Origin of the sequence: Intestinimonas sp. RTP31139st1_F5_RTP31139_211217, assembly GCF_040226735.1 — a bacterium.
Taxonomy (GTDB): Bacteria; Bacillota; Clostridia; order Oscillospirales; family Oscillospiraceae; genus Intestinimonas; species Intestinimonas butyriciproducens.
In genome coordinates this window covers 1-54,759 of sequence record NZ_JBCOAQ010000004.1, presented here as the reverse complement: position 1 = coordinate 54,759, position 54,759 = coordinate 1, and the positions used below count along the sequence as shown (strand labels likewise).

Annotated in this window: 66 protein-coding genes, 5 tRNA genes and 1 other RNA gene (1 of these 72 only partly in view); 62 read left to right on the top strand and 10 right to left on the bottom strand. The window is 58.2% G+C overall.

Going from position 1 to position 54,759, the window contains the following annotated elements:
• A protein-coding gene (trmB, locus tag ABUA09_RS04855) for a tRNA (guanosine(46)-N7)-methyltransferase TrmB (RefSeq protein WP_033118035.1) crosses the window boundary here: on the bottom strand, window positions 1–465 show its 5' portion. It extends 228 nt beyond the left edge of the window; only the first 465 of its 693 coding nucleotides appear in the window; the start codon lies at window positions 463–465; its stop codon lies beyond the left edge, outside the window.
• A 143-nt stretch (window positions 466–608) separates the two neighbouring features.
• Between trmB and ABUA09_RS04850 the strand changes: the two genes are divergently transcribed.
• Entirely contained in the window at window positions 609–1,289 is a 681-nt protein-coding gene (locus ABUA09_RS04850) for a TIGR00266 family protein (protein ID WP_033118036.1), read from the top strand.
• A 53-nt stretch (window positions 1,290–1,342) separates the two neighbouring features.
• On the opposite strand, the gene trhA is transcribed toward ABUA09_RS04850, so the two are convergent.
• Window positions 1,343–2,071 carry a PAQR family membrane homeostasis protein TrhA gene (gene trhA, locus ABUA09_RS04845; protein ID WP_052082716.1) on the bottom strand — a complete coding sequence of 243 codons (729 nt, stop codon included), beginning with the start codon at window positions 2,069–2,071 and terminating at the stop codon, window positions 1,343–1,345.
• A gap of 173 nt (window positions 2,072–2,244) precedes the next feature.
• On the opposite strand from trhA, the gene ABUA09_RS04840 reads away from it, so the two are divergent.
• On the top strand, window positions 2,245–2,811 hold the full coding sequence (locus ABUA09_RS04840; RefSeq protein WP_227152107.1) for a ferritin-like domain-containing protein: 567 nt from the start codon (window positions 2,245–2,247) through the stop codon (window positions 2,809–2,811).
• Here ABUA09_RS04840 and ABUA09_RS04835 read toward each other — a convergent pair.
• Window positions 2,780–3,334 (bottom strand): putative ABC transporter permease, encoded by a 555-nt coding sequence (locus ABUA09_RS04835; RefSeq protein ID WP_349949182.1) that lies wholly within the window; start codon window positions 3,332–3,334, stop codon window positions 2,780–2,782. The two genes, ABUA09_RS04840 and ABUA09_RS04835, sit on opposite strands and share 32 nt — an antisense overlap.
• Window positions 3,335–3,500: 166 nt before the next feature.
• On the opposite strand from ABUA09_RS04835, the gene pyrB reads away from it, so the two are divergent.
• The 10 genes from pyrB to ABUA09_RS04785 all read left to right on the top strand — a co-directional run bounded on the left by pyrB (window position 3,501) and on the right by ABUA09_RS04785 (window position 12,168).
• Window positions 3,501–4,559, top strand: coding sequence for an aspartate carbamoyltransferase (gene pyrB, locus ABUA09_RS04830; protein WP_058118243.1), 1,059 nt, complete (start codon window positions 3,501–3,503; stop codon window positions 4,557–4,559).
• Between the two features lie 83 nt (window positions 4,560–4,642).
• Window positions 4,643–4,716 (top strand) — tRNA-Gly (locus ABUA09_RS04825).
• A gap of 3 nt (window positions 4,717–4,719) precedes the next feature.
• Window positions 4,720–4,796 (top strand) — tRNA-Arg (locus ABUA09_RS04820).
• Between the two features lie 60 nt (window positions 4,797–4,856).
• Window positions 4,857–4,932 (top strand) — tRNA-His (locus ABUA09_RS04815).
• A 64-nt stretch (window positions 4,933–4,996) separates the two neighbouring features.
• Window positions 4,997–5,071, top strand: a tRNA-Gln gene (locus ABUA09_RS04810).
• A gap of 53 nt (window positions 5,072–5,124) precedes the next feature.
• Window positions 5,125–5,200, top strand: a tRNA-Lys gene (locus ABUA09_RS04805).
• 105 nt (window positions 5,201–5,305) lie between these two features.
• Window positions 5,306–5,734, top strand: coding sequence for a recombinase family protein (locus ABUA09_RS04800; RefSeq protein ID WP_049893371.1), 429 nt, complete (start codon window positions 5,306–5,308; stop codon window positions 5,732–5,734).
• Window positions 5,735–5,789: 55 nt separating this feature from the next.
• The gene (locus ABUA09_RS04795; RefSeq protein WP_009261211.1) at window positions 5,790–6,362 is read left to right on the top strand and encodes a KilA-N domain-containing protein; all 573 of its coding nucleotides are present in this window, start codon (window positions 5,790–5,792) and stop codon (window positions 6,360–6,362) included.
• Window positions 6,363–7,202: 840 nt separating this feature from the next.
• On the top strand, window positions 7,203–9,821 hold the full coding sequence (locus tag ABUA09_RS04790; RefSeq protein WP_349949181.1) for a KGGVGR-motif variant AAA ATPase: 2,619 nt from the start codon (window positions 7,203–7,205) through the stop codon (window positions 9,819–9,821).
• Between the two features lie 643 nt (window positions 9,822–10,464).
• Window positions 10,465–12,168 carry an ABC-ATPase domain-containing protein gene (locus ABUA09_RS04785; RefSeq protein ID WP_058118242.1) on the top strand — a complete coding sequence of 568 codons (1,704 nt, stop codon included), beginning with the start codon at window positions 10,465–10,467 and terminating at the stop codon, window positions 12,166–12,168.
• Window positions 12,169–12,282: 114 nt separating this feature from the next.
• Here ABUA09_RS04785 and ABUA09_RS04780 read toward each other — a convergent pair whose 3' ends face one another.
• The gene (locus ABUA09_RS04780; RefSeq protein ID WP_349949179.1) at window positions 12,283–13,353 is read right to left on the bottom strand and encodes a GntR family transcriptional regulator; all 1,071 of its coding nucleotides are present in this window, start codon (window positions 13,351–13,353) and stop codon (window positions 12,283–12,285) included.
• Window positions 13,338–13,730: a GntR family transcriptional regulator gene (locus tag ABUA09_RS04775; protein ID WP_242857346.1), complete on the bottom strand. Its 393-nt coding sequence runs from the start codon at window positions 13,728–13,730 to the stop codon at window positions 13,338–13,340. The genes ABUA09_RS04780 and ABUA09_RS04775 overlap by 16 nt, the downstream gene beginning before the upstream one ends.
• A gap of 257 nt (window positions 13,731–13,987) precedes the next feature.
• Between ABUA09_RS04775 and ABUA09_RS04770 the strand changes: the two genes are divergently transcribed.
• From ABUA09_RS04770 to ABUA09_RS04760, 3 genes are all read left to right on the top strand, one after another.
• Window positions 13,988–14,626, top strand: coding sequence for a PleD family two-component system response regulator (locus tag ABUA09_RS04770; protein ID WP_227152111.1), 639 nt, complete (start codon window positions 13,988–13,990; stop codon window positions 14,624–14,626).
• 227 nt (window positions 14,627–14,853) lie between these two features.
• Window positions 14,854–17,439, top strand: a complete 2,586-nt coding sequence (locus tag ABUA09_RS04765; RefSeq protein WP_227152112.1) for a response regulator — start codon at window positions 14,854–14,856, stop codon at window positions 17,437–17,439.
• A gap of 99 nt (window positions 17,440–17,538) precedes the next feature.
• Window positions 17,539–17,844, top strand: a complete 306-nt coding sequence (locus ABUA09_RS04760) for a response regulator (protein ID WP_227152113.1) — start codon at window positions 17,539–17,541, stop codon at window positions 17,842–17,844.
• Window positions 17,845–18,002: 158 nt separating this feature from the next.
• Here the strand turns inward: ABUA09_RS04760 and ABUA09_RS04755 are convergent, their stop codons facing one another.
• From ABUA09_RS04755 to ABUA09_RS04735, 5 genes are all read right to left on the bottom strand, one after another.
• Window positions 18,003–18,413: a MaoC family dehydratase gene (locus ABUA09_RS04755; protein WP_033118541.1), complete on the bottom strand. Its 411-nt coding sequence runs from the start codon at window positions 18,411–18,413 to the stop codon at window positions 18,003–18,005.
• A 68-nt stretch (window positions 18,414–18,481) separates the two neighbouring features.
• The gene (locus ABUA09_RS04750; protein WP_033118542.1) at window positions 18,482–20,032 is read right to left on the bottom strand and encodes an acyl CoA:acetate/3-ketoacid CoA transferase; all 1,551 of its coding nucleotides are present in this window, start codon (window positions 20,030–20,032) and stop codon (window positions 18,482–18,484) included.
• Window positions 20,033–20,200: 168 nt separating this feature from the next.
• Window positions 20,201–20,968 carry a hypothetical protein gene (locus tag ABUA09_RS04745; protein WP_349949176.1) on the bottom strand — a complete coding sequence of 256 codons (768 nt, stop codon included), beginning with the start codon at window positions 20,966–20,968 and terminating at the stop codon, window positions 20,201–20,203.
• A 602-nt stretch (window positions 20,969–21,570) separates the two neighbouring features.
• A complete protein-coding gene (locus ABUA09_RS04740) occupies window positions 21,571–21,924 on the bottom strand; it encodes a hypothetical protein (RefSeq protein ID WP_349949175.1) in 354 nt (117 codons plus the stop codon).
• Window position 21,925: 1 nt separating this feature from the next.
• Window positions 21,926–22,450, bottom strand: coding sequence for a helix-turn-helix domain-containing protein (locus tag ABUA09_RS04735; RefSeq protein ID WP_349949173.1), 525 nt, complete (start codon window positions 22,448–22,450; stop codon window positions 21,926–21,928).
• Window positions 22,451–22,598: 148 nt separating this feature from the next.
• On the opposite strand from ABUA09_RS04735, the gene ABUA09_RS04730 reads away from it, so the two are divergent.
• The 47 genes from ABUA09_RS04730 to ABUA09_RS04500 form a co-directional block, all read left to right on the top strand.
• On the top strand, window positions 22,599–22,823 hold the full coding sequence (locus tag ABUA09_RS04730) for a helix-turn-helix domain-containing protein (protein WP_349949172.1): 225 nt from the start codon (window positions 22,599–22,601) through the stop codon (window positions 22,821–22,823).
• On the top strand, window positions 22,820–23,083 hold the full coding sequence (locus ABUA09_RS04725) for a DUF7678 domain-containing protein (RefSeq protein WP_349949171.1): 264 nt from the start codon (window positions 22,820–22,822) through the stop codon (window positions 23,081–23,083). Before ABUA09_RS04730 ends, ABUA09_RS04725 begins: the two co-directional genes overlap by 4 nt.
• 7 nt (window positions 23,084–23,090) lie before the next feature.
• Window positions 23,091–23,158: hammerhead ribozyme type II (locus ABUA09_RS04720), an RNA gene on the top strand.
• 17 nt (window positions 23,159–23,175) lie between these two features.
• A complete protein-coding gene (locus ABUA09_RS04715) occupies window positions 23,176–25,155 on the top strand; it encodes a Mu transposase C-terminal domain-containing protein (protein WP_349949170.1) in 1,980 nt (659 codons plus the stop codon).
• Complete coding sequence (locus ABUA09_RS04710; protein WP_349949169.1) at window positions 25,148–26,107, top strand: AAA family ATPase; 960 nt, start codon at window positions 25,148–25,150, stop codon at window positions 26,105–26,107. Before ABUA09_RS04715 ends, ABUA09_RS04710 begins: the two co-directional genes overlap by 8 nt.
• A 13-nt stretch (window positions 26,108–26,120) precedes the next feature.
• On the top strand, window positions 26,121–26,450 hold the full coding sequence (locus ABUA09_RS04705; RefSeq protein WP_349949167.1) for a hypothetical protein: 330 nt from the start codon (window positions 26,121–26,123) through the stop codon (window positions 26,448–26,450).
• Window positions 26,451–26,564: 114 nt separating this feature from the next.
• Window positions 26,565–27,116, top strand: a complete 552-nt coding sequence (locus tag ABUA09_RS04700) for a helix-turn-helix domain-containing protein (RefSeq protein WP_349949165.1) — start codon at window positions 26,565–26,567, stop codon at window positions 27,114–27,116.
• On the top strand, window positions 27,116–28,078 hold the full coding sequence (locus ABUA09_RS04695; protein WP_349949163.1) for an ATP-binding protein: 963 nt from the start codon (window positions 27,116–27,118) through the stop codon (window positions 28,076–28,078). The genes ABUA09_RS04700 and ABUA09_RS04695 overlap by 1 nt, the downstream gene beginning before the upstream one ends.
• Entirely contained in the window at window positions 28,075–28,542 is a 468-nt protein-coding gene (locus tag ABUA09_RS04690; protein WP_349949162.1) for a helix-turn-helix domain-containing protein, read from the top strand. Before ABUA09_RS04695 ends, ABUA09_RS04690 begins: the two co-directional genes overlap by 4 nt.
• The gene (locus ABUA09_RS04685) at window positions 28,535–28,723 is read left to right on the top strand and encodes a hypothetical protein (protein ID WP_349949160.1); all 189 of its coding nucleotides are present in this window, start codon (window positions 28,535–28,537) and stop codon (window positions 28,721–28,723) included. Before ABUA09_RS04690 ends, ABUA09_RS04685 begins: the two co-directional genes overlap by 8 nt.
• Window positions 28,717–28,965: a hypothetical protein gene (locus tag ABUA09_RS04680; protein ID WP_349949158.1), complete on the top strand. Its 249-nt coding sequence runs from the start codon at window positions 28,717–28,719 to the stop codon at window positions 28,963–28,965. The genes ABUA09_RS04685 and ABUA09_RS04680 overlap by 7 nt, the downstream gene beginning before the upstream one ends.
• A 17-nt stretch (window positions 28,966–28,982) precedes the next feature.
• Window positions 28,983–29,378, top strand: a complete 396-nt coding sequence (locus ABUA09_RS04675) for a hypothetical protein (RefSeq protein WP_349949157.1) — start codon at window positions 28,983–28,985, stop codon at window positions 29,376–29,378.
• 107 nt (window positions 29,379–29,485) lie between these two features.
• Window positions 29,486–29,740, top strand: coding sequence for an AbrB/MazE/SpoVT family DNA-binding domain-containing protein (locus ABUA09_RS04670; protein WP_349949155.1), 255 nt, complete (start codon window positions 29,486–29,488; stop codon window positions 29,738–29,740).
• Window positions 29,733–30,425, top strand: coding sequence for a hypothetical protein (locus tag ABUA09_RS04665; protein ID WP_349949153.1), 693 nt, complete (start codon window positions 29,733–29,735; stop codon window positions 30,423–30,425). The genes ABUA09_RS04670 and ABUA09_RS04665 overlap by 8 nt, the downstream gene beginning before the upstream one ends.
• 18 nt (window positions 30,426–30,443) lie before the next feature.
• Window positions 30,444–30,929, top strand: a complete 486-nt coding sequence (locus ABUA09_RS04660; protein WP_349949151.1) for a regulatory protein GemA — start codon at window positions 30,444–30,446, stop codon at window positions 30,927–30,929.
• Window positions 30,926–31,237 carry a Mor transcription activator family protein gene (locus ABUA09_RS04655; protein ID WP_337649172.1) on the top strand — a complete coding sequence of 104 codons (312 nt, stop codon included), beginning with the start codon at window positions 30,926–30,928 and terminating at the stop codon, window positions 31,235–31,237. Before ABUA09_RS04660 ends, ABUA09_RS04655 begins: the two co-directional genes overlap by 4 nt.
• A gap of 100 nt (window positions 31,238–31,337) precedes the next feature.
• Window positions 31,338–31,730 (top strand): hypothetical protein, encoded by a 393-nt coding sequence (locus tag ABUA09_RS04650; protein WP_349949150.1) that lies wholly within the window; start codon window positions 31,338–31,340, stop codon window positions 31,728–31,730.
• Window positions 31,723–32,052: a type VI secretion protein gene (locus tag ABUA09_RS04645; protein WP_349949149.1), complete on the top strand. Its 330-nt coding sequence runs from the start codon at window positions 31,723–31,725 to the stop codon at window positions 32,050–32,052. The genes ABUA09_RS04650 and ABUA09_RS04645 overlap by 8 nt, the downstream gene beginning before the upstream one ends.
• Before the next feature lie 3 nt (window positions 32,053–32,055).
• Window positions 32,056–32,619: a phage protein Gp27 family protein gene (locus ABUA09_RS04640; protein WP_349949148.1), complete on the top strand. Its 564-nt coding sequence runs from the start codon at window positions 32,056–32,058 to the stop codon at window positions 32,617–32,619.
• A 4-nt stretch (window positions 32,620–32,623) separates the two neighbouring features.
• Window positions 32,624–33,142 (top strand): transcription termination/antitermination NusG family protein, encoded by a 519-nt coding sequence (locus ABUA09_RS04635; protein WP_349949147.1) that lies wholly within the window; start codon window positions 32,624–32,626, stop codon window positions 33,140–33,142.
• Between the two features lie 298 nt (window positions 33,143–33,440).
• Window positions 33,441–35,195 (top strand): phage terminase large subunit, encoded by a 1,755-nt coding sequence (gene terL / locus ABUA09_RS04630; RefSeq protein WP_349949146.1) that lies wholly within the window; start codon window positions 33,441–33,443, stop codon window positions 35,193–35,195.
• 14 nt (window positions 35,196–35,209) lie between these two features.
• Window positions 35,210–36,595, top strand: coding sequence for a phage portal protein (locus ABUA09_RS04625; RefSeq protein ID WP_349949145.1), 1,386 nt, complete (start codon window positions 35,210–35,212; stop codon window positions 36,593–36,595).
• Window positions 36,592–38,067, top strand: coding sequence for a minor capsid protein (locus ABUA09_RS04620; protein WP_349949143.1), 1,476 nt, complete (start codon window positions 36,592–36,594; stop codon window positions 38,065–38,067). The genes ABUA09_RS04625 and ABUA09_RS04620 overlap by 4 nt, the downstream gene beginning before the upstream one ends.
• Window positions 38,068–38,406: 339 nt before the next feature.
• Window positions 38,407–39,084 carry a DUF4355 domain-containing protein gene (locus ABUA09_RS04615; RefSeq protein ID WP_349949142.1) on the top strand — a complete coding sequence of 226 codons (678 nt, stop codon included), beginning with the start codon at window positions 38,407–38,409 and terminating at the stop codon, window positions 39,082–39,084.
• 2 nt (window positions 39,085–39,086) lie between these two features.
• The gene (locus ABUA09_RS04610; protein ID WP_349949141.1) at window positions 39,087–40,037 is read left to right on the top strand and encodes a hypothetical protein; all 951 of its coding nucleotides are present in this window, start codon (window positions 39,087–39,089) and stop codon (window positions 40,035–40,037) included.
• A gap of 15 nt (window positions 40,038–40,052) precedes the next feature.
• Complete coding sequence (locus tag ABUA09_RS04605; RefSeq protein WP_349949140.1) at window positions 40,053–40,343, top strand: hypothetical protein; 291 nt, start codon at window positions 40,053–40,055, stop codon at window positions 40,341–40,343.
• Window positions 40,279–40,647 carry a head-tail connector protein gene (locus ABUA09_RS04600; RefSeq protein ID WP_349949139.1) on the top strand — a complete coding sequence of 123 codons (369 nt, stop codon included), beginning with the start codon at window positions 40,279–40,281 and terminating at the stop codon, window positions 40,645–40,647. Before ABUA09_RS04605 ends, ABUA09_RS04600 begins: the two co-directional genes overlap by 65 nt.
• Window positions 40,644–41,006, top strand: coding sequence for a hypothetical protein (locus tag ABUA09_RS04595; protein WP_349949138.1), 363 nt, complete (start codon window positions 40,644–40,646; stop codon window positions 41,004–41,006). The genes ABUA09_RS04600 and ABUA09_RS04595 overlap by 4 nt, the downstream gene beginning before the upstream one ends.
• Window positions 41,003–41,404, top strand: a complete 402-nt coding sequence (locus tag ABUA09_RS04590; RefSeq protein ID WP_349949136.1) for an HK97 gp10 family phage protein — start codon at window positions 41,003–41,005, stop codon at window positions 41,402–41,404. Before ABUA09_RS04595 ends, ABUA09_RS04590 begins: the two co-directional genes overlap by 4 nt.
• 11 nt (window positions 41,405–41,415) lie before the next feature.
• Window positions 41,416–41,889, top strand: coding sequence for a phage tail terminator family protein (locus ABUA09_RS04585; protein WP_349949135.1), 474 nt, complete (start codon window positions 41,416–41,418; stop codon window positions 41,887–41,889).
• A gap of 4 nt (window positions 41,890–41,893) precedes the next feature.
• Complete coding sequence (locus ABUA09_RS04580; RefSeq protein ID WP_349949134.1) at window positions 41,894–42,958, top strand: phage tail sheath C-terminal domain-containing protein; 1,065 nt, start codon at window positions 41,894–41,896, stop codon at window positions 42,956–42,958.
• Window positions 42,959–42,970: 12 nt separating this feature from the next.
• Window positions 42,971–43,408, top strand: coding sequence for a phage tail tube protein (locus tag ABUA09_RS04575; RefSeq protein WP_349949132.1), 438 nt, complete (start codon window positions 42,971–42,973; stop codon window positions 43,406–43,408).
• Window positions 43,409–43,423: 15 nt separating this feature from the next.
• Window positions 43,424–43,849, top strand: coding sequence for a hypothetical protein (locus ABUA09_RS04570; RefSeq protein WP_349949131.1), 426 nt, complete (start codon window positions 43,424–43,426; stop codon window positions 43,847–43,849).
• A 173-nt stretch (window positions 43,850–44,022) separates the two neighbouring features.
• Window positions 44,023–46,254: a phage tail protein gene (locus ABUA09_RS04565; protein ID WP_349949130.1), complete on the top strand. Its 2,232-nt coding sequence runs from the start codon at window positions 44,023–44,025 to the stop codon at window positions 46,252–46,254.
• A 12-nt stretch (window positions 46,255–46,266) separates the two neighbouring features.
• Window positions 46,267–46,914, top strand: coding sequence for a LysM peptidoglycan-binding domain-containing protein (locus tag ABUA09_RS04560; protein WP_349949129.1), 648 nt, complete (start codon window positions 46,267–46,269; stop codon window positions 46,912–46,914).
• Window positions 46,911–47,885, top strand: a complete 975-nt coding sequence (locus ABUA09_RS04555) for an XkdQ/YqbQ family protein (protein WP_349949128.1) — start codon at window positions 46,911–46,913, stop codon at window positions 47,883–47,885. Before ABUA09_RS04560 ends, ABUA09_RS04555 begins: the two co-directional genes overlap by 4 nt.
• Before the next feature lie 12 nt (window positions 47,886–47,897).
• A complete protein-coding gene (locus tag ABUA09_RS04550) occupies window positions 47,898–48,140 on the top strand; it encodes a hypothetical protein (RefSeq protein WP_349949127.1) in 243 nt (80 codons plus the stop codon).
• A complete protein-coding gene (locus ABUA09_RS04545; RefSeq protein WP_349949126.1) occupies window positions 48,137–48,580 on the top strand; it encodes a DUF2634 domain-containing protein in 444 nt (147 codons plus the stop codon). Before ABUA09_RS04550 ends, ABUA09_RS04545 begins: the two co-directional genes overlap by 4 nt.
• Entirely contained in the window at window positions 48,577–49,383 is an 807-nt protein-coding gene (locus tag ABUA09_RS04540; RefSeq protein WP_349949125.1) for a baseplate J/gp47 family protein, read from the top strand. The genes ABUA09_RS04545 and ABUA09_RS04540 overlap by 4 nt, the downstream gene beginning before the upstream one ends.
• A complete protein-coding gene (locus tag ABUA09_RS04535; RefSeq protein ID WP_349949123.1) occupies window positions 49,370–49,909 on the top strand; it encodes a putative phage tail protein in 540 nt (179 codons plus the stop codon). Before ABUA09_RS04540 ends, ABUA09_RS04535 begins: the two co-directional genes overlap by 14 nt.
• A 1-nt stretch (window position 49,910) precedes the next feature.
• On the top strand, window positions 49,911–51,116 hold the full coding sequence (locus ABUA09_RS04530; RefSeq protein ID WP_349949122.1) for a pyocin knob domain-containing protein: 1,206 nt from the start codon (window positions 49,911–49,913) through the stop codon (window positions 51,114–51,116).
• A gap of 12 nt (window positions 51,117–51,128) precedes the next feature.
• Complete coding sequence (locus ABUA09_RS04525; RefSeq protein WP_349949120.1) at window positions 51,129–51,488, top strand: hypothetical protein; 360 nt, start codon at window positions 51,129–51,131, stop codon at window positions 51,486–51,488.
• Entirely contained in the window at window positions 51,485–51,868 is a 384-nt protein-coding gene (locus ABUA09_RS04520) for a hypothetical protein (RefSeq protein WP_349949119.1), read from the top strand. Before ABUA09_RS04525 ends, ABUA09_RS04520 begins: the two co-directional genes overlap by 4 nt.
• Window positions 51,861–51,971 carry a CD1375 family protein gene (locus ABUA09_RS04515; protein WP_349949117.1) on the top strand — a complete coding sequence of 37 codons (111 nt, stop codon included), beginning with the start codon at window positions 51,861–51,863 and terminating at the stop codon, window positions 51,969–51,971. Before ABUA09_RS04520 ends, ABUA09_RS04515 begins: the two co-directional genes overlap by 8 nt.
• Window positions 51,968–53,674 (top strand): hypothetical protein, encoded by a 1,707-nt coding sequence (locus ABUA09_RS04510; RefSeq protein ID WP_349949116.1) that lies wholly within the window; start codon window positions 51,968–51,970, stop codon window positions 53,672–53,674. Before ABUA09_RS04515 ends, ABUA09_RS04510 begins: the two co-directional genes overlap by 4 nt.
• 36 nt (window positions 53,675–53,710) lie before the next feature.
• Window positions 53,711–54,049 carry a hypothetical protein gene (locus ABUA09_RS04505; RefSeq protein ID WP_349949115.1) on the top strand — a complete coding sequence of 113 codons (339 nt, stop codon included), beginning with the start codon at window positions 53,711–53,713 and terminating at the stop codon, window positions 54,047–54,049.
• On the top strand, window positions 54,042–54,759 hold a 718-nt coding region (locus tag ABUA09_RS04500; protein WP_349949114.1), incomplete at its 3' end, for a hypothetical protein. The genes ABUA09_RS04505 and ABUA09_RS04500, both read left to right, overlap by 8 nt.

Here is a 54,759-nt window from a genome sequence, read left to right as displayed (position 1 = left end):
GTTGTCGGTTTTGAAGTGGATCTCGCCGCCGTCACGGAGGACATGGCGGTAGAGCTCCAGAAAACCGGGATGGGTGAGGCGACGTTTGGCGTGACGGTTGGTAGGCCAGGGGTCGCAGAAGTTGATGTAGATCCGCTCCACTTCGTCGAGAGAGAAGTAGTCACGCAGACAGGCCACGTCGGCGTCGATAAAAAAGACGTTTGCAAGCCCCACCGCCTTGGCGCGCTCCATGGCGATGACCATTGCGTCGGGGACGCGCTCCACGGCCACAAAGAGGACGTCCGGCTCAGCCGCCGCCGTCTCGCAGGTGAAGCGGCCCTTGCCGCAGCCCAGTTCCAGCCGCAGCGCGCAGTTTGGAGACAGCTTTTCCCGCCAGCGGCCCCGCCAGGCCTCCGGGTCTGTAATCAGGTATTCCGCGCACCGCTCCATCCGGGGGATGAGATTGGGCTTTTTCCGCATACGCATGGGGCGTATTCCTCCCTTGCCGTCAGATATCCAGCGGATAGTTTACCACAACTTTGCACAGAAGTCGAATGTTTTTCTTGCGGGGAGGGCGGACAGGGCTTAGAATAGAATCATACTATATTTCGAGGTCAGGAGGAATCAATGTGAAGTATGAAATCGTGGGTGAGCCTATGCCCGTGGTGATCTGCGACCTGAACGCCGGCGAGTCCATGATCACGGAGAAGGGCTCCATGGTGTGGATGTCCCCCAACATGGAGATGAGCACCAACGCGGGCGGCGGGATTGGAAAGGCCTTCGGACGCATGTTCTCCGGCGAATCCATGTTCCAAAATAGTTATACGGCCCAGAAGGGGCCCGGTATGATCGCCTTTGCCTCCAGTTTCCCCGGCTCCATCAAGGCGGTGGAGATCACCCCGGAGCGTCCGGTCGTGGTTCAGAAGTCCGGGTTCCTGGCCTCTGAGCAAGGGGTGGAGCTGTCCATTTTCTTTCAGAAAAAGGGCGGGGCCGGATTCTTTGGCGGGGAAGGCTTCATTATGCAGAAGCTGTCAGGCCGAGGCATGGCCTTCCTGGAGATCGACGGCTACGCCGTGGAGTATGAGCTCGCAGCCGGTCAGAAGATGGTGGTGGACACCGGCAATTTGGCCGTGGTGGATGCGACCTGCTCCATCGATATCCAGACGGTGAAGGGCGTGAAAAACGTCCTGTTCGGCGGGGAGGGCCTCTTCAACACCGTGGTCACCGGCCCGGGGAAAATCATCCTCCAGACCATGCCGGTAAGCGGCGTGGCCGCAGCCCTGGCGCCCTTCTTCCCCAGCGGCAGCTAAAAAACGGCGCCCCGGAGAGCAAAGCTCTCTGGGGCGCCGTTTTTGTGGGGGTGTCACTGGAATACGACCACGCGATACATCAAAAAGAAATGGGCGATACTGCCCAGAAGGATAAAAACGTGGAAGATTTCGTGGCAGCCAAAACGGGGATTGCTCCGTCCGGGCCACTTGACCGCATAGAGCACGCCGCCCACCGTGTAGAGTACGCCGCCCAGAATGAGCCAGAACATCCCTGCCTGGGGCATGGTGCGCACCAGCGCGGGCAGCATAAAAACCGCCATCCAGCCCATAAAGATGTAGATGCCGGATGTGATCCAACGGGGGGCATTGATCCACAGCAGAGCCATCACCGTGCCGGCCAGGGCCACCCCCCACACAGCGGCCAGCATGACGAGTCCGCCTTCCTGGGGCAGAACGATGAGGCAGATGGGAGTATAGGATCCGGCGATGAGGAAGTAGATGGAGATGTGGTCGTACTTCCGCAGGGCAATGCGCCCTTTGACGCCGGTATTCAGGCAGTGATACAGCGTACTGGCGGCGTACAGGCCCACCATGCTGGCTCCATAGAGGAGAAAGGCGGCCAGATACAGGGGACCTTTTCCCAGCGAAACCGTCCGCAGGAGCAGCAGGACCGTTCCCAGCACACCCAGCACTGCGCCGAGTCCGTGGGTGATGGCAGACCAGGGCCGCAGGCCGTCATAGGGAGTTCTCCCCTTCTCCCCCCGGACCCTGCGGTGAGGGCGGCTGAAAGGATAGTTGTTGTATTCGATGCGCTCATCCATGTAAATCACCTGGGTATAGTATACCACAGCATATGATGAAATATCAATATATAAATCATGAAAAATAGTATTTAAAATTATATTACAAAAATTTCCTCCTGCCGCATACATGATCGGGGTATGGGACGGGCGTGGCAGGACATAAGTATCTGGTGAAGGATAGGGGGGTGCCTATGGAGGGATATACGAGCACGGGGATGGTATTTGCGGCCCAGGAGCCTTATCCGCCGGTTCAGGCGGAGCGGCCCAACCATCGATATGCGGAGGCCATGCTGGACAATGTGGGGGGAAGCAATTCCGAGATGTCCGCGGTGGGGCTGTATTTTTATGGACATCTGGCTGCGCTGGAAGTGCCGGAGGCGGCGGAGATCTTTCACCGGATCAGCCTGGTGGAGATGCACCACCTGGAGATTTTTGCGACCCTGGCACGGCAGATGGGCGAGGACCCCAGGCTGTGGGGCGTCCAGCAGGGGCGAAAGCGGTGGTGGACGCCGGGATACCTCCAATATCAGCGGCGGCTGGGACCGATGATCCGCATCGCCGTCAGGGAGGAAAAGGCCTCCATCCGAAAGTATCGGGCCCAGGCCCGGTGGATTGGAGACCGCAATATTGTGGAAAACCTGCGCCGGATCATTCAGGATGAGGAGCAGCATCTCGTGGTGTTGGGACAGCTCTACGAGACCTGTGTAGGCACGGAGGAGGCCGCAGTCAGGTCCGGTCCTCGCCATGGCGGTACGTGAGTCCGCGATACCACAGCAGGGCGTCGGTGGTCCGGTCACGGCGCAGGACATAAACGGTAAAGACTGCGTCCAAGCCCAGGAAAAGAGCCGTGGGAAGGGTGAGCCAGCCGGGGATGGAGGAGACGATCCCAGCCACAAGGGGCTGGACCCCGTAAACCAGCAAAAGGCCCAGCCCGCACCAGAAAAGGGAGAAGAGAAGGCACACCCGCCCATGGATCTGAAAGGGGAGGTGGGAGTAGTCCCAGAAGGACACATGCAGAAATGTTTCGTAAAGGAGGCTCATCAGATATTCAGCGGTGGTGGCCGCAAAGGCGGACCACAGAGCCAGCAGGACGATATGGCGAGACAGAAGCGGGGCGGGGGCCAGAATAAGAAGGGCGCCCAGGCCGTAGACCGGGCAGAGCGGAAGAAAATAGAAACATTTTCGGTCCCGCTTGGGGTTGTGGGTGACGCGGGCAAAGGCCACTTCCAGCAAAAAGCCCAGAAAGCTGTAGAACATAAAATACCAGAACCAATCCGTCAACACCGCCGCCTGCCTTTCCAGTTTGTTTTCCTTAGCATGGGCAAGGCGGGAAAAAACATGCGGGTCATTTTCTGGCAAAACGACGGGAAAAAGAAGCTTGTTATGCCTTGTCGAACGCTCCCCAATATGATAGAATAGAAAAAATTCTAAAGGGGAAGATTGAGGTATGCGGCATCTCATCGACTTTGGAGATCTGTCTAGAGCGGAGTGGGACTCTCTGTATCACCGGTGCAGTGAGATCATGGACCACCCCGCTGATTTTTTGGACGCCTGCAAGGGCAGGGTGATGGCCAGTCTCTTCTATGAGCCCTCCACCCGCACCAACTTTTCCTTTCAGACCGCCATGCTGCGGGTGGGCGGTACGGTATTTGGCTTTGCCGATCCCCGCTCTTCTTCGGTGGCGAAGGGAGAGACGCTGAAGGACACCGTCAAGATGGTCTCCGGCTACGCGGATGTGGTCGTGATGCGCAACCCTCTGGAGGGGGCGGCCAAGGCGGCGTCCCTCTACTCCAATGTGCCCGTGATCAATGCCGGTGACGGCGGCCATATGCATCCCACGCAGACCACGGCGGACCTGACCACCATCACCCGCCTCCGGGGCGGGGTGGACGGGCTGTCGGTGGGACTGTGCGGCGACCTGAAAAATGGCCGCACGGTGCACTCCCTCATCAAGGCCATGGCCAAATTCCAGGGTGTAAAATTCTTTCTTATTTCCCCCCGGGAGCTGGCAGTGCCGGAATATATGCGGGCATTCATGCGGGAAAACGGGATGTGGTTCACGGAAGTCACCGGATTGGAGTCCGTCATCCCGTCCCTGGATGTGCTGTATATGACCCGTATCCAGCGGGAGAGGTTTGTGGACCCCCTGGAGTACGAGCGGAACAAGGGTGTCTATATCCTCACCCGGAGGAAACTGGAGCGGGCCCGCAGGGATCTGCTGGTGATGCACCCGCTGCCCCGGGTGGATGAGATCTCCATCGATGTGGACGACGATCCCCGGGCGGTCTATTTTGAGCAGGCCCGATATGGTATGTTTGCCCGGATGGCGCTGCTCACCGACCTGGCAAACCAGCCCCGCATGGACCCGGGCGCGGTGGAAATCGGTACTGTGCCCGTGTGCCGGAATCCCCGCTGTGTGACGCAGGCGGAGCACTATCTGCCCCCGCTGGTCAAGCAGAACGGCGGCCTGACCTGCTGTGCTTACTGCGATGCGGCGCTGGAGTGAAAAAATAGAAAAAAGGAATTGACAAAAGTACGGTTCCTATGCTATTATATTTTGGCTGACATTCGAGGATGGACAGCGCCCGTGCGGGTGTAGTTCAATGGTAGAATCCCAGCCTTCCAAGCTGGTCGCGTGGGTTCGATTCCCATCACCCGCTCCATACGCGCCAGTAGCTCAGGTGGATAGAGCAACTGCCTTCTAAGCAGTGGGCCGGGGGTTCGAGTCCCTTCTGGCGTACCAGAAACACCCCCGGTCTCTCTTAGAGACTCGGCGTGTCGTTTTCCGCAGGTCTTCCATATGGTGGATGTAGTTCAGTTGGTAGAGCATCGGATTGTGGTTCCGAGTGTCGTGGGTTCGAGTCCCATCATCCACCCCATATGACCTCAAGGCGAGAGGGCCGGAGCGTCCGCTCCGGCTTTTCGCTTTCGACTTTGCGATCATGGGGTGTAGCCAAGCGGTAAGGCACGGGACTTTGACTCCCGCATTCGCTGGTTCGAGTCCAGCCATCCCAGCCAGAAACAGCGCCGAGAAGGCTTTTAAAAAGTCTTTTGGCGAATCAATATGATGTGACTCAGTAGCTCAGTTGGCAGAGCAATTGCCTTTTAAGCAATGGGTCCGGGGTTCGAATCCCCGCTGGGTCACCAAAGTAGACAAAACCTGCGTATAACTATCGTTATACGCAGGTTTTGTCTTTTGTTGTATAAATCATATAAAAATCAATCCTGATTATTGGGCGTAATTACATATCGATGAGAAAAGCAAGCAGATTTGAGGAACTAGATGACTTCTCAAACCTGCTTTTATTGATATTTAAGAAAGTGAGGCAGCTTATGAAACTTCCGTATGGCTATGTTTTGATTGATGGAGAAATCACAGTGCAAGAAGAAAAGGCGGATGTGGTCCGCAGCATCTTCGGTGCTTATCTCGCCGGAGCCAGCCTGGGCAAGATCGTGGATCTGCTCGCTCAAAGAGAGATAGTCTCTCCGACGGGAAAAGCCAAGTGGACAAGAGCGGCTGTGGATAAGCTTCTGGCAAACAAAAAGTATATCCCCGTGGTTGGGATTGAGGTATACATGGACGCTCAGTTTGAGAGGGCTCGGCGCTGTAACATAGACTACGAAAAAGCTGGGCATTCTAGAAAGACAATTAGATATCAGACCCCTCCCTTTGTAGCCTGATGAGACTATACATAGCCCGTCCTTCCTGCTATACTGGTCAAAAGGAGGGTGAGGCATGAACGAGAATGAACTTCACGAACGGTACATACGCCTGGCGTTTCAATACGAATCCGCCATCGATGCCCTTCTGGCCAGAGGCTTGGTCGATGAGGAAGCGGCCGACGCAGCCAAAGAGAGATTCTACGATACGCTGAATGAGGAAAAGCTGCGGACCACTCAAAAGGTCAGGGACTATCACGAGACCATCAGCCTGTATATGAGAATGCTTGCCCACGATGGAATGGTCTCGCTGACAGAACTGGCACGGCAGTATTCTGATGAATCTCCGGGATATGTGATCCAAAGCTGGATGCGCAGCCGGAATACATTGGAGTTTCTCCGCCAGTGGGAACTGGAGCAGAATGCGGAGTTCGATGACCAGGTCTGCGCGGAACTGATCCGTCAAGGGCATACCACTTCGCTGACCATTACGCCGACTTTGTGGGTCCGAAGGACTCATGCTGTGGGACTCCATGTTAAACAGGGCAAAGGTGGAGGCGTGCGCGCTTACCCGGAAATTGCAGCGGATTTCCGGCTGTGGCTCGATCCGAAGGAGCGGTTGGAAATCATCAGTAAAAAACTATACTAATATAAATATATCTGTACAGTTCAAAGGAGTACACTCAAGAAAAAATTCAGTATTTGTAACTCGGAAGACCTAAATGGCCCCACCCAATTTGAACAGGTTCAGACTAGGTTGAGAGATTTTTACGAGCTGTGTTATCAGAGCTTTGTAAACGGGAGAAAATCAGGGTACAAAACGTGTAAATAGCGGAGTTTGAACCTTGCCAGCACGGTGCAGGATCATACGACTATCCTGTGTTATTTGACGGAGGCAGAAGGAGTTCCTCTTCAGCTGATCCTCTCGGCTTGGTCTACAGACTCAGTTCCAGGCCACAAATAGGGATTGTTTTTCACAGAATAAACAGATATAATTTTCATATACAAATTCCGACTGTTTCTTCAAGAATTTCTTTTTATCATTTTGAAGTGGAGTGCTATATGTCTCTTCGAGCTGATCAGCGTGATTATAAAAACGCCTTCAAGAAGCATTATCATGCATATTCCAACTGGCAGGGCACCGGCAGCAACCTGAGCTGACGGCTCATTTTGGCATACTGCGTGGAATGCGGACTGAAATATGAAGTCATGAAGCAGGAGTGCTTGATTCAAACGACAGATGCACAGGGTGAAGTTAAAACAGCACTTGGCCAGCATGATTTGCGCAAATTATTGAAATGCTTAAAGAAAGCAGGAATGTATAAATTTCCGGCCATAAAAACGAGATGTGGGGATTCAGTTCACCCAGAAGAATACCACCAAATGTGCAGATATTGCATTCCACCAGATGAGCAATACATATCCGCTGTCTCGAAATTTGATCATACACTCGAGGAAATTGCCCAATGGATCGGGGAGGGTATATAGCATGAAGTTCTATACTTGGAAGGATGTCGAACGGTATTTTTTGCTGCATCGCGCCTCTTGGGAGAGCGCGATTGCCGCCGTTGATGTATACCCCACGGATATTACGGTATATGCAAAGCCGGATGCCTGTGATCAAGTGGAAGAAATCCTCCGGGCCATGTTTCGATCCAATTATGATGTTTCAGAGCACAAAATCAAGTTGGATATTGGAGATCGGGAACTCCCCGTGGAGATTCAAGAGGATGATGGGGGTTCCAAAGGAGGAAAAATATTACCGCTATTTTCCAATGTCCTGTATCAGTCGTCATCTTATCCGGAGCAGACGCCGGTAAATCTGTCTCATCCAGTCATTGCCTTTCACTCCTATAAGGGTGGCGTTGGGCGGACGCTGTCTCTGCTGGCATTTGCCAAGGCGTGGTCAGATGTGATGGAAAATCGGAGCCCTAACCGCTTGTTGATTGTAGATGCGGATATTGAGGCCCCCGGTATGACCTGGCTCCAGCAAGACACGATGAAGGATACGTTCAGTTACCTGGATCTGCTGACCCTGATTCAGGACAACAGGGATATAGACGAAATCGTCAATCTGGCTTGCTCCAAACTAAAACGCTCCACGATCACCATCGAAACCACCTCCAGAAAGATCGAGCATATCTTCCTCCCCACCTATCGCTATGAGGAACAGCTGGTTGATTTGTACGCCACTCCGGAGAGCATCGCAAACAGCAAGGGTAAAGAATATATGCTTGCTGAAGTCCTCTCAAGGATCTGTGTGCAGATGGGTCTATGCGCCGCTCTGGTGGATCTCCGTGCCGGAATCAGTGAATATTCGTCTACACTTCTGTTGGATCCCAGGGTAAAAAAATATTTTGTTAGCTCCACCTCTACCCAGTCAATCAAAGGAACCCAATTCCTGTTGAGGTACCTGCTCAAGGGTCTCAACATTACGGCGGACGCTGTGTTGCCTGAAATTTTTCTGAATATGATCCCGGACACACTGTCCAGGGAGGAAAAAAATGATATCTTTGCAGAACTATTTCAGTGCTATGAAACGGAGGAAGAAGTCAACGAGCTCCCTCGGTTCACCAGCAACGTGGTCACGGAGCTGCCCTTTGCCAGCGAGTTGATTCATCTGACCTCCTTACAGCAGATTTTCCAGAGCCTGACCGGGCGAGGGCTCTACCTGAAGCTGAAGGAGCTGATTCAGCAGAATTATAAAGATGCGGAGCAGTCAGTAACTTCGGTCATCACGAAGGAGAGTCGTGAGGAAACACTGACCAAAATCAATCGGATGGCCAGCGCACAACTAACAGCCGAAAGCAATGCGGATTTCGATATTCTGATGACCACCTCGCTGAAATACCTCTCCCGGACGTACAACGACGTGATCCCCACAACTGTGGTGATGGGCGCAAAGGGGTCGGGAAAGACTTTCCTGTATCGAAAAATGTGCGATGCCATGGAGTGGACTGCCTTTTGCAAAAGCATTGGGGAGCCGATTGATACCTCTGCCACCGGGCTCTTTTTACCAGTAATTGCTTCCAGAAATATAGGTCAGCTCACAAAAATATTGCAGAAATGTATAGATAACGTAAATGAAAAAATCTCCGGGTGTAAGGTTGGAAAAGGGATTTTTTCAGATAATTCTATTAAAATTGAGCGAGAAAAGAACCAGATCACAGATTGGCTATCTTTTTGGGAGCACCTGCTCGCCAGCTCCGTTGATCCGCAGTTCACTACTTTGCAAGAGGTCAACCAGGTGCTGGAAGTAAAGAACCAGAAAATTATTTTTCTTATTGACGGTCTGGAGGATATCCTGACCCATATTTCCATGGATGAAAATGAGCAATCCGCAATCAGGGCCCTGTGCCAAGACGTCGTTGCACAGATGATTGCAAAATATCCCCATCTTGGTATCATTGTCTTTATACGGCGGGATATGGCGCTTTCCGCCGTTGACGTAAACTTCAAGCAATTTCACCAAGCCAATGGACAGGCAGAGTTGAAGTGGTCTTCTAATGAAGCACTGCGACTGGTGGTATGGTTGGTATCCAAAGCAGATCCTAAATTTTATGAGGATATACACGAAATCGACCAGGCATCGCAAAACGTAATCGAGGATGCACTCGAAAAATTGTGGGGGAAAAAACTCGGAAAGACATCGTCAAACGAGGCGTATTCTTCCAGATGGATTTTGGCGGCGCTGTCAGATTTTAACGGACAACTACAAGCAAGAGACATCATTCGATTTTTGAAGTATGCATCTGAGCCTCCTACTAAAAAAACCAATTATGAAGATCGTATTATGATGCCACCTGAAATCAGAACGGCGGTTTCCACGTGCTCCACAGAAAAGGTAGAAGAAGTGGAACAAGAATATACGACGCTCAAACCGATCCTGGAAAAACTGAAGAAGCTGCCGCTAGAACACAAAGTGCTGCCGCTGTTGCCTGAATATGCGGGCTTGAGTAGCGAAGACGAACTGTATATGATTCGGGAGGGATACCTGAAGCGAGACGGAGACAAATTCTACTTGCCCGAGATCATCCGTCATGCATTGGGATTCAAGTATGAGAAAGGCGCTCGCCCGAAGGTCTTGGCTCTTACGTTAAAATCATGATGCATCCCATCGTTCACGCAGAAGATAATTTGCGCCTGAAATCTATACAGCGCAAGAACATCTGGGGCCTCTATTCCTTCAACCTCTACTTGCACAATGTTGGGCTGCATAGTCCCTGAATTCATCTCTTTGCGCCTGCATCTTTTTTGTCAACACATGACATAAAAATACCCACACCGAAAGGGTGTGGGTATTTTTATGGATATCGTAAGAGATTAAAATGCTCGGGCGAAATGAATCCGAACTGCGCAATTCTCGCTGCGCTCGAATATACGGCGCAAACGCGCCGCCGGCCAGAAGGCCGGTTTGGCCGATAAAAGAGCCTTTTTACCGCATTGGGGCAATTCATCGCAAGCGGTATACCGCTTGCGATGAGCTTTTTATCCCAGAGTCATCGTTCATTCACTCCGCCGCTCCACCTTTTCAGATCACAACCGTTTCGCTGAGGTGTGATTTGGTTTTGGTTGGGATCTGCGGCATCTATAGTGTTGCGATGTTCCAAACCCAAAGCACCTGCTTTGAACCGCCCCAGAATGTACAGACGGCACAAAAAGGCTCCCAAACAGAAACGGGGCGGTCCGGCTTGTCCATAGACTGCGGCCGTCGAGAATATCAGACACCAGACTGGGGGAGAACTGACATTATGCAGACATCGACAGACTTAAAGGAGCTGCTCGCCAGGATCGACCGGAAAGGATATCCGGCCTATAAGGACACAAAGGGGACCTACCAGTTTCCTGGGTATGTGCTCTCTATCGACCATGTCCAGGGAGACCCCTTTGCCGCGCCCTCCAAGCTGAGCATCCATGTGAGCGGGCAGACCGCCGCCTTTCCACGGACACTGTACCGGATGCCCTGCCAGCGTATTGCGCTTCAGGACGAGCTGACCCGCCGGTTTGGGCGGCAGGCGGAGCAGGTGTCCTTCCAGGCCAAGGGTTCGGGGCACAGCGGCCTAGTCTCGGTGAGCCGCTGCGGCCAGGAGGTGCTGGAGCGCACCGCATGCCGCCTGGACCCCAGGAGCGGCGACCTTCTGCTGCGCCTTGAGGTGGGCTTCCCGGCCAATGGGCGGACCATCAACGCCCGGGAGTTGGAGAAGATATTGTTCGATCTCCTGCCAAGGTGTGTGCAGAACGCGCTGCTTTACCGGAACCTGGATGCCAAGCGGCTACAGACTGTGGCCGATCTGGCGGAGGACCAGCACTATATCCGTGAGGCGCTTCCCGGATTGGGCCTGTGCGCTTTTGTGGCGGACGGGAGCATCCTGCCCAGGGCTTCGGGGGTTTCCGCCCGGCCCATGAGGGAGGGTGTGGTGTTCCAGTCTCCCAAGGAGCTGGCCGTGACCCTGGAGCTACCCCACAGGGGCAAGCTCACCGGCATGGGGATCAGGAAGGGCGTCACCCTTATCGTGGGCGGCGGCTATCATGGCAAGTCCACTCTGCTGAAGGCACTGGAGCTCGGGGTGTACAACCACATTGCCGGGGACGGTCGGGAGTATGTCATCACGGAAGACGGCGCCATGAAGATCCGCGCCGAGGACGGAAGGAGCGTCCAGCGGACGGATATCTCCATGTTCATCAACCATCTGCCCAACGGCAAAGACACCACCCGGTTTGTGACTGAGGACGCCAGCGGCAGCACGTCCCAGGCGGCCAATGTGGTCGAGAGCGTGGAGGCGGGGGCCTCCCTACTCCTGATCGACGAGGATACCAGCGCCACCAACTTCATGATCCGGGACGAACTGATGCAGCGGGTCATCCACCGGGATATGGAGCCCATCACGCCGTTTATCGAGCGGACCCGGGAATTGTATGACGCCCACGGTATTTCCACAGTAATTGTGGCCGGGAGCTCCGGCGCGTATTTCCACATCGCCGACCACATCATACAAATGGACCGGTATGTGCCCCGGGACATCACCGCCCTTGCAAAGCGGGAAGCCGAGGCATTCCCCATAAACAGCGCGCTGCCGGAGCCGGCGGGGGCGCTGAACCTTGACCGGCGCCCCAAGGCTTCGCCGGAATTCCAGAGCGGGGACCGGATCAAACTCAAGACCATGGGCCGGGATGGGGTATCCCTCAACCGGGAGACCATCGATCTGCGGTATGTGGAGCAGCTGATCGACAGCGAGCAGACAGCCGCCCTGGGCTACTGCATGCTCTATGCGCAGAAGCACCTGCTGGACGGCAGGCGGACGCTGCGGCAGGTGGTGGACGCGCTGGATGAGCTGATGGAGCGGGACACCTTGGCGGCCCTCTGTGAGAGCCGATCCGGCGTCGCGTTCCTGGCGCGGCCGAGAAAGCAGGAGATTTTTGCCTGTCTGAACCGCTACAGGGGCCTGAAAATGTGAACAGCCGACGGAGTCCCGAGGAGAGCCGGCAATATGGATGCTGAAACGCTCCCGGGCTGCGATCCCACCGCAGCCCGGGAGCGTTTTGCCCTTCTGCCGCCGGGAAGCGGCAGGTTAGAGGAGCCCCAAGGGTGGAGCCATGACGGCCTCCGCCTCGCTGAGCCGGTAATACTGGATATACTGTGTCCGGACCATCTGGAAAGAGCTGCGGTAGTAGTCGGCCATCTCCAGGGAAAAGGTCTCCATATCCTCCGCCAGCAGAGCGTCGAAGGCGGCACGGCTTTTGTGGTTTACCCGCCGGACCCTCTCGGAACGGGACTCATGCAGAAGGGTGCAGTAGCCCCAGCGCACCAAGTGCTCTGTCTCAAGGAAAATTGCCCGCAAGGGCTCTGGGTCCAGATGCCTGCCGATGCACTCTACCAGGAGGATCAGCGGGATGGCGTCGGGGCGCTTGAACTGGGCCGCCAAGGCCGCTTTCTCCTCCGCGGTGAAACGCGGAGCGGCCAGCCGTGCGGCAGGGCCGGCCAGCAGGGCCATGAATTGCAGTCCGTAGAGATACCGCATCGCGTCCCGCTTTCGGGTGGGATTCCGCACGGCGCGGCAGACGGTCTCGATGGAACACCTCTGGGCGATGCTGCCCTTCACATTGAGGGTGCGGCAGTAGCCAAGCCGCCGCAGTTCGACCAGTGCCTTGCGCACCGTGGTCAGGGAGACGCCGTAGGCTTTGGCGAGTTCAGCCTCATGGGGAAGATACTGTTCCAACGGATAGACGCCGGTGTTGATCTTGGCAATAAGATCCTGTGCGATCTGGATATAGATCGGATCGTACCCATATAGTCCTCCCCACTGAAAGGGCTCCGCCGGTGGGAGCACTACGCCCCGGTACTCCGCTTCCAGCAGATTGAGAGACATCCGAACGGCGTCGGCAGTGCGCAGATAACTGGCAGTCAGCCAGTTGTATTTTTCCTGGATGTTCCGGTTTTCCAGGGCCGTAAAAAAATCCCCATGCCAATCCATTTGCGCGCGGAGAGGGGAATCGTCACACGTAAAGAAAAACGGCAGGTGGCTGTATCGGTTAAAGCGGGCATAGACTTCAGAAAACAACGGATTTCCGCACGCTTGAAGCAGTTCCCGGCACAGCCGGGACAGCAGGCCCCACTCACGGGGCTTCATGCCCCGGTGCATGGCCCGCTTCGTCTGTTCATAACACGGGGCAAGAGACGCATATCACATGTCTGGGAGGCAAAGGATGACAGCAGCGGCATGACGATTGCAAAGGCATCATACAGCTCCGCCAGCTGTCCCCTGTGGGACAGCACTGCAAGGGCGGCGGGCATGCCGCCCTCCCAGCAGACCTGCGGCGGCTTTCTGTTCCTGGAGGCGATGTAGCCCTCTTCCCGCAGCCTGACCGTCACCTCTTTTGCGGTGCGAAAACCGATCTGGTATTCCTGCCGCAGGCGCTGGATGGACGGAAAATCGCCGCCGGAGGGGAACTGCCCGGTCACGATTCGCCCTTTTAAATCCTGATAGACCCGGGAGAACAAGGTCACATACTGCTCCATACTATCATGTTCCTTCCTTAGGCTTGCTCCCATGATAGCAGGCAACAAAAATTTCTGCAATACTATATACATATGGTCGAAGTTAGCGTATTGTCAGAAAACGAGTTTTTTTGTATACTAAACCAAAATTGAACGTATTTCTGTAGAAAGAGCAGCAATAACAGAGACCAAAGGCCCTTTCTCGGGAGCGGCCCTTGTGCGCTGCTTTCCTTTTTGCGGGGAACCGGGCGAGAGCGCGCAAAGGAGAGTGCGGCCAGATGGAACAGGCCATCGGGAATGCCCCATACGTCGCCCCGCAGACGCTGCTGATCGTGGATGACGACGCGATCAACCGCGGCATCCTGGACAATATTTTCTCTGCCTATTACATGGACGGCCTGGAGACCTTGCAGCATCTCAAACGTTTGGACCTTCTGGACGAGGTGCCGGTGTTCCTCATCACGGTCGAGAGCAGCGACGCCTTGATGGAGTCCGGGGACCGTGTCCGACGCATTCACGACATCACCCAACATATGCTGGAGCACACCGACTGGGGAGAGGGACTGACCCAGGAGAGCATGGAACAGATGGACACCTTTTTCCCGGTGGAGGAAGCACTCGCCGGGATGGACGCTTGGAAAAAGGAACAACTCGCCGCTGCGGGCATCAACGTGGCCGGTGTGCTGAAACGGTTTGCGGGAAATGAGGCGCCTTTGGAGCGGATGCTGCAGAGGTTTACCGGGGATGCCGATTACGCGCAGCTCATGGAGGCGGCAGGAGGCCCATATGCTGAAGGGGCTGACCGGAAACCTATTGATGACGGCGCTGTGTCCGCTGTTCACCCGCCAGGTGGAGTGGGGACCCGGACGAGGCTTATGCCATGCTGCCGGAGATCACACGGGCCTATGAGCGGATAGTAGGAGCTATCGGCGCGATCGGCAGATAAAACACAGCGCTGTAGGGGCCGGCGGAGGTGCGGACGCCGGAGGGCGGGGATGGACGCCCGTTTCTCCAAGTCCCTCGACGTTGAAAAACGGCGCAATCTGATGCGGCACGTTCTGCCGCAATGCCGTACCGGAGGAAGGGCATCATTCTGTTTCCGCCGCCGGAGCGGGACGGTGCGGACAAAGGAAGGGGAAGGGGCATGAATAAGAAGATCATTCGGTTTTTATGGGTCAGTTTTATCGGTCTTCTGGCCCTGTGCATCGGCGTGTTTTCGGCGATTACCAGCTTTATGGTCAGGCAGAACAACGCGGCCCTGAACCGGGTGGTGGATACCTATATGGAGGGTATGAGCACCCAGATTCAGCGCCATTTTGAGACAATGGTGGATATGCGCCTGATTCAGGTGGGGGGGATCGTCCAGGCAATACCACCGGAGAGCGTGACCACCCTGGATCAGACGACCAGAGAGCGGTTCGAGAGAGCGGCCGCGTACCGGGGCTTTATCCACTTGGCGCTCTACAGCATCGAGGGAGAGGCCGAGGTCCTCTATGGCGAGGATGTGACGGTGGAGGACAAGGAGATTTTCCTGGCCGACATGAACAACGGCGACAAGCTGGTGACCCTGGGGACCACGGCCGGCGGAGAGACGATGCTGCTCTATGGTATCTCCGTGGGCTATCCCAACGATGTGGGCTACCCCATGTCCGGCGGACAGAGGTGTACCGCCCTGGTGGTGGGCCTTCCCATCGACCAGATCAACAACGCCCTTTCCCTGGGGGTGGACAGCACCCTGATCTTCACCCATATCATCCGGTCCGACGGTACCTTTGTGGTAGAGAATGCGGACATCGCATCCGATAACTGCTACGACTGGATCAGGGAAAACGGTCGGAACTACGGCCTGGAGGACATCGACGACACGATGGCGGAGCTGCGGCAGGCCGTAGAGGCCCGCACAGAGTTCAGCATGGTGGTGTCCATCGGCGGCGAGGCGGGCCACGTCTATTGCGTGCCCCTGCCCAATACGGAGTGGACCATGGTCACGGTCATGCCCCGCGGCGTTCTGGACGAGGCGCTGGCTACCCTGGGCAATCAGCGCGTGTGGACTGCCCTGGCCGGGTGCAGTATTATCATGCTGGCAATGCTGGCGATCTTTCTGGTCTATTTCCGCTTCTCCCGGCAGCAGATGGCGGAGCTGGACAAGACAAAGCAGAAGGCGGAGCACGCCAACCGGGCCAAGAGCGAATTCCTGTCCAATATGAGCCACGACATCCGCACCCCCATGAATGCCATTGTGGGCATGACGGCCATCGCCACCAAAAATATCGATAAACCGGACCAGGTGAAGGACTGCCTGCGGAAGATCACGCTCTCCAGCCGGCATTTGCTGGGCCTCATCAACGATGTGCTGGACATGTCCAAGATCGAAAGCGGCAAGCTGACGCTGGACATGGAGCTCATCTCCCTGCGGGAGGTCATGGACGGCATCGTCAGTATAGTACAGCCCCAAATCAGCGCGAAAAAGCAGGTATTTGACATCTTCATCCAGGACATCCGGGAGGAGCGAGTCTACTGTGACGGCGTGCGCCTCAACCAGGTCCTGATCAACCTGCTCTCCAATGCGCTGAAATTCACGCCTGCCGGCGGCCAAATTCATGTGACGCTGAGCCAAGAGCCCTCTCCAAAAGGGGAGGGATACATCCGCACCCACTTCTTGGTCGAGGACACCGGCATCGGCATGTCCCCAGAATTCCAGAGCCGGATTTTTGAGTCTTTTGTGCGGGAGGACAACAAACGGGTCCACAAGATCGAGGGCAGCGGTTTGGGCATGGCCATCACCAAGTACATCGTAGACGCCATGGACGGCACCATCGAGGTGCAGAGCGAGCTGAACAAGGGCAGCCAGTTCCATGTGACGCTGGATCTGGAGCGATTCGAAGAGCGGGAGGAGGAGATGCTCCTGCCCGCCTGGGACATCCTGGTGGTGGACGACGACGAGCGGCTCTGCATCAGCGCCGCCGACGCACTGCAAGAGATCGGACTGCGGGCAGACTGGACGCTGGACGGCTCCTCTGCCATTGAGATGGCGGAGCGCCGCCATGCGGAGGCGCGGGATTACCACATCGTGCTCCTGGACTGGCAGATGCCCGGTATGGACGGCATCGAGACTGCACGAAGGATGCGGGAGAAGATTGGGGAAGACGTTCCCATCCTGATCATCTCCGCCTATGATTGGGGCAGCATCGAGGCGGAGGCCCGGGCTGCAGGGGTCAGCGGCTTTCTCTCCAAGCCGCTGTTCAAGTCCACGCTGTACTATGGGCTCAGCCGCTTCAAGGAAGGGGCGGAGGCCAAGAACGAGGCCGACCAGGAGGCCGGGGCGGACTATACCGGCAGGCGGCTTCTGGTAGCGGAGGACAATGAACTGAATTGGGAAATCGCCCGTGAGCTGCTTGCCCCCTATGGATTTGAGCTGACCTGGGCGGAAAACGGTCGAATCTGCCTGGAGAAGTTCCAGGCGTCCGAGCCGGGCTGGTATGACGCGGTGCTAATGGACCTGCGGATGCCGATGATGGATGGCTATGAGGCCACGAGGGCCATCCGCGCTTGTGACCGCCCGGACGCGGACATACCCATCATCGCCATGACGGCGGATGCCTTTTCCGAGGACATCCAGCGCTGCATCCAGTGCGGCATGAACGCCCACGCGGCCAAGCCCCTGGATATGCGGGAGTTGCTGCGCACGCTGCAGGGGCTGATGTCCCCGACGGCCAATGGCCCGGGATAGTGAGCGGCCCCTGTCCGATAAGCGGAAGGGTGACGTGAGAAGCATGAAGAGAGTCAAAACGACAATAATTTTGGGGCTCAGAACCGGTTTTATGGCCTGATGCTTCTGGTGTTTTTGCTCCTGGCAATCGCCAATCTGGATATCCTGCAAAACAAGCGGCTGGAAAACGCCCAGCAGGTGGGCCGCACCCTGGCCCGCAGCTATGCGGTCGAAGAAGGGCGCAGCGTCTCCATTCTCGCGGTCACCGCCAACGCCTTTGCCGAGGACATCGCAGCCACCACGGAAGTCGGGATGAACGCCCACATCTCCAAGCCCATTGCTTTTGGCATCCTCTACCAGAACCTGGTGGAACAGATGCGCCGAAAGGGCCTTGAAGAAGGCAGATCCGATGTTGGAACGGCTTGAGCTGGGCGGCGTCCAAACACAAACTGGGGGAGAGACCGGCAGGGCCAATGGCATGGGGCGTGCCCAGCCGTGAATTTTGGCGGAGAGACGGTGCAAGGCGGGCGTATCTCATCGATGAGATACGCCCGCCTTGCGTGACGGTTTGGCGCGGCTGCCGGTCATGCCTTCGGCGGCATAACGGTGGCCATTCCCTGGATGACGATTTCATCCCGCTGATTGGTACAGACCGTGTCAAATTTGACGATGTTCTTTTCCGGTATGATCTCACGGACCGTGCAGGTCGCCGTGACGGTGTCTCCAATATGGACGGGCCTGGTAAACTTCAATTCCTGGCCGAGGTAGATGGTCCCGGGGCCGGGCAGCTTCATGCCCAGGACTGCCGAAATGAAGCCGGCGCCCAGGATACCGTGGGCGATCCGGCCGCCGAAGGGGGTCTGGCTGGCCGAGACCTCATTGGTGTGGGCGGGGTTTAAGTCTCCGGTAATGCCGGCAAAGAGATAGACATCCGTCTCGGTGACGGTTTTGGTTGTGCTGGCGCAGTTGCCCAGCGTTATTTCCTGGATCGTCATGAAGCAGACCTCCTGATATTTCAATAGGGTGTTCTCTCTGTTTTACAGGGCAAAGGCGTCGGGCCGGTCTAATGGACAAGACCCATGCGCTCCTCCCGGAAGATACGCGCGTCCATTGTCTTGACGTCTTTTAGAATGGGGGTAAAGTCCATCTGGCTGAGAATATCCCTCTGGATGTCGATTCCGGGGGCCACCTCCTTCAGCTCCACACCGTCGGCGGTCAGCTCAAAAACGGCCCGTTCGGTGACATAGAGGACGGGCTGTCCGTGCCTGACGGCATAGGCTCCGGCAAAAGTGACCTGTTCGACCCGATCGATCAGTTTTTTGACCTTGCCCTCCTGTTGGATGACCAGACGGCCCTCCCCTACCGCGATCTTTAGCCCGCCGGCGGTAAAAGTCCCGCAGTAGACGACTTTCTTGGCGTTCTGCGTGATGTTGATAAACCCGCCGCAGCCCGCGATCTTGGGCCCAAACTTGCTGACATTGATGTTTCCGCTCCTGTCCATTTGGGCCAGGCCCAGAAAGGCCACGTCCAGACCGCCGCCGTCATAAAAGTCGAACTGCGTGGGCTGCTCCAGGATACAATCCACATTGGTAGACGCGCCGAAATCCTTCCCCCCGGCGGGGACGCCTCCGATGCCGCCCACTTCGGTGGTAAGGACCATGCCCTCCATGCCCTCCTCAGCGGCCACAGCGGCCACACCTTCCGGCATGCCGATCCCCAGGTTTGTAACGGCATGGGGGACCAGCTCCATGGCGGCCCGTCGGGCGATGATCTTACGTTCGCCCATGGGGAGGGGGGCCAGGGCATCCAGGGGTATGCGGACCTCTCCCGAGAAGGCGGGGTCGTAACGGGTCCCGAAGGTCTGCATGTGATTTTCAGGACTTCCCACCACCAGCGCGTCCACATAGATTCCGGGTATGCGGACCAGCCGGGCGTCCAGGCAGCCGTGAGAGACCACCTTTTCCACCTGAACGATGACTTTGCCGCCGGAATTGTGGGCGGCCTGGGCCTGGGCAAGCGCCTCGGCATAGGCGCCCTCTTTTTCAAAGGTGCAGTTGCCGTGACAATCGGCATAGGTTGCGCGAATCACCGCGATGTGGATCGGGAAGGAAGGGTAAAACAGCTTCTGCTCACCCTGAAGTTCAATGAGCTTGACCAGATCGCCCGCGTCCCGGGCCGCCTGGTTGATCTTTCCCCCCTCCAGGCGGGGGTCCACGAAGGTGTCCAGGCCGACATGCGTTATGACGCCGGGACGTTTCGCCGCGATTTCGCGGAATAGTTCGGAAATGACGCCCTGGGGCAGGTTGTATGCGGCCAGCTTATTTTCCGCGGCCAATCTGCCCAGCTTGGGCGCCAAGCCCCAGTGCCCGCCGATCACGGTTTTGCACAGGCCCGCCACCGCCAGATGGTTCAGACCGCGGTCGGCGCTGTCACCCTGGCCCGAGGCGTAAACGACCGTCAGATCCCTCGGGTGTCCCTGCCGCGCGGCCTCCTCCAGCGCCGTCATGATCTCCTCCGGATGCATTAGCCCATTGGCAAACCCGCCGAAGGTAACGGTCGCGCCATCGTAGAAGTAGGCTGCGATTGCTTCTTTTGCCGTCATAACTTTTGCCATGATTCCGCTTCCTTTCTGTCTCGAGGGCCGCGCGTCTCCCGCCGGGGCCGTGCGCGCCGTGTCGTGAAAAATAGTTTGAAATGGGGAAGATGGAAAGAGGGCCGGCGGCCATATTGATGGGCGCTGACCCTTTCCACTTATGTCGGCTTCACCGCCGCGTTGATCGAATCAGATCAGCCCAACGATTGCCATACCGGCAGCGACCAGCGCCAGAACGATTGGGGTAATTACGGTCATGACCATAACATAGGGATAAGACTCCTTGGTGGTGACGCCGCAAACCTGGGCCTCCATCACGAAGGTGGGGCAGTGGGGCAGAGTGTCCATTCCCATGGCCGCCATGCCCACGACCTTATAGAGCGCCTGGGCGTTGACCGTGCCCAGAGCCATAAACTGGTCAGCCATGGTGCTGCAGAAGATTTGGGTGCCGCTGAGAGAAGCGCCGGTGATGCCGGAGAACACATTGGTGACGATAACGGCGGAGATGTAGGGGTTCATTTTGTCGGCCATCAGCATGGCAAACTTCATGAAATACTCAAACCCGGGACAAATTTTGACCACAGCGGCAAAGCCCATCAGAGCGGCGGTCAGAAGCAGGGGATTGATGCTGGAGAGCCACCCGTTGACAAAGTCCTGTACGATATGTCCCTTCAGATATTTGTAATTTGTGAGAATCAGAACAATGATACCGGCCCCCATGGCAGTACAAATGCTGTCGGAAGCGCTCATGGCGTTGGCGAGGGCCAGCTTCAAAACGACAATGACCACGTAAGGCAGAATGGCCATGTGGATGGGGGGCAGCTCCTTGCCGCCGGTGCTGCCCGCGATCAGCTCGGCATCACTTTCCGAGGCGACGAACCCGATGCCGCGGGCACGCAGGGAATTGGCAGCCCAGGTGTAAGTTTTCAGGATAGTTGAGAAATGTAGGCCGGTCAAAGGGTTTGATGTGAAATATCCCGAAAAAACACGGGAACTGGCCTAAAATCAAGGTATTCAAGCGGTAGAAGTGTAAAAAATCAAGCAAGAAATTGTAGTCCTGTGAAAATGGGATTGCAATTTCTTTTTTTGTTTTTTACCCCAACCAGGCCACCAGGGAGGCGGTCAGGCGGCGGGGTTTTAAGAGGCCCTTTTAAGGGCGTTTAAGCGGACAGGGCGGCAGGCACGGCGAGAGGGCGAAAAGCACGGCGCGGCGGGGGCTTGCGGGGTTTTAAGAACACAAAAAAGACCTTTTAAGCGGGGCGCGCACCGAGCGGCTTCTCCCCTGCTTGAAAGGTCTTTTTCTTTGTTGAAAGGCCCGGACAGCCCGGACAAAATGTGTCCGCGCTCCAAATTGGTGTCCGCACCCCGGAAATAGGGGCTTTGCGGGCACTCGGCCCTGAAAATGTCCGGGCCAGAATGTCCGGGCTAAAAGGGCCGGACAAGCGGTTTTTAAGAGGCTCTTAAAAGGCGGCGTTTAAGAGGGCACGGCAACACCGAAAGTATAACGGAATTTGTGATTTTCTGACAAAAGCCTTACATGAATAGACCTATCCGATACATTACAAAGGTAAAGATGTCAGCAGTGCCCATGCCTTATCCAGTCTTTTGGCCGCATCAGAATAGTTTCTCTCATCATTATCACGGGCAAACACAAGTAGAGCGGCCTGCAACACACGAACTTCATTTTGATAGTCTTTTTCTTTTCGATAGATGATGGGCAGCCGAAGATACGGGAGAGGATAATGCGCCAATTCGCTTACAAAGCCTTCGTAAATCGCAATAGCTTTTTTTATGTTTGTTTTTTCAAATTGTTGTGCCTTAGTTAGTAACTTCCAATCAGCTTCAGTCTTTTTTTCTTCCGCTATTTTTTGATCCAGCTCATGTTTCCATTCATCGGCACTCATTATCTTCATGCTATTTCTCCCTTTTGTACTGCTCCAACTGTGTCAGCTCGGCGGCCCGCTTCGCCAACTCAGTGCGTCCTTGCGGATTCAATGCGAAGGCGGCCTGGAAGATCTGCGCGAACTGCTCCCCATCCAGATCAGCGGGGCCGTCATCGTGGAGCAGCTGGATGGTCACAGTTTCCATCACCCCGGACAGGATGGAAACGGCCAGCATCTGCCGCTCCTGGGAGCTGCAGTCAAAGTCCAGCTTGAAAGTCTGGAACAGACCCACCAGACCATCCAAGCGATCCTGAATTACGGCACTGTTTTGAAGGAATGTTTCACGGTCTATCTCACACCGGAGATATTCCCCACTTACTTTAAAAAAGCGCTCCAGAGCAGCCATCGCTTTTGAGTTCGGCTCCCGCAGGCCGTTTTCATAGTTGCGAACTGCCGCCATGCTTACACCGATTCGCTGTGCCAGCTGTTCCTGAGTTAACCCAGCAGCTTTTCTCAGCTCTTGGATACGCTGTCCCATCGCACTTTTTTTATTCATACAAGTACACCTTCTCTCTGAAAAACAAGCATAGCAGAAATATATACAAATGTAAACAGAGAAACGAGAAAAACGCTTGACATATACAAATGGAAACATTATAATGGGTGCATAACATATACAAACGGAAACAAAAGGAGGGGCGATAATGCTACTCAGGGTAAATGCGGCGGAACTCCAGCGTCAGAGAGAAAAGCGAAACATGACACCTTATCGGCTGGCGGTAGAAGCGGGACTTCCGGTAAATGCAATTTACCGCCTGGAGGATGGATCGACCAAGATGACCAGCCACCTCCGTGCCAGAGAAATTGCAAAGGCATTACATTGTAAAACAGAAGAGATATTCACTGAAGCGAAAGGGGAAGCAGTATGAAGATCACGGCGATGGGACAGCAGAACGGCTGGATGTCCGGTACCATTGAGGGCGGCTACGAATGGGAAGCCAAGGTATATAGAGAGCCGTCCGAGTTCGGGATCAATGGGGGCCGAGTCAGCAAGCTGTACATCTGGCCAGCGGGCCAGGGCCGGGCACCCGCGCTGGTGAGCTACGACCGGGGGTGGGATCAGGAGCCGGAGACCCCGGAGGTTAAAGCGGTTTTTGAAGCGCTTTTGAACTACCTGGAGAACACATAAGCCAATGAGCCGAAACCGCCCGGCAAGGGCGGTCTGCAGGGGATAACCTCCCTGCACTGACGATGGCAGGTTATGAAAGGCAGGTGAAGGGAATGGCGGTCACATTGAGTTCGCAGGAAGTGGCGGCGCTGACGGGTAAAACCGAGCGCACGATCCGCCGCTGGGCCGAAAATGGGAAAATCCCCGCCGAAAGGACTTTGAACAAGTTCAATTCCCCGGAATACTTTTTCAGCCTGAACGATCTGACCCCTGACCTGCAGGAGAAGTATTACAGCCAGCTCCGCGCCAGCCTGCCGGAGGCCAGCCTGCCGGAGGCCAGCCTGCCGGAAAAGGCAAAACCGAAGGCGGCCAAGCCGCTGGACACCTATTCCGCTGATGAGCAGGAGGAGATCGCCTTCTGGCTCCGGCTGGTGAAGCGGTGGCAGGACTACCGGAACAAGCCGGGGGCCAACAAGACAGAGGTGGACGCGCGCTTCGTGCAGTGGTGCAAGCTGGAATACCCGGAGCGGGCCATATCCGTGGATACCCTATACCGCCGCTGGAACGCAATGCGGGCCAACGACCTGGACGGCCTGATCGACAAGCGGGGCAAGTGGAAGAAGGGCCGGAGCAGCATACCGGATCCCATGTGGCAGGCATTCCTGTACTTCTTCCTGGATGAGCGGCAGCACCCCCTGAAAAAGTGCTATGAGTACACTAAGCTGGAGATGCAAACGAGCTTCCCGGAGCTGGTGGGGGATATGCCGAGCTACACGACCTTCTACCGCAGGGCGCAGGCCGACATCCCGGAGCCGCTGAAGGTGCTGGGCCGTGAGGGTGAGAAAGCCTTCCGCGACCGCTGCGCCCCGTATATCCGGCGTGTCTACGACGATATGCGGAGCAACGAGTGGTGGATCGCCGACAACCACACCTTCGACATCATCACCGAGGGCGAGAACGGCCAGCGCCACCGCCTGTATCTGACGGCCTTCTTTGATGCCCGGTCGGGCATCTTCACCGGATGCTTTGTCACCAACGCCCCCAGCAGCCAGTCAACCCTGATCGCGCTGCGGCGCGGCATTCTGAAATACGGCATCCCGGAGAACATCTATGTGGACAATGGCCGCGAGTTCCTGACCTACGATGTGGGCGGCCTGGGCCACCGGAAGAAGAAGCCGAAGGACGGCCAGGAGCGGTTTGAGCCGCCCCCGGTATTCGAGCGGCTGGGCATCCACATGACAAACGCCATTGTGCGGAACGCAAAGGCAAAGATCATCGAGCGGCGCTTCCGGGATGTGAAAGACCACCTCTCCCGCCTGTTCGACACCTTCACCGGAGGCAATGTGCTGGAGAAGCCGGAGAGCCTGAAGTTCATTCTGAAGGACGGCAGGATCCCGCTGGACTCCACCCTGGTGGAAACGGTGGAGGAGCTGCTGGACTGGTATTTCAACCAGCAACCCTACGGCGGCGCGGTGGCCAAAGACCACGGCAAGCCCCGCCAGCAGGTCTACAACGAAAACCTGCACACCAAGCGGGTGGCCAGCGCCGAGGACTTAAACCTGATGCTGATGCGGAGCAGCCGCGCGCAGAAGGTCACACGCCGGGGCGTACACCTGGACATCGCGGGCCAGCGCATCGACTACTGGAACGACGATCTGGTGTTCAACTACCTGGGCCAGCAGGTCTATTACCGCTACGACCCGGACGATCTGAGCGAGGTGCGGGTGTACGACCTGCAAGACCGCTTCATTATGAGCGTCCCCGCCGACAACACGGCGGTGCTGACCTACGGGGCCAGCAAGGAGGAGGTCAAGGAGGCCATGGCCAAGGTGCGGCGCATGGAGCGCATCACCAAGGAGGCCAAGAAGGTCAGCACCTTCCCAGCCTTCGGGCGGCACACGGCGCTGGAGCTGGTCATGGAGGCCACCCACGAGAGCAAGGTCGCACGGATCATCCCGCCCGCCGATCCGAGGGTGCTGGCGCTCCAGCGGCCTGACGAGGAGCCGCTGCTGAAGGCGGTGGCAGGCGGGCCGGATCTGGACACGATGAATCGAAACGCACTGAAACGAAATGGAGGAGCCGAGCATGAGTAAGGAATACAACAGCGCACTGCAGGCACGGGTGGAGCAGTTCCTGAAGGAAAAGAACATCAGCCAGGCCAAAGCCGCCCCGCTCATGGGGATCAGCCAGACGGCGCTGAGCCAGTACCGCCGCAGTATGTACGACAACGGGAACATCGGGGAGCTGGAGAACAAGCTGATGGAGTTCTTCCGCACCCAGGAGGAGCAGGAGGCCAGCACCGAGAAGGCCCTGCCCTACCGCCCCACCCAGGAGTATATCCCCACCTCCATCTCGGAGGATGTGTATAAGCTCATCCGCTACTGCCAGCTGGAGAAGGGCATGGTCATCATCCACGGGGATGCGGGGATCGGCAAGACCAAGGGGGCCGAGCGTTTTGTCCGGGAAAACCCCACGGCCAGCGTCTATATCCAGGCCACGCCCAGCACGGGCACCCTGGCCAACCTGCTGAAGGTGCTGGCGCGGGCGCTGAAGGTGCCGGAAACCCGGAGCAAGCTGGATCTGACGCTGGCCATCCGGGAGAAGCTGGAGGGCACGAACAAGGTCATCATCATTGACGAGGCCCAGCACCTGCAGCTGCGCTCCCTGGAGGAGATCCGCACCTGGGCGGACGCCAACCCCATCACGGGGCAGCAGGGCGTGGGCATCGCGCTGATCGGCAACACGGAGGTCTACACCCGGATGGTGGGCAAGCAGGAGGCGCGGTTTGCCCAGCTCTTCTCCCGCATCCGCATGAATCGCTACTACAGCACCCGAAAGGTCACCGAGGAGGATGTGGCGAAGCTGTTCCCCAAGCTGGCCGAGGAGGGCCGGAAGAAGGAGCTGAACTTCCTGCACGGCATCAGCCAGTCGAAGTGGGGCATCCGGGGCGCGGTGAATGTCTACAACAACGCAGTGAACAACGAGGACATCAGCTATGATGGGCTGTATGCCATGGCCCGCACCATGGGCATCGGCCTGGTATGAGGAGGGAGCGAACATGAAAAAGGTCAGTAAACTGCTGCACTTGATTTTGGGCTTTTCCGCAGGGCTTCTCGCCGGGGCGTTTATCCGGCTGGGGTTTGAGATCATCCATGGCCGCCCGGCGGCCATCGGGGGCGAGGCGCTGATCCTGCCGCTGGTCATCCTCCTGGTCTGCTTCGGGTTTGCGCTGGGGAAGGAAGTCAGGGTGCAGAGGAATTTCAGCCGGGTGTACGAGAAGGGCTACCGGAAGGGGTACGGCGAGGGGCTGGAGGACGGGACGGTGGAGATCCACAGCCACATTGATGTGTACAGCTTCCCGGAGGAATTTCAAGTCAGGAGTGAATGAACGCCTGGGGCTTCGGCCCCGGCCTTAATGCAGCTCCCCCAAGGGGGAACGGTCACAAGCCCGTGAAAATGCAGAGTGAGGCAAGCCATAGAGCGCGGAAAGGAGGGGCCAGCCGTGTCTGACCACGCCGCCCTGACCAGAGAGGAGCAGGAGTTCGCCGCAGAGCACTGCGGGCTGATCGACCTTCACCTGAAGGTCAACGGACTCGACCCGGACAAGTGGTGGGATGTGCTGGTGTTCGGCTACCTGACCGCCGTGCGCTGCTGGTTTCGCGTCCCGCAGGTACGCAGGTGGGCCTTCCCTACGATTGCCAAGGTAAAGATGCGCGGGGCCATGGGCAACCAGCTGCGGTATGAAAACCGCGCCATGCGGCGGGGCCAGGCCGCAAGCCTGGACGCCGATCTGGACGGTTTGGAGGCCGTCACGCTCTATGACCTGCTGCCCGGCAGCAGCGGTGCCGAGGAACAGGCCGTTTTCGAGATGCTGATGTGCAGCCTGGCTTCCGGGCTGACGGGCACCGAGAAGGCAGTGCTTCGGCTGACCACCGAGGGCTACGGCAGGGGCGAGATCGCCAGGAAGCTGGGCATACCGCACCAGCAGGTGAAGGACACCCTGGCCGTCCTCCAGCGCCGCTGCGCGGAGGAACAAATCGTGGAGGCGGTTTGATGCGCTATCCCAAGAAACTATCCAAGCGGGCCGACGAGATCCTGGCCGCCCGCCGCCAGACCGCACAGGCGCGCCACGGGCGGGCGATGCTGGCCCTGGATGAGCAATACCCGGAGATCCAGGCCACAGGGCGGGAGCTGGCGCTGCTGTACGCACAGCGGGCGCGGGCCAGCCTAAACCCCGACGAGGACACCAGCGGGACGGAGGCGGCGATCCGTGAGGCCCAGGCGCGCCGGGCGGCGGCTCTGGCCGCCGCAGGCGTGACAGAGGCCGACCTGGAGCCAGCCTATACCTGCCCACGCTGCAGAGACCGTGGCGTGGCAGAGGGCGGCCAGATGTGCGAGTGCCGCCAGGTAATCCTCAACCAGCTGGTGTATGAGCAGCTGTGCGATGTGTCCCCGGCGCGGGAGTGCAGCTTTGAGAACTTCGAGCTGCGCTACTACGACGAGCGGCTGCGGCCCACCATGCGGAAGGTGGTGGAGAGCAGCCAGCGGTATGTCCGGGAGTTCGGCGGCCAGAGCCAGAGCCTGCTGTTCACAGGGGCACCGGGGCTGGGCAAGACCCACCTCTCCCTGGCCATCGCCGAGGGAGTGGCCAAGGCGGGCCACCTGGTCATGTATGTGTCCGCGCCGCACCTGATGGATCAGCTGGAGCTGGGGAAGTTCCAGAAGGACGATGCGGCGCTGGAGTTCCGGGAGGTCATCTTCGGGTGCGACCTGCTGGTGATCGACGACCTGGGCACCGAGCTGGTGACCCGTTACACGCAGGCGGAGGTCTATGACCTGGTCAACCACCGCCTGAACACGGGCAAGCCCACGATCATCAACACCAACCTGGGACTGCAGGAGATCGAGCGAACTTACAGCAGCCGGGTGTATTCCCGCCTGGCGGGGATGTACGCAGCGGTGCAGTTCAAGGGCCGGGACATCCGGCTCCAAAAGAAACAGGAGGGCTACCGATGAAGGAAAAAACCATTCTCGCGCAGAATATCCAAACGCTCCGCAAGGAAAAGGGCTGGACGCAAGAGGAGCTGGCAGAAAGGCTGAGGTGCAGCTTTGACGCAATTCAGGCTTATGAATGCTGCAAACGGGAGCCAGCCTGCAAAGTGATGGTCGCTCTGGAGCAGGTGTTCGGTGTAACCAGGGAACAGCTGTATGGGCTGGAGCCGCTTCCCCATCCAGAGGCCAGGGAGCCGCAGATCCAGCTGCACGAAACCCCGCTTCCCCACCGGCTGGCCCCGGCCAGCTATCTCATCGGCATGGACGGCGGCAGCGAGGACGGCGACCTGCCCGGCATCTGCATCGCCTGCTCGGAGTGCGGCCAGGTCATTTTCTCCGGCACCCTTGCCCCCGGAGCCGAGGCCACGGTGGAGATCCCGCAGAGCTGCCCGCGCTGCAGCGTGACGGGAGGGCGCGGCGATGAGTAAAGCCCCGAAAGGCGGACGGAGCTACACCGGGCGGTTTTGCACGATCTTCTATTGCGACAAGGTGCAGGCGAGCCGCTGCTGCGCCGACTGCGACAGACGGTGCGCCAACGCCTGCCAAAACCACCCGTCGCGGTGCGGGCTGGAGGACGAGGCCCGCCGAAGGAGGGGAAGAAAGTGCTGACCATCACGATCCAGGTGAACGCGCCGTCCGGCCAGGCCATCGGCATCAAGGAGGACATCGCCACCTATCTGGAGAAGTTCGGCGACGCCAGGGTGGTGTCCGTTGTGGAGAAGCTGCCGGAGCAGCTGCGGATGGACGGCCCGCCTCAGCGCGGCGCTGGCCCCGCCGAGCGCACCCGGCAGGCGGTCTATGCAACCGGGAACAGATGGGCCATTGAGAACTTCGAGGCCACGCACGGCTGAATGGGAGGTGATGCCCGATGACGAAAGAGGAATGGAAGCAGGCGGAGGAGGCCCTGACCCACTTCTTCCATCCGGTGGAGCTGAAGGTGGACGGATACGACATCACCCTGATCTTGGAGCGGGTGAGCGTGTATCAAAACAAGATCATGGTCTATATCGGCGGCGAGTTCCGGGGCCAGTGGATGGCCGAGGACTGCGAGGTGCGCCGCCGCTTCCTGCAGGAGCAGCGGCACAGCATCCTCTCCGGCAAACAGCGGGCCGAGTTTGAACGGCTGCCGAAGCGGAGGCAGAAGGAGCTGCGCGAGAAGTACCCCATGCAATATTCCTGCTTCACCCCGCAGTGGTCATCCTTTCGGGCGCTGAAGAAACACTTCTGCGCCAACAACCAGAGCATCGAACTGGTCAAGGTATGAGCAGGGGGCTTCGGCCCCCGGCCTTAATGCAGCTCCCCCAGGGGAACGGTCGCCAGCCCGTGAAAATGCAGAGCGAGGCATCACAAGAACAGAAGGAGGTTAAGCCAATGCGAAACGCATCGAAGCGCATGGGGAAAAAGGGCACCCTGACCATCCCGCAGCACCTTCGGCACGAGCTGGGGCTGGAAGGCGGCACCGCCGTGGATCTGACCCCCACGGGGGACGGCGGGCTGGTGATCCAGAAGCACCGCCCCACCTGCAACATCTGCCACGGCACCTATGAGGTGGTGACCTTTAAGGGCTTCCAGATCTGCCGGGAGTGCTTCCTGGGCATCCGGGAGGAGGTCGAGAAACTTGGCTGACACGCTGGTGGAGATGAAAACCAAGATGGAAGAGCGGGCCGACCAGGTGCGGCGCTATGTGGACGAGTACGCCGCCCTGACGCTGGAGGCCGACCGCATCAAGCAGCGGATGGAATGGCTGAAGGGCCAGTTTGAAACCCTGGCCACCGGCGCGCTGAAGGACACCAAGCTGCTCTCCATCAGCTATTGGGGGACGCAGAACAGCCGGGTGACGGTGACGAACACGGCCACGGTGAAGCCCATCTCCCTGACGATGGTGAAGAAGGTGCTGGGCAATGTGGCCGGGGACTTCGTGAAGTCCGAAACCGTGGACAAGATGACCGAGCCGTGCAAGCGGCTGCTGGCGATGGTCTGCCAGGGCAACTTCACGACGGGCAGCCTGGAGGAGACCATCCAGGCCATCACCGGCGACGCCAAGATCCAGGCGACCCTGCGGAAGAAGCTGAAGGGCCGCTGGGAGAAGGACAAGGCCCTGCTGGAGAAGGTGGCCGGGCTGCCGGAGCAGGAGGCCAGCGACTGGGCTTTCCTGGCCGCCGAGGTCATCAACTGGGAATGGCTGGCGCAGGTGCTGGAGGCCGCAGGCTGGGAGGGCACGGCGCAGGAGGCCATTGACATCATCCGGGCCGCCGTGATCGTGGAGGAAGGCATGAAGGTCGGCGTGGAAGCCGAGCAGCCGGAAGTGTAAGAGAAAGGAGGGGCGGGCATGGCAGCCATCAACGCCCAGCAAATTCGGAAGATCTACGCCATCGGGAATGCCCTGGGCATTGTGGAGCGCGGGAGCGAGGACGATGACCTGCACGCGCTGGTGTCCGCCCTGACCGGGAAGGACTCGGTAAAGTCCCTGACCTACTCGGAGGCGCAGGCGGTGATCGCCGACCTGCAGAAGCGGCAGGGGGCGGCCCCGCTGCCCAGGCACAAGCCCAAGACCCACCCGGAGCGCCCAGGCGGGGCCACAGACGGCCAGCAGCGAAAGGTGTGGGCGCTCATGTACCAGCTGGCCAAGGCGGATAAGGAGCCGAGCACGGCCTCCCTGGGGGAGCGGCTGTGCGGCATCATCCGCAAGGAGCTGCGGATGGACTCCACCCCGCAGCAGCCCTTTATCTGGCTGGACTTCCGGGCCTGCAACAAGCTGATCGAGGTGCTGAAGGGCTATGTGAACAATGCAAAGCGAGGTGGTGGTCACGGATGAGCGCGCTGGATCGGGTGCAGCTGTCCGACCTGGACGAGGAGCAGCAGCAGGTGGCCGAGCTGATCGGCCTGGACAATTACAAACGGCTGGTGACCGTGTTCGGGGGCCTTTCCATCTACATCCCCAAAGCGGACGCCTGGGAGCGGATGGCCCGCGACGAACAGATCCGCGAGGAGTTCGACGGGTACAACTTCAAGGAGCTGGCTGGAAGGTACGGATTGACAGAAGTGCGGATCAGGAGTATTGTATCAGATAAGATGCGGGAGTTCCGCGCCCGACCCATGGATGGGCAACAATCCCTCTTTTAAGCAATTTCATAAAGGGCTTTATTTTCCCGCTTCGCAAATAGAAGGTACAATCGGTGTAAATCCGATGTACCTTCTATTTTTTTGCGCGGGGGTTTTCACTATGACATTTGACGCTGGTACCTGGTGGCTGGCCGTGCTGCTGCTTGGATTTGTAACTGCCGGGCTGGTCTATCTGCTGAAGCGATCTCTGTTCGGGCGCATCGACAAGCTGGACGAGGCGATGAAGGAGATCAGCGAAAACAGCGTGAAGAAGTCCGACTATGAGAGGGCGGTTCAATCCCTTCAGGCAGACATCAAGCAGATCCGGGCTGATTACACCCCCCGCGCCGAGCACCGGAAGGATCTGGACGAGTGCCGGGGTGATATTAAGCAGATCAAAGCGGACTACATCACCAAGGAGGACTTCTTCCGGGAGCAGGCCAAGACCGACCGGAAGCTCGACCGGATCATGGATATATTGCTGGAAATGAAAGGAGATAAGAAGGGTGAGTAATCTGGAAAAGCGCGCGCTGCGGGCGGGCAGCTTCGTCCACAACAACGGCAAGGTGCTGCGCACGGTGAACATCCTGCGGCTGAAGTACAACAAACTGACGGGTGTGCAGAGCGTCCTGGCGGATGACGGCATCGCCGAGGACGAGTTCCTGGACAGTGTGAACTTCCTGGCCGAGGAGGGCTACATCCACCTGCGGCGGATCTCCACCAAGGAGTCGGCGGCCCTGGCCGACACGGACTACACGGCGCTGGAGGCCAAGCTGACGGGCAGGGGCATCCGGCTGCTGGCCGGGGGCATCGAGGACGATATGATCGAGGTGTAAGGGATGGGCAAGAAAGCGGGCAACCGAAAGCACAGTAAAATAGACGCTCTCGACCCCGCTCTGCGGGAAACAGTGGAGCAGATGCTCCTGTCCGGCAGCACCTATTCCGAGATCGTGGACTTCCTGGGCGAGAACGGGGTGGGCATCTCCGTCGCCAGCGTCTGCCGCTACGCCAGGGCATACCAGGCCGAGGTGCAGATGCTGAACATGGCCCAGGAGAACTTCCGGCGCATGATGGATGAGCTGGACAAATATCCCGACCTGGACACCACGGAGGCCATCATCCGGCTGACGAGCCAAAACCTGCTCACGGCCCTGGCCAACACCTCGGAGGAGGACTGGCAGGGCGTGAGCGTGGACAAGATGCTGCGCGAGGCCAACGCGCTGGTGCGCGCGGCGGCCTACAAGAAGCGCGTGGAGATCCAAAACCGGGACACCACCGAGGCGGGCCTGGATGCCGTCAAGTCCCTGGTGTGGGAGGCGATGGCCAAGGAGCGGCCTGACATTTACCGGCAGGTCAACGAGTTCCTGAACAGCAAGAAGCAGGATGGTTTGGAAGTGAGGTGAGCGCATGATAAGGTGGTATGTCCTGCAGGTATCGACCGGGCAGGAGACGGCGGTGCGGGAGGCGCTGCAGGGCCTGGGCATCCGGGCGGCGGCTCCCCGTGAGGAGCGGCTGATCCGCAGCGGCGGGGGCTGGACAACGAAGGTCTACACGCTGCTGCCCGGCTATGTGTTCCTGGCGCTGGAGTACAGCGCCGAGAGCTACTACCGGGTGAAGGCGATCCCTCATGTGCTCCGCTTCCTCGGCCCCAACGGGCTGACCCCGTCCCACCTGACCCACCTGGAGGTGGAGTGGCTGCGGCTGCTGGACAACGGCGGGGAGCTGCTGAAGCCCTCCAGGGTGGAGGAGCTGCCGGGGGGCGGCGTGCGGATCGTGGAGGGTGTGCTGCGCGGCTTCCCAGTCAGCAGCATCGACTATGACAAGCGCACCCGCCGCGCCAAGGTGGAGATCAGCTTGTGCGGAGAGCCGAAAACGCTCACCCTCTCTGTGGAGGGGGACGGGAGCGAAGAGGCCGGGAGTTCTTAAACGGCGTTTACAGGAAGCCGGGCAAAGCAGGCGGTTGATTCGTCCCGCCTGGGGAGGCCGGTGGAAATATGGGCAAATAACCGGGCTGAATGACAGGCTGGGTGGCGAAGCACACCCTTTGCACCCCTGTTTTTCGGCCCTGGTTTTGTGTTCCCGCCCGTAATACCGTTTAAGCGGCGCACAGACCCCTTTAAATTCGCCGCACCGGGCAGGCGGGGGTAATTTCCCCACCCCGCCCAAAAGCCCGCTGTGGGGCGGCTACGGCCCGCGATTGGACACAGGAGGAGGCAAGGTCATTTTGAAGCAGCGGAAAAAGCAGAGCATCAACGCCCTGGTCGGTGCGCTGGCCGAGGCTGAAAGCAAACTATACAACGAGGACAGCACAGACTTAAAGGGCCTTTGCGCGCTCTTAAAGGATTTCTTAAACAGGGACAGCACCCCGGAGCGCGTCCAGCTGCGGCGGGAGTTCGAGGCGGGGCTTCCGCTGACCGGGGAGGACGGCCTGCGCCGGAAGCTGGGGGCCATCGACATGGAGTTCTTCGGGCGGGCCTACTTCCCCCACTACTTCAGCCGCCCGTCCCCGGAGTTCCACCGGGAGCTGGATGCGATCTGGCAGCAGGGTGTGCTGAAGGGGCGCTATCCCCTGACGGCGGCGGAGATCAAGACGATCAGCCGCCTGCCGGGGGTGCGCCGGGCGGTGGCGGCCCCCCGTGGCCACGCCAAGTCCACCAACCTGACCTTCAAGGGGACGATGCACTCCACCCTGTACGGATACAAGCATTATCCCATCATCATCTCGGACAGCTCCGAGCAGGCCGAGGGCTTCCTGGACAACATCCGGGTGGAGTTCGAGGAGAACACCGCGATCCTGGAGGACTTCGGGCCGCTGGCGGGCAGCGTGTGGCGCAGCAATGTGCTGGTGACCAAGACCAACATCAAGATCGAGGCCATCGGCAGCGGCAAGAAGATCCGTGGCCGGAAGCACAGGAACTGGCGGCCCGACCTTATTATCCTGGACGATGTGGAGAACGATGAGAATGTGCGGACGCCGGAGCAGCGGAGCAAGCTGAAGAACTGGTTTGACAAGGCGGTGAGCAAGTCCGGCGACGATTACACCGACATCGTCTATATCGGCACCCTGCTCCATTATGACAGCCTGCTGGCCAAGACACTGACCAACCCGGCCTACCGCTCTATCAAGTACAAGGCGGTGATCCAGTTCTCCCAGGCGGATGACCTGTGGCAGCAGTGGGAAAGCATCTTCACCGACCTGTCCAACGATGACCGGGAGGCCGACGCGCTGGCCTTCTTCCAGGCGCACAAGGCGGCCATGCTGGAGGGCACCCAGGTGCTGTGGGAGGAGAAGCTGTCCTACTACGACCTGATGGTGATGCGGGTGTCGGAGGGCGAGGCTTCGTTTAACTCCGAGGAGCAGAACGAGCCGATCAACCCGGATGACTGCCTGTTCATGGAGGAGTGGTTTGAATACTACAACGAGGCGGAGATCAACTTCCGCGACCCGGTCTTTGACTTCTTCGGGTTTATCGACCCCTCGCTGGGCAAGACCAAGCGGAGCGACTTCTCCGCCATCGTCACCCTGGCCAAGCACCGGAGCAGCGGATATATGTATGTGGTGGATGCAGACATAGAGCGGCGGCACCCCGACCGGATCATCGCCGATGTGCTGGCCAAGGAGCGGTGGCTCCGGGCCAGCTTCGGCCACGGCTACCGGAAGCTGGGCGCGGAAACAAACCAGTTCCAGTGGTTTCTGAAGGAGGAGCTGGCCAAGGCCAGCGCGAAGGCCGGGCTATACCTGCCCATCGAGGAGGTGCAGCAGACCAGCGACAAGGTCATGCGCATCCAGACGCTGCAGCCGGATGTGAAGAACAAGTATATCAAATTCAACCGCCGCCACAAGCGGCTGCTGGAGCAGCTGACGCAGTTCCCCATGGGCGCGCACGATGACGGCCCGGACGCTTTGGAGGGGGCGCGCTCCATCGCAAAGCGGGTGAAGCGATTCCGCATTCTGGATCGGGCTGAGTTTGGAATTTAAGGAGGTGGGCAGCTTTGCCAGTTATTTTTATGGAACGCTCCCTGCTGGACAGCCTGACGGAGGCGGACATCAAGGAGATCATCGACGAAAACGAGGGGCACACCAAGTACGCCAAGCTGGAGGGGTATTACGAGGGCGACCACGACATCCTCCGGCACAGGAAGAAGGACAGCACCGCCCCCAACAACCGCCTGGTCAACAACATGGCCAAGTATATCACGGACACGGCCACCGGCTACTTCATCGGCAAGCCGGTGGTCTACAGCTCCCAAAATGACGCATACCTGGAGGTGCTGCAGGACATCTTCGACTACAACGACGAGCAGGACGAGAACATGGAGCTGGCCAAGGGAGCCAGCATCAATGGGAACTGCTTTGAGATGCTGTACCTGGACGAGGACGCGCAGATCCGTTTCACCAAGGTGCCGCCGGACGGCTGCATCTATATCTGTGAAACGGGATACAACACGCCCATGGCGGCCATCCGCATCGTGTACTCCAGGGACAAGGACAAGAACATCATCAAGAAGGTGGAGTTCTGGACGGCCCAGGATTGCTGGTATTTCCGCAGCATCAACGGCGGGGCGCTGGAGCTGCTGGACATCCGGGAGCACTATTGGGGTGATGTGCCCTTCGTGGAGTACATCAACAACGAGGAGCGCCTGGGTGACTTCGAGGGCGTGATCACGCTCATCGACGCATACAACCGGGTGGAGAGCAACACGGCGAACTTCTTCCAGTACAACGACGAGGCGCTGCTGAAGGTGCTGAAGATGGGGGCCGTGACCTCCCAGGACATCGCGGAGATGAAGGAAAAAGGGGCCATCATCCTGGAGGATGGCGGCGACATCCAGTGGCTCATCAAAGAGGTGAGCGACACGGCCCTGGAGAACTATAAGAAGCGGCTGCGGGAGGATATGCACATCTTCTCGGCGGTGCCCAACCTGACGGACGCGAACTTCGGCGGCAACCTGTCCGGCGTGGCGGTGTCCTATAAGCTGTGGGGGCTGGAGCAGATCTGCGCCATCAAGGAGCGGAAGTTCAAGCGCGGCCTGCAGCGGCGCATCGAGCTGATCACCCACATCCTGAACATCCAGGGCGGCCAGTTTGACTACCGTGACATCGACATCCAATTCCGGCGCAACAAGCCGCAGAATGTGCTGGAGATCGCGCAGATCATCACCATGCTGTCCGGGGAGCTATCCCGTGAAACCCGCCTGCAGATGCTGCCCACTATTGACAATGTGCAGAACGAGCTGCAGAAGCTGGAGGAGGAAAAGCAGCAGGAGGTCAACAGCTTCGGCCAATACAACGCCCTGGCCCAGGCGCTGGAGCAGGCCAAGGCCCAGCCGGAGGACGAGGAAGCCCCCGCGGAGGACGAGGACGGTGAGGGCGCATGAGCTACTGGACGCGCAACGAGTGGATCGAGGACGCCAAGGAGCGTGTGCTGCGCAACACCCAACGGGCGGACGATTACGCCAGAGAGGTGATCTTCCTCTATGACGAGGCGGCTTTCAACATTGAGAAGGAGATCGAGGCGCTGTTTGCCCGCTTTACAAAGGACAACGGCCTGACCGAGGAGGCGGCCCGGCAGCTCCTGGAGGGTAAGGAATACAGCGTGTGGCGCAAGTCCATCGAGGCGTATATCGCCGAGGCATCCGGCGCGGCCAAGGACAGCAAGGCGCTGCTGGAGCTGAACACCCTGGCCATGAAGAGCCGGATCACCCGCAAGGAGCAGCTGCTGGCCAATGTGTACCAGAACATGATCGACCTGGCCGAGGACAGCACCACCAAGCTGGACACCCTGCTGGGCGACCTGCTGCAGGTCAACTACTACGAGAGCTGCTTCTCCATCCAGCGCGGGATCGGGATGGGCTTCCATGTGGCGAAGATCGACAAGAAGCTGATCCAGCGGGTGCTGTCCTTCCCGTGGAGCGAGAAGCACTACTCCGAGGCCGTGTGGGGAGCCTGCGACCACCTTTCGGCGCTGGTGAAGCGGGAGATCACCATGGGCTTTATCCAGGGCAGCAGCGTCCAGAAGATGGCCCGCGCCATCGACGAGGTGATGGACAAAGGGCGCTACAACGCCGAGCGTCTGGTGCGGACGGAGTGCAAATACTTCGCCAACCAGGGCGAGGTGATGGGCTACAAGGAGAGCGGCATCGAGGAATACCAGTTCCTGGGCGGCACGGAGCACGCCGGCAGCTGCACCTGCAGCGAGCTGAATGGGCGGATGTTCCGAGTAGACGAGGCAGAGGCAGGCGTGAACCTGCCGCCCATCCACCCCAACTGCCTGTGCATCATCAAGGCCCATTTCAAGAAGAGTATCTTTGACAAGCGAGAGGGCGATCCCCTGGCAGACAACATCAAGTTTCGGGAATGGAAAAAGAAATATGTTGACAGCCCTGTCAAGCCTGCTAAAATCGACTTAAAGGAACCGGAACAGGCCGCGCTGATGAAATATATCAGCAGCGACTCCTATAAGATCAACGATAAGTTGCGCCGGGGCGCGGCGCTGTCCCGCGCGGACCGGAGGTTTGTGGAGGAGCTGGACCGGGCGCTGGAAAAGCTGCCGGAGCGGACTGGGACGGTCTACCGCTCTGTCTCCAGCTTTGGAATCGACGATGTGGATGCGTTCATTAAAAGCCATATAATTGGTATTCCACAACGGTTTAATGCCTACACCTCCGCGTCCACAGAGGTCTATGATCCATCTATGGAAATTCAGTATGTGATCGTTTCCAAGCACGGAAAGGACCTAACAGGACTGAACCCCAATGAGCAAGAGATCCTCTTCCGGCGGGATACCTGTTTTGTTCCTACACGCATCGAGGGGAATACAATCTATATGGAGGAGATCTCCGATGAATAAAAAACCATACAGTGATGCCAGATGGCGGGATAACCCTATGCCCCGCACACCATACTGCGGGTATTGTAAGCACTTTATCGGCCTGGTTGATGGTCATCTGAGCTGTAAAGCATTTGACAAAATCCCGCGAGACATTATGAATGATTATGTGGTCCATGACCAACCCATTGAGGGAGATCGTGGAATCCGGTTTGAGCCCAAAGACCCGGACCATGTGCCAAAACTGGTCCCCCGCAAAAAACTTATGCCCTACGACTGACAACGGGCAACGAAACACATTGAAAACACCCCTTAAGGGGTGTTTTTATTATGCCAAAATTAAAAAGGGAGGAATTTACAATGGCAGAGACCACAACCACCACCAGCACGGCGGCTGACACCGCTGGAGCCGAAGCGCAGACCGCCCAGCAGCCTGCCGCCCCGACTGCCGAGCAGCGCACGGCATTCCAGAAGTTTTGGGATGCGCTCTTCGGCGGCAAGGAGGATCCGGCCCCCGGCTCCGGCGAGGGTGAGGACACCAAGAAGGACGGCGACCCGGCTCCCAAGGAGGACGAGGGCACCCAGCCGGAGGCCAAGGACGGCAAGAGCTATTCCGAGGCCGAGCTTACCGCCAAGATCGCGGAGGCCAAGGCCGCCTGGGAAGCGGAGCAGGCCGAACAGCAGCGACTGGCCAAGCTGTCCCCGGAGGAACGGGCCAAGGCGGAGGGCGAGGCCAAGGAGCAGGAGCTGACGAAGCTGCGCGCGGAGCTGCTGCAGCGTGACCTGAAGGACGCGGCCCTGAAGAAGCTGACCGACGAGGGCTTCCCCGTGGGCCTGGCCGACCTGCTGACCTACACCGACCAGGAGGGCATGGAGAAGAGCCTGAAGCACACCCAGGAGGTGTTCAAGGGGGCGCTGGAGGTCGCCGTGAAGGAGCGCCTGCGGGGTAAGACCCCGGAGGGGCTGGGCGGCGGAGCCAAGGCGGAGAACGCCGTGAAGGACCAGATCGCGCAGGGCATTAGAGGAGGCATGATGTAATTATGGCAAATGTGTTCGAGTACGCGAGCGTATTCCAAAGTGAGCTGGACAAGGCCGCCGTGGAGCAGGCCACCTCTGGCTGGATGGAGCTGAACGATAAGCTGGTGCGCTACAATGGCGGCGCGGAAGTGAAGATCCCCAACATGGACATGGACGGCCTGGCCGACTATGACCGGGACACCGGCTTTGTGGAAGGCTCGGTGAGCCTGAAGTGGCAGACCAAGGAGATGACCCAGGACAGGGGCCGCCAGTTCACCTTCGACGAGAATGAGGTCAACGAGACCAACTTCGTGGTGACCGCCGCCCAGGTCATGGGCGAGTTCCAGCGCACCAAGGTCATCCCGGAGATCGACGCATACCGCTACAGCAAAATCGCGGCCCTCTGCACCGCCAAGGAGCGGGTGGGCTACGGCTACACCCCCGCAGAGAGCGACATCCTGCAGAAGCTCTACTACGACATCGCGGCGGTGCAGGATGTTGTGGGCGACGAGACCCCGCTGGTGATCACGATGGCCCGCCCCGTGGCGGCCATCTTCGATATGTCCAGCACCCTGTCCAAGAGCCTGAGCGTGATGGACTTCAAGCAGGGCAATGTGACGGTGAAGGTGAAGAGCCTGAACGGGGAGCATCCCATCCTGCGCGTGGGCAGCGGGCGTATGAAAACCAGCTATCAGCTCTATGACGGCACCACTTCGGGCCAGGAGAAAGGCGGATTTGTGGCGGCTGCCGACGCCCAGGACATCAACTGGATCATCTGCCCCCGCACGGCCCCCATCGCCGTATCTCGCACGGACAAGGTGCGGATCTTCGACCCGGAGACCTTCCAGAAGAAGCGCGCCTGGGCCACGGATTACCGCAAGTACCATGACCTGTGGGTGCCGGACAACAAACTGACCGCCATGTGGGTGAACATCAAACAGGCCAAGCCTGCCGCGCCCAGTGGTGATTCCTAAAAGGGGGTAATTGACATGATCCAGATGAAACGGTTGAACGAAGTGCGGGAGGTGGCCAGCGAAGAGCGGGCCGCCAAGCTGGAGCAGAAGGGCTTCACCCGGATCGGCGGCTCCGCTGATCCGGGGAGCCGCCCGGTGACGGAGGCCGACCTGGAGAAGCTGGGAAAGCAGCTGCTCGACCGGCTGAAGGGCGAGGCCAAGACCACCACGAAGAAGAGCGCCAAGGGAAAGGATGAGCCGGATGGATCAGGAACTGGTGAGCTGGATCGCAGCGACGGCGAAAAGCAACCTGCAGCTGCCGGATGAGCAGCTGCCCACCATTGAGCGGTATGTGAAGCGGGCCATCAACCGCATCCTGGTATTCTGCGGACGGGAGGACTTCCCTCCCCCGCTGGAGGATGTGGCGGCGCAGATCGTGGAGGATATGCTCCGGGCTGACCAGGTGGCCCCATCGGAAAACGATGTGGCCAGCGTCACGCGGGGCGACACCAGCATCAGCTACCGGGACAAGGCAAACAGCCTGAAGGAAACGGTGGCTTTTGTGAAGAACTATGAGAGCCAGCTCATCCCCTTCAAACGGATGAAGCTGCCGAAGGACTGCCCCACATGACGGAAGCCGACATCCTGGCGCTGACCTACAAGGACAAGTGCTGGGTGTACCGTCCCCAAAAGACAACGCTGCCCTCCGGGGAAAGCGTGTTCCAGAAGGGGCTGGAGGGCAAGGCGGTGTATGAGAACATACCCTGCGCCCTCTCCAGCCCCTCCGGGGGCAAGCTGGGGAAAAAGGAGCCAACGGCCAGCATCGACACCGATTACCTGCTCTTCGTCCGCCCGGAGGTGGAGATCGAGCCTGGGGACACGGTGAAGGTGATCCGGCTGGGCCGGGAGTACCTGACGGAGGCCGGGCTTGCGGATCGGCAGCCCTCCCACAACAATGTGCCGCTGAAGCTGGCGAAGGCGAAAGCATGAGCCGGACAGAATACCGCTTTGATGGTCTCGACGCGCTGGAGCAACAGCTCTCCCGCATGATCGAGAGTGAATACCCCACTGAATTCCGCGCGATGGTCATCCAGATCGCCTATGAGCTGCAAGGAAAGGTCAAGGAAAAGACCCCTCGCAAGACAGGCAGGCTCCAGGACAGCTGGAAGGTCGGTCCAATTGTCAAAAAGGGCGACACCTATTATATCGAGGTCTACAACAATGTGGAGTATGCGGAGCCGGTGGAGTATGGGCACCGGACGCGTGGCGGGCGTGGCTTTGTGCCGGGCAAGCACATGATGGAGCTGTCCCTGGAAGAGCTGAACCAGGCCCTGCCCGGTTTCCTGCGGGAATGGCTCAGCGACTTCATCAGCACCCATGACCTGTGAGGAGGGAGAGCATGGCCACCACCATTTACGAGGCCATCCGCAGCAGTCTAATCGCACTGTTGAAGGGGCGCTGGCCCGCCTTCGATGTGTTCGGCGAGGGGATCGACAAGACGCAGGAGGCGGGACAGACGGAGCTGGAGGATTATATCTATCTGGACATTATCCCTTCCAGAAACCAGCCCGCAGGCCGGGGCTACACAGACCGCAGCATCCTGGTGGACGCCGCGATCCACACCAAGGGCGAGAGCAACCGGGAGTATCTGCAGATCAGCCAGGCACTGGATGAGCTGCTGCTCCCGGTGTTTCGTTTCACAGACAAGGGAGATGCCAGGGCGGTGACGATCACCGACCTGGCATTCAAGACCGTGGACAAAGTACTCCACGCCACATTTACACTGTCCTTCCGGGACAGCGACGAAGAGCCGGTGGGCCTGAAGCTCATGGAAGAGCTGGAGTCCACCATCAAGGACTACGGGAAGGAGTGATTTTATGGGTTTGCCTGAAATCATCATTGAGTTCAAGACCAAAGGCGTGACCGCCATCAAACGCAGCGCACGGGGCATCGTGGCCATCGTTCTGAAGGATGACACCGAAGAGGGCCAGGCGCTGAACATCTATAAGAGTGTGCTGGATGTGGATCCCACGCACTTCACCGTGCGCAACTACGAATACCTGAAGCTGGTCTATGAGGGATCCCCTTCTAAAACCATCGTGCTGAAGGTGGCAACATCGGCAGAAAATCTGGATCCGCAGCTGAAGCAGCTGAACGATCTGAAGTGGAACTACCTGGTTATTCCGGGTATTTCCGAGGATGAAAAGACCACGGTGGCCGCCTGGATCAAGGAGGCGCGCGATGACCACCACAAGACCTTCAAGGCGGTGCTGCCCAACTGCACGGCTGACCATGAGGGCATTATCAATCTGACCACGGACAACATCACCAGCACCCTGGGTACCACCGCTTTTACCACTGCAGAGTACTGCTGCCGCATCGCCGGTGTGCTGGCCGGGCTGCCCCTGTCCCGAAGCTGCACCTTCTTCGAGTTGTCCGACATCACCGCCGCCGATGTGCCGGAGGATGCGGATGAGCGCATTGATGATGGGGAGTTGGTCATCGTCTTTGATGGGGAGAAATACAAGATCGGACGCGGCGTGAACAGCTTGACTTCTTTCACCCCGGAGCATGGCCAGGACTTCTCGAAAATTAAGATCATTGAGGGTGTTGACCTCTACCAGGATGATATTCGGGAGACTTTCGAGAGCGGCTATGTGGGAAAGGTCATCAACGACTACGACAACAAGCAGGCGTTTGTGGCCGCGATCCTGGCCTATCACAAGGAACTGGAGGGTGATGTCCTGGACAAGACCTTCGACAACACCGCCTCCATTGATGTGGAGGCCCAGGAAACTTACCTGCAGAGCCAGGGCAAAGATACCTCTGAGATGGACGAAACTGCCATCGCCCAGGCGAACACCGGCTCCAAGGTCTTTATCGCCAGCAATGTGAAGTTCGTGGATGCGATGGAAGATCTGAAGCTGACCTGTAATATGTAAGGAGGGCAAGCCATGAGCAAATTGAGAGGCAATCGCACACTGACGGGCACCTGGGGCGAGATTTGGGTGGATGGCGAACTGATCGCCGAGCTGTCCAAGATTGAGGTCAAGGTAAGCGCCAACCGCGAGGATGTGCAGCTGGACATTGATGTGGACAGCAAGATGACGGGCATCAAAGGCGAGTTCACGCTGACCATCAAGAAGGCTTACACCCGCTACAACAGGGTGCTGGAGAGCTGGAAGAAGGGCGTCGATCTGCGCAGCCAGATCATCACCAAGCTGGCTGACCCCGATGCTACCAACGGGCAGCAGGAGCGTTACAGCATCGGAAACTGCTGGTATAACGACCTGCCGATGGTCGGCTACGAAAAGGGCGGCCTGATCGAGGAGGAGGCTACCGGCGGCTTCACGCCGAGCGACATGGTCAACCTGGACGCTATTTCTGCGTAAATGGAGGATATGGATATGGACAACGAGAAGAAACGCACCCTGGCTGAGTTTTCCCGCCGCGCCCTGCAGCGGCTGAAGAACAAGAAGATCCCCAAGAGGCAGACCCTGCACATCCCCAGCATGGACATGGATCTGACGATCCGTAGCCTGGACTATGGGGAGATCATGGAGTGCATGACGCTGGAGGACAACGGCGACATCAAGCGCAGCGACAAGTACAGCATCTATCTGGCTGCCATGGAGCCGAGCCTGCGGGATGTGGCCAAGGAGATCATGGCCCAGGAAGCCGAGCTGCCCCCGGAGGAACGGGAGCTGAAGGAGCCGCTGGACATCGTGAATATGTTTGACCTGTCGGAGATCACACAGATCGCGACGGCCATCATGGAACTGTCCGGCGCGATGAACGGCGAAGTGACCGTGGTTGAAGATTTAAAAAAGTAATTGCCCAGGATGGCGACGCATACCTGCTCCACTACTACATCCAGAAGGGATGGAGGGCAGAGGAGTTTTTAAGTCTGGATCTTGAATCCAGGCTTTTTTATCAGGCATCTATGCTGGTCGCCTTGGATGAACGGGCGAAGATGTTCTCGCTGGAATAAGGAGGTGGGCCGCCGATGGGCGTGGTAAAAGGCGCAATTTCAATCAAAGATAATATGTCGGCGGTACTCCGCAATATCAAGCAAGAGCAGAGTGCCTTCCGGCGTGATGTGCAGCGGACGCGCCGGGAACTTGAGTCCACCTGGGATCAGCGGCGCACGGCCCGGCTTGACGCTACGGCGGCAAACCGGACTGCGCAGCAGCTGCGGCAGCGGCTTGAGCCGCTGCGTCAAAAAATCGTCACCGCCATGGCCATCAAGGATATGGCCAGCGACAAGGTCAAGGCGGTGGGGAATAAGGTCAAGGCGGTCGGAAAGATGATCGCCACGCCGGTGGTCAAGCTGAAGGACGGCGTGACCGCCGGGCTATCCAAAATCAAGGGCCAGCTGACAAGCCTGGCAAAGACGGTGGCCATCCCGGTGACACTGGCGGTCACGGTGGTCATGGGCGGTGCCATCAGCCAGGGGGCTGCGCTGGAGCAGAGCATCGGCGGCGTGGAGACCCTGTTCAAGGAAGATGCCAGTGTGGTAAAGGCCAATGCGGACGCAGCATTCCGCACAGCGGGCCTCTCCGCCAACGCCTATATGGAGCAGGTGACCAGCTTCTCCGCCTCGCTGATCAGCAGCCTGAGCGGTGACACCGCAAAGGCGGCCACCGTCGCGGACATGGCCCTGATCGACATGGCGGACAACGCAAACAAGTTCGGCACCGATATGGAGTCCATCCAGAACGCTTACCAGGGCTTCGCCAAGCAGAACTATACTATGCTGGACAACCTGAAGCTGGGGTACGGCGGCACCAAAGAGGAGATGCAGCGGCTCCTGTCGGACGCACAGAAGCTTACTGGCACCAAGTACGACATCGACAACCTGGCCGATGTATATAATGCCATCCACGCCATCCAGGAAAACCTGGGCGTGACGGGGACAACGGCCAAGGAAGCCAGCGAGACCTTCAGCGGCTCCTTCTCCGCAATGAAAGCCGCCGCGCAGAACTTGCTGGGGAATATGGCCATCGGCGGGGATGTGACCGGCTCCATGAAGGAGCTGGTCTCCACCGCTTCCACCTTCCTGCTGGACAACGCCATTCCCATGGTGGGGCGTGTCATCACCTCCCTGCCGGAGGCTATCCAGACCGGCCTTCAGACTGCCGCCCCTAAAATCAAGAGCCTGGGCGCAGGGATCGTCAAGAGCCTGCGGGATGGCATCGTCAGCTTTCTTCCCTCCGGCATGGGTGGCATCGTGGATGACCTCTTCGACGCCATCGGGGACTTCAAGAGCGGCTTTGCGGCAATGCAGCCGCAGCTGGCCAGTTTCGGGGCCTCTGTCAAGACCACCCTGCAGCAGGTGAGCGTAGCGGTCATGCCCGCCATCACCAGCATCATACAGACCGTGCAGACGCTCATCCCCTCGGTGCTGCCTGTGATCCAGACGGTGGTGGGCACCATCGGCCAGGTGATCAGTGCGGCAGCTCCGGTCATTGCCGGGCTGGTACAGGGCATTGGGACGGTCATTTCCACCCTGGCTCCTGTGTTCCAGGTCATCTTCGACGGCATCGGCCAGAAGGTCGGCTCCGTGCTGTCCTTCATCGGAAGCAAGATGGGCTGGATCCAGGAGATCATCGGTACGGTGATGCCGGTGGTGGCAGACATTCTGACCACCGCATGGTCGGTCATTTCCCCGGTCATCGACATCGCCATCAGCGTCTTTAAGACCATTTTCAATGTGGTGCAAACGGTCTTTAATGGGATCGCCAGCGTTATCAGCAGCGTGTGGAACACGGTGAAGCCCATCGTCGAGGGCATCGGCAACGGCCTGAGCTGGATCGCAGATAAGGTCGGCGGTCTGTTCGGATTCGGCGGCGGTGGCGGCGAGGCAGGCTCTAACGCAGAAGGCACTAACAACTGGCGCGGCGGCCCCACCTGGGTGGGTGAGCAAGGGCCGGAGCTGATCGACCTGCCGCGCGGGACACGGATCCTGCCAAACAAGGAGAGCGTCCAGCTGGCCAGCAGCCTGCAGCGGATGCGGGAGGCCACAGCAGCGCAAGACGCCCCCACCTCTGTCCCGGCCAACGCGCCCATCCGCAGAGGCGGCGGATCTTCCCCCGTTTCCTCTGTCGTCCAGTTTACCCTGGCAAAGCTGGCCGATACCATCGTGGTACGGGAGGAGGCCGACATCGACAAGATCGGCGAGAAGGTCGCCAAGGAAGTGGTGCTGGCTGTGAAGAATATGGTGCCGGTGCCCGCATAAGGAGGTGGCCGCTTGAAGCAGCGCATCATTGAACTGAGCTATAACAACCACGAGGAGATGTTCGATCTCCCCATCAACCCCTCGGAGTTTGAGTTCTCCGAGGCCCAGAACAACCAGAAGATCACCCTGCTGAATATCGGCGAAGCAAACCTGATCGGGCACCGGGGCCTGGTGACAGGCTCCCTGTCCAGCTTTTTCCCTTCGCCATCGTCCCCGCTGGCCCGCTATGCAGACCGGGAGCCGCTGGAATATATCCGGCTGCTGGAGAAATGGAAAACCAGCACACAGCCCATCCGTGTCATCATCAGCGACTGCGACTTCAACCTGGCTATGAGCATCGACAAGCTGACCAAAAAGTACCGGGAAGGCGATAAGGATGTGTATTACACCCTGGAGCTATCCGAGTACCGCTTCTTGAATGTCCCTGCGGTGCAGGTGGAGACCCAGCAGCAGAGTGACACCAACGGGCTGAACAACCGCCCCAATACGCAGACTGCCCCCAAGAGTTACACCGTGGTGTCCGGGGACTGTCTGTGGAACATTGCAAAGAAATACTATGGCGACGGCTCCCAATACACGAAAATCTATGAGGCCAACAAGGGGACAATAGGGAGCAACCCCAACCTGATCAAACCTGGACAGAAGCTGGTGATCCCATGAGCTATGAACTGAACGCCGGGGGAAAGCAGCTGGCCGAGGTCATTGAAAAGGTCACCTGGAGCGGCGACAGCAAGCAGGTGGCCCGGAAGCTGGTATTCACGGTGGCCAACAAGGACAGCGACCGCTTTCTCCCGAAAGTGAACATCAATGAGGGCGACCAGGTGCAATTTTTGGAGGACGGGAAGCTGCTTTTCAGCGGCCCGGTCTTTGATATTGAGAAGTCCGGCAGCGGGAATGTGGTGACCTATACCGCCCTCGACATGATGTTCTATGTCACGAAGTCTGACATCAACCGGGTATTCGATAACGAAACCCCGGAGGCCATCACTGCCTGGATCTGTTCCCACCTTGGGATCCCTTTCGGCTCAGCTGCAGCCACGGGGATCCCTGTTTATATGCCGTGGCTGGGAAAGAAGGCGTATGACGGCATTATGGCGGCCTACACAGCCGCCAGCCGGAAGAACGGCAAGAAATACATCCCCCTAATTAAAAACGCCACACAGCTCCATGTAATCGAGAAGGGGGCGCTCTGCGGGGCGGTGCTGGACGGCTCCTACAATTTGACGGAGGCCAATTACAAGACCAGCCTGCAAAACCTGGTTGACCGGGTGCTGATCACGGATAAGGACGGCAACCAGATCGGCGTGGTGGAGGATACCGCCGCCCAGCAAAAGTATGGCGTGGTGCAGACGGTCTACAAGCAGGAGGACGGCAAGGACGCACAGACCGAGGCAAAAGCCCTCCTGCAGACGCTGGAACAGACCGGCAGCGTCACCGGCTGTCCAGGAGACAGCCGGGCGGTCAGTGGCTATGCGCTGATCGTCCAGGAGACCACCACCGGGCTGTTCGGCAAGTTCTATATTGAGAGCGACACCCACACCTTCACGGACGGCAAACACGAGATGGCTCTGACCCTGGCTTTCTCCAACATGATGGACGAGAAGGAGATTGAAAACCAATCCCAAGGATAGGAGGCGAGAGATATGTCAAGATGGGCCGTGGAGATGGCCGAGGCCCTGATGGGCGATGGCTCTGGCGGCGCAGACGGCACCTGGCGGTTTGCGACCGTCAATACCACCGTACCGCTGACCATTAAAGCGCACGATCAGGTGATCTCCAAGTACCTCTATAAGAACGCCTCCTTGCCCCTAAAGGCTGGGGATCAGGTGCTGGTGTATGAATCCGGCGTCGCCTTTTATATCGTTGTAAAGGTGGTGCCCGCATGAGTATCTTCCCTTTTATCAGCCCAGAAATTCTGGAAGCGGATCAGAACAGTAATCGTCCGCTTTTCCGGGAATATGCATATGATTTTGAAAACAACAGGCTGTTGCTCCGCAACGGGAATACCTACCTAGTGGAGGGCAACGAGGCACTGCGCATCTGGATATTTAAGGCACTGATTACAGAGCGGTTCCGGTATACTGCCTATGATAGTGCCTTTGGTAGCGAGATCCATACTTTGATAGGAAGCCCCTCGCACTCTGAGGTCGTGAAATCCGAGATCAAGCGTTTTATCATTGAAGCCCTGATGGTAAATCCATATATCTCCGAGATTTCAGACTTCGTTTTTACACAAACCAAAAGTGGGATCCAAACTGATTTTACCTGCACGACGGTCTACGGACCGACTCAAATCGCATGGGAGGCAATGGAGGTGTGTGCATGAGTGACACAGCAGAGATGGACTTTAGCTATGCAGAAATTTTAAGCCGCATGAAAGGAGCTTTAAAAGATGAAGTAAATAAGCTCGAGGGCGGATTTTGTATGGATAACCTGCAGGCAGTCGCTGAAGAAATGGCCCGGCTGGTTCAAATGGAAATCTCTACAATCCCGGACCATGTGTTCCTGGATACCGCTGAAGGCGAATACTTAGATAGAAAGGCCCTCGACTATAACGAGGCCCGACTGGAAGGTGAGACAGACGACGCTTTTCGGGAACGGATTTTCCAGAAAATCCAGAATCCATTAACAAGTGGGAATAAAAACCACTATATTTACTGGGCCAAGAGTGTGCCCAATATCGGGGATGCAAAATGTATACCGTGCTGGAATGGGCCCGGCACGGTGAAAGTGATTGTAATCTCTACACAAAAGGATGTCCCCGGGGAAGCAGATCTTCAAGCGGTTCGAGAATATGTTGAGGAAAATCGTCCTGTTGGCGCTACGGTCACGGTGGTTGCCGCGTCACCCATTCTCATCAGTATTGACGCTACAATATCAATGGAATCCGGATTTGGCTTTGAGGCTGCCAAGACATCTATTGGCCAATACATCCAAGAATATTTAAATGAGATCGCTTTCCAGGAGGATACTCCGCTAAGCTATTTCAGGATCGGAGATCGTATTTTCAATGCACCCGGAGTAAAGGATATTGTTTCCTACACAATCAACGGCGGAACATCTTCCATACAAGCACAGGTAGGCGAGTTTTTTAAACTCCAGGAGGTCTCAGTACATGAAGCTGAATGATTCTAAGATGCTCCCGCTCTTTCTGCTGAAAATGAAAAACATGAGGGACCTATTGCAAGCCGAGGAAAGCGTTATGCAGGAGCTACGCGACAACGTGAGCAGCCAGGAACAGCAGCTTGTCATTGCGACCTCTACCTGGGGGCTGGGGCGGCACGAAAAGATTTTAGGGCTTCCCACCGATTCAGAATCTGCTATGGCGGACAGGCGTTCCAGGATTATTGCAAAGCTGGCTGGGCAAGGAACTGTTACAAAGAAGCTCATCCAGCACGTGGCATCCAGCTTCACCAACGGCCAGGTGGCGGTGGAGGAGCAGCCGGAGGCATACCGTTTCGACATCCGGTTCCTCAGCAGCATCGGGGTGCCGCCCAACCTGGACGACCTGTCGGCGGCCCTGGAGGAGATCAAGCCCGCGCACCTGGCATACGACTACATCATTATCTATCGGACCTGGGGAGAGCTGGAGGACAAGACCTGGGGAGAGCTGGAGAGCCGGACCTGGGATGATATTTTAGGAGGTGAGCTCTGAGATGGAGCAGACAACAAATTACGGACTCAATAAGCCGGGCGGCAGCGACTATGCCAAGATCGACGTGCTCAACGCCAATATGGATGCCGTCGACGCGGCGCTGAAGGATCTGGAGGACGGCAAGGCGGAGGGGGCGGCGCTGGCGGCGCACGAAGCGGACCAGGTGAAGCACGTCAGCGCGGCGGAGCGGGCGGCGTGGAACGCCAAGGCGGACGGGACGGCAACCAGCGCGCACATCTCCAACACCAACAACCCCCATGGGGTGACGGCGGCCCAGGTGGGGGCGGTCGCAAAGACCGGCGATACCATGACTGGGGACCTGACTATAAAAAAGAGTGCGCTTCCATCACTTAATTTCGGAACAGATGGAGCCGGAACGGCCACTATCTTTAAAAACGCAAGTTCGTCTGTCGAGGATGGGCTGCATATTAAGGACGTTGATACAGATGGGACGTATGCTGCCCTGTGTATTAAAAAAATCAAAGGTCTTGCATCCTGCTTGAGCCTGAACTTCAACGGAACGTCGTATAACGTCTATCATGCCGGCAACAAGCCCAAGGTGGCGGATGTGGCGGGAGCGATCCCGTTTGATGATTCTCGGGCGGATATCCCCGAGGGCGCTGATCTCAACTCGTACACGGCGGTCGGCGTGTATCGGTGCAAAAACAATGCGACGGCGGGGAGCCTGACAAACAGTCCGACGACCGACGCCTTCGTCATGGATGTTGTGCCATCCAACGGGACATCCATAGCCCTGGACGGCAACTATGCCTATCTGATCCAGAAGATCATGACCAACGGGAATCGTTATTATGCCCGGAAGCTATCCACGAATGGTGACGTATCCACGCCGGTATACGGCGCCTGGATTGAGTTCTATACTACGCAAAACAAGCCCACCCCGGCAGATATCGGGGCGGCGGTGAAGTACCGGTATACGGCGACGATCCCCACCGGAACATGGACGGCGGCGTCCGGGGGCGGGTACTACAAGGACGTCGCAGTATCTGGTATTACGGCGGCCATGACCCCCTGCGTAGGCGTGGTGCAGACCTCCGACGTCGCTGCCTCGGAACTCATGGTGGAGGAGTTCGCCAACAACATCAGCCGGATCGAAACCATGGCCGGCAAAATCCGGGTCTACACCAGGAGCGACGGAGCGGCTCCGTCCGTCAATATACCGATCCAGCTCGTGGGCACGGTGTAAGGAGGGGATGAGATGAGCGATTGTATTTTGCCCGTGATGGGCGGAAAAGCGTTCAAATCCGTCAGAAGCGTTTCCGTTTCGACCACTGAGACCGCCACTCTGAACTGTAGTGGATGCACTCACCTGAAAATCACAGAGAATAGTGGGGATACCTCTGTCCTGAAGATCGCATCGATTAGTAGGGATTCCAGCAGCCGCACAAGGTTGTGGTTTCCCTACGGCTCTTACGCGAACAGAGACACGCTTGATCTCTATTATGCGTCGAGGGAACTGGCGGATGGTTCGCTGTACGAGACCATCACAATTAGTGCAAACCGCAACTTCGGCCCGATCACATTTTCGGCTGGGTCTCTGAAGGAGGAAAGGCTATGATCTTAAAAACCAACGGTCAGGAGGCGGAGCTGCTGTCCTTTGCCCCTGGATACCAGACGGTACGTCTGGAGACGGCGGAGCCGATGGAGCTGGGAGAGGCCCTGGAGGTGTGGACCGAACTTGAGGACGGGCCGTTTCTGCTGGCCTCCTATGCCGTGGCCGACTGGCTGCGGGTGGAACAGACGGGCGGATCGATCCTCCTGACACAGCTCCCCGTCCCAGAGCCCACCCCTGCGCCTGAGCCGGAGCCGGACGCGCTCACTCAGACTCAGCTCGCCGTGGCAGAACTGGCCCAGGTGGTAGAAGACAACAACACTGCGGCGCAGCTCGCCATCGCGGAGCTGGCCGAGGCGCTGCTGGGAGGTGAGACGAATGGCTAAGCTGTACGTTGACCTGATCCGCAAGGGGCTGAAGACCATCGACGACGTGCCCCTGCGCTGGCGGGACGAGGTCCAGGCGCTGCTGGAGGAGGCGCAGGTATGATTAGGCTTGATAACTGGCGTGTGCTGATGGAAGTAAGGGACCGGGAGCTCGGCTACGAGTCGGACCACCTGCACCGACGGCTGGAGATCGCCGTGGACCTGGACGCGGGGTGGGCGGTCAAGCTGGATATGGCCCTGGGGAAGGCAAAGAACGTGGTGGACCTGGAGCGGACCGGGGACGTGCTGTGGGTGGACCTCACGCGGGATATCCTGGCCGCCGACGGGCTGTACCGCTGTCAGCTCCGGGGCCTCAAAGGGGATACGGTGGCCCACAGCAACCAGTTTGAGCTGCTGGTGAGCGGGAGCATCAACGCTGCGGAGGCATTTCCGAGCGTCGAGCCCTCGGAGCTTGCCCAGATGGAGGCCAGGGTCACGCAGGCCAAGGCCGACGCGGTGGCCGCCGCAGACCGGGCGGAAGCGGCGGCGGAGATCCTGCCCTCGGTCAAAGTAGCGAGGACCGAGAGCGGGGCGCTCTTGACTGCCGTAGACACATCTGGGACGACTACGGCGGAGGTGATGGACGGAGTGCAGGGCCCGGCGGGGATCGGCGTGCCGGCGGGCGGTAAGTCTGGACAACTGCTTACAAGGACAGAGGATGGGACAGCCTGGCAGGATGCGCCGGAGAGCGCGGTACAGCCGGATTGGAACCAGAATGGCCCAACGGCGAAAGACTACATCAAAAACCGGACGCATTACATTGAGCGGGCGGAAAAGCAATATCCGGCGTGGACCGGGGAGCGAGATACCATCCCAATTGATGTGGCGCATAGATACAAAGTGTTAGTCTATGGGAATCACTACTCCAAACAACCGGTCACTTGGGGGGAGCATTTGTCTGATGGAACCGCCGAAATATTTACACCGCAAACTGACGAGTCCGACGGCAGCTTATATATTGGCACGCTGGCCACGGATAATCTCCCATTTTGCATCAAGGTGGTGGAGACGGATATAAACCCGAAATGGGTCAGCATGCTGGGAGTATATGATATCGTGCTGCTGGATTTGGATGGCGAAGAAGTGCATCCGCTGGATGAAAAGTATCTTCCTGACCTGCGCTCGGACTGGACTCAGAACGACTCTGCGGCGAAAGACTACATCAAAAACCGGACGCACTATGAGACGGAGGAATCCATCTTTGAGGGGGATTTGACGTGGCCCGGTGGTTATACCAGTGGCAATGTACCCTATACGACTGCGCCGGTCGCAGGCGAAACGTACAAAGTGGTGATCGATGGTTCGGTCTACACCGCGGCAGCCACACAGTTCAGCGATACCGTAATCGAGATAAAACCGTCAATATCCATCCGGTGGGACACGGCGGCCCAAACAGTCTACGGATACAATCAGGGGGGCTATTACGGCACCCGCCACGTTGCGGTATACCAAAACGTGGCCCACCCGCTGGACCCCAAATTCATACCCGAGTATGTGATCACAATAACCCAAACAGCAAATTCGGAGGGTAACATTATGGTCACCTGTGACCGCACGTTTGCCGAAATTCTCTCTGCAAGCAACTCCGGCATGCTGCTGAAAGTCGTTGTCAAGCTAGACGCCCCAAGTTTAAGTATCAGTGGAAAAATTGTCACAAGACATATTGAGTATGTGGACGATGGAGAATCGGAACAATTTGCCGTGTACAGTCCCTACTTGAATTTAGGCTATCTAATTACGGCGGAGGGCATTTCCATAGGTAAATAATTGTGACAGGCCGAAAGGCCGGAAAGGAAAATTATTATGAAGCATCTGTACGAGTACATCAATGAGATCATGGACATCGCCGAAGTCAACCACGCGGAGCCGCAGCACGCCAAGGATATGTTTTTGGCCAACGTCAGGAACGCCGGGGACCCCACGCTGCCCCACTACAGGGGCGCGGGGGATGTGGATTACGCCGCGCTGGCGGAGGACCTGCCCAGACTAACCAATGAGGGAGCGGCCCTCACTCAGGCGTTATTTGACCACTACAAGGCGCTGGTGGAGCTCCGCAGGGCGGGGCGGTACGCCGAGGCGGTGGAGCTGATGCGCGGGGCTGTGGAGGCAGAGTCAAACGGACTTTGCGACGACGATGAGTAAGTACATCGCCTCCATCCCACTGGGGGACATAGACAGGATACGAATCTACATCAACTCCGGCAAACTGCCCCTCCGACAGATTGTGGCCCAGGAGGAGCCGGACCTTGCGATCACGGGCAACTTCTGGCTCTACGAGACCTACCGCCCCACATGCCCCATCAAGGCTGACGGGAAGGTGCTGGCGACCGACGCATACCACTACCCGGCTCTGATCTGGGATACCGGGCCGGACATCTCAATGGGCATAGTCCCGCCCGGCGGGGCCTGCGGCAAGGCGAACTATATTGCAAATTCCGCCGGACTCTACCAGGGCAAGCCGGAGACCATGTACTGCAAGCCCGATGTCCGGGGGCGTCGTGGCCGGACCGGGTGGGGCATGTGGGGCGGGGCGCTCGCCTTTATCGCCTTCCCGGACGGGGACGGCATGGAGCCGGAGGAGCTGCGGGACTACGTGCAGAGCCTGGGATGGTCCGACTTCATCATGGGCGACGGTGGACGTAAGGTGAACTATTATAACAGGGCCACCGGGGATATGGTGCAGGGCCGTGACCCAAGCCAGAATCTGATTTTAGTCTACAAACGTAAGAGGGCCCCATCCGAGCCCGACGACAGCGGGTCGGATGGGGAGCGGATGAACGACGGAGCGGATGAGACCTGCCCGGGAGGGTGGGGCGAAGGATGCGAAGTCGGTGAGGATGACAAGAAGGAGA

Bases quoted from the DNA above. Each gene is read 5' to 3' on its own strand.
- ABUA09_RS04750 (WP_033118542.1), bottom strand. From the start codon at position 20,032: ATGGCAAAAGTTATGACGGCAAAAGAAGCAATCGCAGCCTACTTCTAC.
- ABUA09_RS04755 (WP_033118541.1), bottom strand. From the start codon at position 18,413: ATGACGATCCAGGAAATAACGCTGGGCAACTGCGCCAGCACAACCAAA.
- ABUA09_RS04650 (WP_349949150.1), top strand. From the start codon at position 31,338: ATGACATTTGACGCTGGTACCTGGTGGCTGGCCGTGCTGCTGCTTGGA.
- ABUA09_RS04710 (WP_349949169.1), top strand. From the start codon at position 25,148: ATGAGTAAGGAATACAACAGCGCACTGCAGGCACGGGTGGAGCAGTTC.
- ABUA09_RS04735 (WP_349949173.1), bottom strand. From the start codon at position 22,450: ATGAATAAAAAAAGTGCGATGGGACAGCGTATCCAAGAGCTGAGAAAA.
- ABUA09_RS04770 (WP_227152111.1), top strand. From the start codon at position 13,988: ATGGAACAGGCCATCGGGAATGCCCCATACGTCGCCCCGCAGACGCTG.
- ABUA09_RS04760 (WP_227152113.1), top strand. From the start codon at position 17,539: ATGCTTCTGGTGTTTTTGCTCCTGGCAATCGCCAATCTGGATATCCTG.
- ABUA09_RS04670 (WP_349949155.1), top strand. From the start codon at position 29,486: ATGCGAAACGCATCGAAGCGCATGGGGAAAAAGGGCACCCTGACCATC.
- ABUA09_RS04570 (WP_349949131.1), top strand. From the start codon at position 43,424: ATGGACAACGAGAAGAAACGCACCCTGGCTGAGTTTTCCCGCCGCGCC.
- ABUA09_RS04620 (WP_349949143.1), top strand. From the start codon at position 36,592: ATGAGCTACTGGACGCGCAACGAGTGGATCGAGGACGCCAAGGAGCGT.
- ABUA09_RS04705 (WP_349949167.1), top strand. From the start codon at position 26,121: ATGAAAAAGGTCAGTAAACTGCTGCACTTGATTTTGGGCTTTTCCGCA.
- ABUA09_RS04545 (WP_349949126.1), top strand. From the start codon at position 48,137: ATGAGTATCTTCCCTTTTATCAGCCCAGAAATTCTGGAAGCGGATCAG.
- ABUA09_RS04520 (WP_349949119.1), top strand. From the start codon at position 51,485: ATGATCTTAAAAACCAACGGTCAGGAGGCGGAGCTGCTGTCCTTTGCC.
- ABUA09_RS04765 (WP_227152112.1), top strand. From the start codon at position 14,854: ATGAATAAGAAGATCATTCGGTTTTTATGGGTCAGTTTTATCGGTCTT.
- ABUA09_RS04600 (WP_349949139.1), top strand. From the start codon at position 40,279: ATGGATCAGGAACTGGTGAGCTGGATCGCAGCGACGGCGAAAAGCAAC.
- ABUA09_RS04785 (WP_058118242.1), top strand. From the start codon at position 10,465: ATGCAGACATCGACAGACTTAAAGGAGCTGCTCGCCAGGATCGACCGG.
- ABUA09_RS04525 (WP_349949120.1), top strand. From the start codon at position 51,129: ATGAGCGATTGTATTTTGCCCGTGATGGGCGGAAAAGCGTTCAAATCC.
- ABUA09_RS04740 (WP_349949175.1), bottom strand. From the start codon at position 21,924: ATGAAGATAATGAGTGCCGATGAATGGAAACATGAGCTGGATCAAAAA.
- ABUA09_RS04555 (WP_349949128.1), top strand. From the start codon at position 46,911: ATGAGCTATGAACTGAACGCCGGGGGAAAGCAGCTGGCCGAGGTCATT.
- ABUA09_RS04515 (WP_349949117.1), top strand. From the start codon at position 51,861: ATGGCTAAGCTGTACGTTGACCTGATCCGCAAGGGGCTGAAGACCATC.
- ABUA09_RS04615 (WP_349949142.1), top strand. From the start codon at position 38,407: ATGGCAGAGACCACAACCACCACCAGCACGGCGGCTGACACCGCTGGA.
- ABUA09_RS04635 (WP_349949147.1), top strand. From the start codon at position 32,624: ATGATAAGGTGGTATGTCCTGCAGGTATCGACCGGGCAGGAGACGGCG.
- ABUA09_RS04685 (WP_349949160.1), top strand. From the start codon at position 28,535: ATGAGTAAAGCCCCGAAAGGCGGACGGAGCTACACCGGGCGGTTTTGC.
- ABUA09_RS04590 (WP_349949136.1), top strand. From the start codon at position 41,003: ATGAGCCGGACAGAATACCGCTTTGATGGTCTCGACGCGCTGGAGCAA.
- ABUA09_RS04595 (WP_349949138.1), top strand. From the start codon at position 40,644: ATGACGGAAGCCGACATCCTGGCGCTGACCTACAAGGACAAGTGCTGG.
- ABUA09_RS04575 (WP_349949132.1), top strand. From the start codon at position 42,971: ATGAGCAAATTGAGAGGCAATCGCACACTGACGGGCACCTGGGGCGAG.
- pyrB (WP_058118243.1), top strand. From the start codon at position 3,501: ATGCGGCATCTCATCGACTTTGGAGATCTGTCTAGAGCGGAGTGGGAC.
- ABUA09_RS04790 (WP_349949181.1), top strand. From the start codon at position 7,203: ATGAAGTTCTATACTTGGAAGGATGTCGAACGGTATTTTTTGCTGCAT.
- ABUA09_RS04640 (WP_349949148.1), top strand. From the start codon at position 32,056: ATGGGCAAGAAAGCGGGCAACCGAAAGCACAGTAAAATAGACGCTCTC.
- ABUA09_RS04690 (WP_349949162.1), top strand. From the start codon at position 28,075: ATGAAGGAAAAAACCATTCTCGCGCAGAATATCCAAACGCTCCGCAAG.
- ABUA09_RS04775 (WP_242857346.1), bottom strand. From the start codon at position 13,730: ATGGAGCAGTATGTGACCTTGTTCTCCCGGGTCTATCAGGATTTAAAA.
- ABUA09_RS04725 (WP_349949171.1), top strand. From the start codon at position 22,820: ATGAAGATCACGGCGATGGGACAGCAGAACGGCTGGATGTCCGGTACC.
- ABUA09_RS04795 (WP_009261211.1), top strand. From the start codon at position 5,790: ATGAACGAGAATGAACTTCACGAACGGTACATACGCCTGGCGTTTCAA.
- ABUA09_RS04540 (WP_349949125.1), top strand. From the start codon at position 48,577: ATGAGTGACACAGCAGAGATGGACTTTAGCTATGCAGAAATTTTAAGC.
- ABUA09_RS04675 (WP_349949157.1), top strand. From the start codon at position 28,983: ATGACGAAAGAGGAATGGAAGCAGGCGGAGGAGGCCCTGACCCACTTC.
- ABUA09_RS04780 (WP_349949179.1), bottom strand. From the start codon at position 13,353: ATGCACCGGGGCATGAAGCCCCGTGAGTGGGGCCTGCTGTCCCGGCTG.
- ABUA09_RS04530 (WP_349949122.1), top strand. From the start codon at position 49,911: ATGGAGCAGACAACAAATTACGGACTCAATAAGCCGGGCGGCAGCGAC.
- ABUA09_RS04660 (WP_349949151.1), top strand. From the start codon at position 30,444: ATGGCAGCCATCAACGCCCAGCAAATTCGGAAGATCTACGCCATCGGG.
- ABUA09_RS04580 (WP_349949134.1), top strand. From the start codon at position 41,894: ATGGGTTTGCCTGAAATCATCATTGAGTTCAAGACCAAAGGCGTGACC.
- ABUA09_RS04550 (WP_349949127.1), top strand. From the start codon at position 47,898: ATGTCAAGATGGGCCGTGGAGATGGCCGAGGCCCTGATGGGCGATGGC.
- ABUA09_RS04800 (WP_049893371.1), top strand. From the start codon at position 5,306: ATGAGAAAAGCAAGCAGATTTGAGGAACTAGATGACTTCTCAAACCTG.
- ABUA09_RS04565 (WP_349949130.1), top strand. From the start codon at position 44,023: ATGGGCGTGGTAAAAGGCGCAATTTCAATCAAAGATAATATGTCGGCG.
- ABUA09_RS04840 (WP_227152107.1), top strand. From the start codon at position 2,245: ATGGAGGGATATACGAGCACGGGGATGGTATTTGCGGCCCAGGAGCCT.
- trhA (WP_052082716.1), bottom strand. From the start codon at position 2,071: ATGGATGAGCGCATCGAATACAACAACTATCCTTTCAGCCGCCCTCAC.
- ABUA09_RS04610 (WP_349949141.1), top strand. From the start codon at position 39,087: ATGGCAAATGTGTTCGAGTACGCGAGCGTATTCCAAAGTGAGCTGGAC.
- ABUA09_RS04605 (WP_349949140.1), top strand. From the start codon at position 40,053: ATGATCCAGATGAAACGGTTGAACGAAGTGCGGGAGGTGGCCAGCGAA.
- ABUA09_RS04655 (WP_337649172.1), top strand. From the start codon at position 30,926: ATGAGCGCGCTGGATCGGGTGCAGCTGTCCGACCTGGACGAGGAGCAG.
- ABUA09_RS04505 (WP_349949115.1), top strand. From the start codon at position 53,711: ATGAAGCATCTGTACGAGTACATCAATGAGATCATGGACATCGCCGAA.
- ABUA09_RS04535 (WP_349949123.1), top strand. From the start codon at position 49,370: ATGAAGCTGAATGATTCTAAGATGCTCCCGCTCTTTCTGCTGAAAATG.
- ABUA09_RS04695 (WP_349949163.1), top strand. From the start codon at position 27,116: ATGCGCTATCCCAAGAAACTATCCAAGCGGGCCGACGAGATCCTGGCC.
- ABUA09_RS04585 (WP_349949135.1), top strand. From the start codon at position 41,416: ATGGCCACCACCATTTACGAGGCCATCCGCAGCAGTCTAATCGCACTG.
- ABUA09_RS04510 (WP_349949116.1), top strand. From the start codon at position 51,968: ATGATTAGGCTTGATAACTGGCGTGTGCTGATGGAAGTAAGGGACCGG.
- ABUA09_RS04715 (WP_349949170.1), top strand. From the start codon at position 23,176: ATGGCGGTCACATTGAGTTCGCAGGAAGTGGCGGCGCTGACGGGTAAA.
- ABUA09_RS04730 (WP_349949172.1), top strand. From the start codon at position 22,599: ATGCTACTCAGGGTAAATGCGGCGGAACTCCAGCGTCAGAGAGAAAAG.